The sequence below is a fragment of the Bradyrhizobium betae genome, assembly GCF_004123905.1.
Lineage (GTDB): Bacteria > Pseudomonadota > Alphaproteobacteria > Rhizobiales > Xanthobacteraceae > Bradyrhizobium > Bradyrhizobium betae_A.
Genome location: NZ_MZXW01000055.1, coordinates 113,972 through 171,642, shown reverse-complemented (window position 1 = coordinate 171,642; position 57,671 = coordinate 113,972). Strand labels below are relative to the sequence as shown.

Below are 57,671 nucleotides of genomic sequence, written 5' to 3'. Positions count from 1 at the left end.
CGGCGGCGGCCAGCGCGAACATGAACCAGACCGGATTCTGCCGCTCGAGCAGGAAGGTTTCAGTCGTGCCGAAATACAGGCCGAACAGCCATATGGTCAGGAACAGCTTGCCCAGCGCGTTGCTGCGATTGTGGGCCTGGACCGCCTGAAAGTTGCGAAGCGGCGCGAGCACGAAGATGAGGACGACCAGCAGCAGGCCCGGCAGGCCGACGGTGATGGCGAGGTCGAGATAGCTGTTGTGGCTGTGCGCCGCGGTCACGGCCCATTCGGAGCCCTTGGCGGTCTGGCGCTCGGTCACATCGTCCCAGAACGCGGCATAGCCGTGGCCGACGATCGGCTTTTCGGCAACGGCTGCGAGCGCGAATTCCCAGATGTCGGAGCGGCCGGTGAAGGTGGGGTCGACCGGAAGCAGCCGCGTCACGGAGCTCAGCGCCGGGCTGAGGACGCTGCCGACCGTCAGCAGGTTCATCACGATCAGCGGTGCAAAGCAGATGATCCGCTTCAGCCACAGGCTGCGCGTGACGTAGACGAGCGAGGCCAGCACATAGATGGCAAGGCAAAGCACCGACGAGGTCTTGCCTCCGGTGAAGATCAGGAAGATGCCGGCAAGCAGCGCGATCGCTGGTCCCATCACGAACGAGCCGACCGCGGACAGGTAGATGCCGACGTAAACGAAAATGGTCATGACGGGCGAGGCGACGTTCTTGTGGCCAAAACTGCCGCGCCAGTCGCCGGCGAGCTGCGGCTCGGTGATGTCGAGTGCGGTATGGATGGAATATTGCGGCGCGAGGAAGACACCGAGATAGCACAGCGTCAGCAGCACCAGCGCGGCGCCGCCGAGGCACAGATTGAAGCTCCGCTGCGTCGGCGGCAGCAATGGCAGCAGCACGGCGAGCGACGTCACGCTGGCCGCGAGCGCGAAGCGCTGCATCGAAACGCCGCGGCTCTCCGAGAAAACGATGTTGATCAGCATCCAGCCGACGAGGCCGAGGTGCAATGGTGTCACCAGGCTCTTCAGCGAAGGCGCATCCGTGGCGGCGACGAACAGCACCGCGACCGCAGCCAGCAGGCCCCAGGAGATATAGCCGAGCGCCATGCGTCCACCGACGACCGTGGCGACGTCTTCACTGCGCAAATCGGGAAACGGATCGAGCGTCACCAGCACGAGCAGCAAAGCCGCCACCGCGAGGAGGCAGCGCGCCGCCTGCGCGGCATTCAGCCCGGCGAGCCCATAACGCAGGACGTGGCCGAGCGATCGGGCCTCGACGTCGGTCATGTCAGCGGCGCTGCGATCCATGGCTGAAGAATCTCTGAAGATCCAGGTCTTAGCCCATCCCCGTTAACCATCCGTCAACCAGCACGCCGGAGGTGGCGGACACCTTCTGCTGCTGCGCCACACTGCGCGCGATCTCGTAATATTGCAGCGCGCGCTGTTCCAGCGTGAGATTGTCGAGCACGAAGCCGCGCGGATCGAATGTATTGGCCGCGCAGCCGGCCCAGAAATCGTCCCAGCCCGCCGCGAACCCGGCAGTGTCAGCGAATTTGGCGCCGCAGCGATGATCCCAATACGGCACCGACGATACCGGCGCGAACTGCACGCGGTGCGGATAATAATCGGGGTCCCGCCACGGGCCGCCGGGATCCCAGGCGAATACCGGCACGCCGCACGACAGCGCCTGCTGATAGGCGATGCCCTGGCTCTCGTTCTGGCACAGGAAGATCATCGCGCGGCAACGCGCCAGCGCGTCCTGATAGTCTTCTTCCTTGTAGCTGCCGTAACGCAGCTCCGTGAACGAGCGTCCCTCCCTGCGCAAACGCGCGCGGACGGGCTCGATCAGATCAGGCGCATAGCGCTCGCGGTCCCAATGGACCTTGTCGTAGATCAGCACGTCGACGGTCTTTTGCGAGGCGCGCGACGGCGCCCAGAGATCCGTGTCGATGCCGACCGGCCAGGCCTCGGTGTCCGGCCAATGCGGCCGGTACATGTCGGCATACCATGGGCCGGGCACCACGACCTTCTTCACCGGCAGACGCTTGAACAGATTAGGATCGTCCAGCGGATGATTGTGGGCGGCGACCCCGAGCAGGATCGGGTTCTTCCACGCGAACTTGTCGAGCAGGAAGGTGCGGCCGATGATGCAGGCGACTTCCTCGGGATGCTGCGCGATATGCCTGTAATCGTTGACGCGATAGCGGATATCGAGCCGGTCGAGCCCTGCGCAGAGATTGAGGAACACACGCAGCTGGCCGCTCATGCGCGGCTCGCCGAACAGCATGCGGCGCCCCATGCGCCGCAGATGCCGGTCGCCGGGAAACCAGCGATCGTCCTTGTCCTCGTAGAAAAGGTTGAGGACCATGTCGTCGGGATCGTAGTCGAATGTCTTTGCGGGCACTTCAGTCCATCCGCGGCAGCAAGATGCGTATTCTCGCATGGGACCGGCTGCCGCACGCGTCCAACTTTGCGACAGGCTTAATGCCATCGGCTTAACGCTAATTGACGAAACCAGCCTCGCGCAGGCCTTGCCGGAAACGATTTGGCCATAATGCGAGTATCATCCGCAGCGGCCGAGAATGCGAATGCTGGCATTTGCCAGCCCGGCAGATGTGCGCTGGTTAATGGACCCTTAAGAGCGAGCCGCAGCTTGATTACCGCTGACGACCTTCTCGATCTACCGACCGCGCCGCCCATCGCGCCAGGCGTGCACGACCCGTTGCCGGTCAGATCGATTGCCTCGGTGTCGGTCGTCATTCCCGCCAAGAACGTTGCGGCCTATATCGGCGAAACCATCGCGAGCGCGCTCGCGCAGGACGAGGTCACCGAGGTGATCGTCGTGGACGACGGCTCAACCGACGACACCATCGCAATCGTCCGCGCCGTGGCCGACCCCCGGCTGCACCTCATGACCAACGATTCGGCCGGCGTATCGGCCGCGCGCAATCTCGGCGCGCGACATGCGAGCGGCGACTGGCTCCTCTTCCTCGACGCCGACGACTGCCTGCGTTCCGGCGCGGTGGCGGCCTTGCTGGCCGCAGCGCGGCGTGCTCCCCGCGCCGTTCTGGTCTACGGCGACTACAACACGATCGATAGCCAGGGCCGGCAGATCGGCCGGCGCGAGTTGCTGAAGGGGCGCCGCAAGCCGTCCGGCGACGTGCTGGCGCGCCTCGCCGGCGGCAACTTCATCGTCAATGGCGGCATCGCGATCACGCGTGCAGAGGCCTTCCGCGCCGTCGGCGGCTTCGACGTCGGGCTCAGATATTGCGAGGATTGGCACTGCTGGTGCCGCCTTGCCGCTATCGGCGAGTTCGCGTTCGCACCAAAGCTCCTGCTCGACTATCGCCTGCACACGGCCAACACCATGAACGCAGCACTTCGGACGCCGCAGGATTTCTTTCCCGCCATCGCGCGGATCTTCGACGACGGGTTGATCCTGTCGAGACTGCCCGAGGGCTCCGCGGCCGGACTGCGCCAGGCCGCCGAGATTCATCTCGTCACCTATTCGGCGATGCAGGCGGTCCGCTTCGGCCGGTATCGCGAAGCCTTCGCGTATCTCGGAATGGTCGGGCGGCGGTCGCTCAAGTCCCTGCCGCGCTCCGCGCTCAGGGTCGCCCTCACCTGCTTCGGCATCTAGCCGGACACGATCTTCGAGGCCTCGTATGGCTTCGGATCGAAACCGAAGGCTGCGAGCGCAGCACCAAATGCCACCATCACCGGATGCATCGCGACGACGACCTTCGACGTCGGCAGCAGCCGGGCCCCGCGCAGCAGCGACAGCGGCAGCCGGCCGAGCATCTGCGCGAAGACCCGCACCCGCGCCGTCACGCCTCGCGCAGCCTTGTACTGCACGCGATAATTGATCGCACCGATGCGCAGGCCGCGCTTTGCGATCCAGCCGGAGCTGGTGCGGCTTTGCGGCACGGTCTCGGTGATGACGGCCTCCGCCGTCCAGTGGAAGACCATACCGGCATCGCGGCAGCGCACGAAGAAATCGCAGTCGCCGCCGCCGAGGAAATTGAATCGCAGATCGAAGGCCGGGCTTTCGAGCCGGTCGAACGCCGCGCGCGTGATCAGGCAATTGCCGCAGCCATAGATCAGCGGCACCGCGCCGGTGTAGTCGTAGGCCGGACAGAAGGCGGGATGACGCGAAAGCCAAGGCTTGCTGTCATCATCGAAGACCGGCAGCACCGGTCCGCCGACCACGTCGGCGCCCGTCGCCTCCGCGGTGCGAACCATCAACTCGAGCCAGTCGCTTGATGCGATCTCGTCGTCGTCGATCATCAGGAACCGGGTCGCGGCCGGAAACAGCGCCTGCGCCGTCTCGAAGGCGGCGTTGATCGCCTGACAATTGCCCTGACGCTGCTCGACCAGGCAGATGCCCTGGAGCCGGCCGTCGGCGAGAAACTCTGCGGCGACCGGCGCGCTCTCGCGCTTGGCGGCGTCGTTCTCGACCATCACCACCGCGAAGGAGCGCGGGGTCCGCTGGTTCACCAGCGAGTCCAGCGTCAGCCGCAGATGCTGCGGGCGGCGGAAGCAGGGAATGCAGACGACGATGCCGACCGACAGATCGATGACACGGGAGCTCGCCGCGATCTCCCGGTTGGGATCGCGCACGGCATCCGAGATCCGGCTGGCGGACAGGTCTGTCGGGATCAATGTCATGGCGTTCTAGTTGCCCGAGATATGTTGAAAAAGCCCTGCATGCATCGGCGCCGTCCCGCGACGGCACAGTACCGCGAAACAGATGCGTGCCAAAGCGGACAGAAGGCTCGAGACGCGAAACGGTGCTTTCGTGCGGATCCGCCGATAATGCAGCCTTGCCGCCATACGCTTAACCGCTCTCACGTGTTTTCCCTGCAAATCCATGCGCGCGTGGTACTGCAATTCGCGGTCCAACGTCCGCCGACGCTGCGATGCGGAGAATGCCGTAGTTAACGCCCATGCGCATTAACCCGACCGTAAGCACCGCGACCGGTGAAGCGGGGCGGCATCAGATTTGCTCTTCGGGCCTACGAGATTTTTCCTGTAAATTTGAATCGAACAAGCGCGGTCAGAAAATATGAACAAGCAAGCCACGATCGATTTCGCGACAGCCACGGCGATCAACGCCCCCGCGGCCACTGCACACACCCAGGCACTGCTCGATCTGGTCCCCGGCGAAGCCCGCGACAGCCTGCTCGCCGTTCACGACTTGCTGCGCCGCGAACTGCCGCAGGGCCGGCTCGCCACCTATGAAGCCGGCGGCGGCTCGTGCAGCTTTCTGCCGACTGAATTGCTGAGCCGCAGCCACGTCACCGTCGTCGACATCGACGAGGACCAGGTCAAGAACAACAATTATGCGGACGAGGCAATTCTCGGCGACGTGCAGACCTACCGCTCCACGCCCGAGAGCTTTGATCTCGTGATTTGCTACAACGTGATCGAGCATCTTCCCGATGTCGAAGCTGCGCTGCTGAATTTCCGCGACGCGCTCAAGCGCGGCGGGATGATCCTGATCGGCGCGCCCAATCCGCGCTCGCTGTCCGGCGTCGTCACCAAATACTCGCCACACTGGTTTCACGTCTGGTTCTATCGGCACATCCGCGGCATCAAGAATGCCGGCCAGCCGGGCGAGCCGCCCTTCCCGACCTTCTTTCATCCGCTGGTGACGCTGCCGCGGCTCGAAGCATTCGCGCACGCCAACGGCCTCGAGATGGTCTACCGCCGCGAGGTCGAGAGCCCGCGCTATCCCGAGATGCGCCGGCGCAAGCCGCTGTTTGCCGCCCTGGTCGACGCCGGCGCCGTCGTGCTGAACGCCGTGCTGCCGCGCGGGACCGACGTCCGCCGCGGCGATTATCACGTCATCCTGCGAAAAAGCTGACAATGCGCGCGCAGCTCGTCGAACGAGAAGCGAAGTTTCGCGGCCTCGCTGCGCGCGGTAACGAACCGTTAATCTCTGGGAGGCCTCAGCGTCACTGGGACGCGTCGAACAGTGGCATGCGCTTAAACGCTTTGTTTGCCATTTCGGTGAATAGTCCCTCAATGAGTATGGTTAATTTTCCCTGTTGCGTTGATTGGGCGCCTATATCCCGGGTGCGTGGCGTAAAGCGAAGAGTAACCCCTCAGCCCGCGGCAGCTGGAATGGAAGCTGGGGATCATGCTTGACTATAGCCAGCCGATCGATCGGGCCAGACCGGAGGGCCCGCAGCAAAGGCTCGAAGCCGGCTTCAACGTGCTGGAGCTGGTCAATTTGCTTTGGCGGCGCAAGATCGCGATTGCGGCTGCCGCCCTGCTCGGCGCGACGCTTGCGGTCACAGCCGGCAAGAGCCTGACGCCCCGCTACACAGCCACGTCCCAGCTCTATGTCGACCCGCGCGAGCTTCAGCTCGTCGATCGCGAGCTCACCCCGCGCGCGCAGGACGTCTCCGGCATGTCCATGGTGGTGGAGAGCCAGGCGCGCCTGATCACCTCCAACGGCGTGCTGCTCCAGGTGATCCAGCAGGCCGGCCTCGACAAGGATCCCGAATTCGGCGGCGGCGGCGATACCAGGACGCTGATGTCGTCGCTGCTCGGCCTGATTGGCCTTCAACCCCGCGCGCCGTCCGCTGTTGATACGAAGGAAGTGCAGCTTGCGGCGCTTGACGCGCTGAACCGGCACATCACGATCCGCAAGACCGAGAAGAGCTTCATCGTCGACATCGAGGTCTGGTCGACCGATCCGGCCAAGGCGGCGATGCTCGCCAACACGCTGACCAACGTTTATCTCGCGGATTCGCGCAATTCACAAGCGCTGGCGGCCCGGCGTGCGACCAGCGACCTGTCCGGCCGCCTCAAGGAGCTGCGCGAGCGACTGCGCAACGCCGAGACCGCGCTTGCGACCTACAAGGCCCAGAACAATTTCGTCGGCACCCAGGACGCGCTGATCAGCGACCAGCAGCTCTCCGCCAGCAACCAGCGGCTTTCCGCGGCCCGCGCGGCGACGATGGACGCGCAAGCCCGGCTCGACCAGATCGAGGCGAGCCGGCGCACGGCGGCCGATGCCGGCGCGAATCCCGAAGCGCTGCAATCGCCGACAATCGCGAATTTGCGCGCGCAATATGCCGATGCCCGCAAGAAATATGCGGAGCAGACCGGCGAGCTCGGCCCGCGCCATCCGGCGCTGCGCCAGACCGAGAAGCAGGTCGAGGATCTCAAGCGCACCATCAGCGAGGAGATCGATCGCTTCGCCCAGTCGGCCAAGAACGATCTGACGCGGGCCCGCGATTACGAGGCTTCGCTGAACCGGGCGCTGGAAGCGCAGAAGCGGCAGAGCGTGCAGCTCAGCCAGGCCGCCGTGCGCCTGCGCGAGCTCGAACGCGAAGCCGATGCCAGCCGCGACGTCTATCAGTCCTTCCTCAAGCGCTCGCGCGAGACCGAGGAGCAGGAGACACTCAACACCTCGGCGGCCCGCGTCGTCGGCGAAGCCACGGTGCCGCAGCGGCGCTCGTTCCCGCCGGCGATGAGCCTGTTCGCCATGATCGGCTTCGTCTTCGGTGCGATCGCGGCTTCAAGCTGGTTCGTCGCAGCCGAGCTGCTGTTTGCCGGCGCACCCACGCCGGCCCGCCGTGAGCGCAACGCAGCGCCGCAGGCTCCCCGGGCTCCAGAAACTTCGCGGGCTCCGGAGATCACCCGGCCTCAACAGGTTTCGCGATCTCCGGAAGTTGCCCAGGCTCCCCCTGAACCTGCCGCACCACCGCTGCAACCCGCGATGGTCGAAAGGCCCCTGATCGAAAAGCCGCTGATCGCGCGCCTCCAGGAGGCCGACGTCATCCATACGCTCGGCGCCATTCTCGCCACCGGCGGCGGCGTCGACCTGACACGGCTGGGCTGGCCGACGCTGCGGCCCGGCTTCCCCCTCACGAGCCTGCTCAACGCCTGGCGTGACATGCGCGCAGCCGTGGCCCGGCGCGCCGGCGGCAAGGCGATGCCTGTGGTCGCGCTGCTCGGTGCCGGCGACACCGTTGGGCGCAGCATGACCGCGCTGAATTTCGCGCTCGCAGCCGCGCGCGACGGCGCCCGCGTGCTGATGATCGATGCCGACCATCAGGCACATTCGCTCTCGAACAAGGTCAATCGTTCCGGCAAGAGCGAGCCGAGCGCACGCGGCTGGCTCTCGATCGGCAGCAAGGCCGCGCGCGAGATCAAGACGGTCAACGGCATCTCGGTGCTGCCGGCTGCCGAAGGCGACGCCGGCAAGGCGGCTGAGGCCATCCGCAAGGCGATTGCACAGGCGCGCGCCGCAGGCGGCTACGACCTCGTGATCCTCGACGGCCCCGCAATGCCGCTTTCGGCCGGCGCCCGCAAGCTGCTCGATGACACCGATGCGCTGGTGGCAGTGCTCCCGACCGGCCTCGACATCAATGACGGCCTCGAAGAAATCTTGAGCACGCTCGGCCGCGCCGAGCGCAAGCTCGTTGGCGTCGTGCTCGACGAGCTGACCCCAGCAACCCAAGCGCGCCAACGAGGCAGACAATATGCTTGAGCGCCGCGTCAACCTGGACGGCCGGGCGGCAACCGCCGACGTGCCGCGCATCACCATCGGCGGCCTTCGCATGGCCGCGCTCGACATGGAAGCCACCGCCGATTTCATGATCGAGGCCACCGATCCGCAACACCGCATCGGCCGTCCGCTGCATCTGACCTCGGCCAATGGCGAGGTGCTGGCGCGCTGCTCGACCGAACCGGAGACCGAACGACTGTTTCGCGGCGCCGATCTGATCAACGCCGATGGCCAGCCGCTGGTGGCGGCCTCAAGACTGCAATCCTGGTTTCCGCTGCCCGAACGCGTCGCGACCACCGACCTGTTTCACGTCGTCGCACGCAAAGCCGAAGCGCTTGGCCGCACCTTCTACATGTTCGGCGCCAGCGAGGCCGAGAACGCCGCTGCGGTCGAGAACGTCCAAAAGATGTATCCAAACCTCAAGATCGTCGGGCATAGCCACGGCTACCTGCGCGGCGATGCCCTGCGCGCGAAGGTCGAGGAAATCAACGCGCTCGCGCCCGATTACCTCTGGGTCGCGCTCGGTGTGCCCAACGAGCAGGCATTCGTTGAGGAATACATGCCGCTGATGACCAATGTTGGCGTTATCAAGACATCCGGCGGGTTGTTCAACTTTTTATCGGGCAGCCGATCCCGCGCGCCGCGATGGATGCAGAAAATCGGGTTGGAATGGGCCTGGCGCACCATGCTCGAGCCACGACGCCTGCTCTGGCGCTATTTGACCACCAACCCCCGCGCGCTCTATCTTCTCTTCAGCCGCAATCGGCCGCTTCGTTAAGAGAGAAGAGCAGAAGACGACATGACTGACCGACCGACTGTCCTCGTTACAGGGGGCGCAGGCTATATTGGCTCGCATGCCTGCCGCGCACTGACCGCCGCCGGCTATCAGCCCGTCGTTTATGACAATCTCTCGACAGGGCATCGCAGTTTCGTGGCCGGCCCGCTGGTGACGGGCGATCTGCTCGACGGTGCGGCGCTGGCGCGCGCCTTCGCCGAGCACAAGGTCACGGCGGTGATGCATTTCGCGGCGGCGAGCCTCGTCGGCGAGTCCATGACCGACCCGCAGAAATATTACATCAACAACGTCCAGGGCACGCTGTCGCTGCTGCAGGCGATGCGAAATGCGGGTTGCCAGCGCATCGTGTTCTCCTCGACCGGCGCCGTCTACGGCAACGCCGATTCCAAGGAGCTGCCGGAAGATTTTCCCTGCGCGCCGATCAATCCCTATGGTGCGTCGAAATGGATGATCGAGCGCATGCTCGCCGATTATCGCGCAGCCTACGGCTTTGGCGCGTTCTGCCTGCGCTATTTCAACGCCAGCGGCGCCGACCCGGCCGGCGGCATCGGCGAGCTGCGTGACAACGAGACCCATCTCATTCCGCGCGCCATGATGGCGCTGCAAGGCCATGTCGATTTCGCCGTGTTCGGCGACGATTACGATACGCCCGACGGCACCGCGATCCGCGACTATATCCATGTCACCGACCTTGCCGCCGCGCATGTCGCCGCATTGAAGCTTCTGGAAACGGGACATGCCGGCGGCAGCTTCAATCTCGGCACCGGCTCCGGCTTCTCGGTGCGCGAGATCCTCAACGCCATCAGGCAGGAGACCGGGCGCGAGGTGCCGCACACCATGAAGCCGCGCCGCGCCGGCGATCCCACTTACCTCGTCGCCGACGCCTCCGCCGCGCGAAAAGTGCTGAACTTCGTGCCGCGTCACTCCGACCTCGCCACGGTGATCCGGACCGCCTGGGCCTGGCACCAGAAGGCGCATCCGCTGAGGGCACGTTAAGCAACCGTAACATCCGTACCTTGCCTGCCGTGCCTCCAAACGGCTAGAATGGGCCTTCGCTGCCGCCGTTGGCGTATCGCCGACGGCCGCATTTTCGGGCATCGCCGACGATGAGGTCGGGATGCATGGCTCGGCCGATTTGCGCGAGCCGATTTTTTCCGAGCGTCAAGGCCACGATCGAATTCGCGTGACGGCCTGTCATCACGCGCGGATTCCGGGAGTACCGACCGCATGCATCAGGCTGCACGCCTAGAGTTCGAGCGCGTGATGGATGAGTTCGTCCGCTGGCATGTCGTGCCGGAAGACGAGCGCTCGCCCGCGCCTGCCTGGTGGTGGGGACCCGCCATGACAGTGGTCGACGACCAGGAACCGATGAGCCGCGCCTGGTGCGTCGAGCTCGGGTTGAACGAAGGCACGAGCTTCGCCGATGGCGCGCGCACGATTCTGGCGCTGTTCGTCGAGCAGACTTCGCTGACGGGACCGCAGGATTTTCCGAGCAAGGCAGAAGGCGCCGACCACGAGGTCCGCGAGCTGCATCCGCAGCCGCTAGATGACAGCGCGTTTCAGCCGTAGCGCCACGGCTTCGGCCACCGCGCGATCCGGCTCTGGCTCGGGCTGAAGCGGCGGTGCGACCGGCAGAGCCATCGGCCGCAGCAGCTCGGCCATCTGCTTCGCCGGCACCGGCTTGGAGATCAGGAAACCCTGCATCTCGTCGCAGCCATGGCTGCGCAGGAACGCTTCCTGCTCGGTGTTCTCGACGCCCTCGGCGACCACGGTCATGCCGAGCGCCTTGCCCATGCTGATGATCGCCTGCGCGATCGCCTGATCTTCCGAATCCTGCGGCAAGTCGCGCACGAAGGAGCGGTCGATCTTGATGGTGTCGATCGGAAAATGCTTCATCAGCGACATCGACGAATAGCCGGTGCCGAAATCGTCGATGGCAAGCCGGATGCCGCGGCTCTGGATGGCGTCGAGCACCTTCAGCGCGCGCCCGACATTGCGCATCATCATGCTCTCGGTGACCTCGAGCTGGAGCAGCACCGGCGACATGCCGGAGGCCGCCAGCGCTTCGTCGACGTCCTGCAACAGATGCTCGTCGACAAACTGCCGTGGCGACAGATTGACCGCCATCGACACCGGCAAGAGGCCGCGGCGCTGCCAGGCCATGGCCTGCGCGCAGGCTTCCTTCACCACCCAGCGGCCGATCGGCACGATCAGCCCGGTTTCCTCCGCAAGCGGAATGAACTGCGCCGGCGAGATGCTGCCGAGATCCGGGTGCGTCCAGCGCAGCAGCGCTTCCACGCCGGTGATCTGGCTGGTCTCCATGTCCACCTTGGGCTGGTAGTTCAGGGAGAACTGCTCGCGCTCCAGCGCCCGGCGCAGCGCGCTCTCGAGCGAGAGCCGTTCGATCGACTGCGTCTTCACTTCCTTGGAGAAGAAGCGATAGCCGTTCTTGCCGTCTTCCTTGGCGAGATACATCGCCATGTCGGCGTTCTTGGTCAGCGTCTGCGCATCGGAGCCGTTGGCCGGATACATCGCGATGCCGATCGAGGCCGTGGTGTGGCACTCGTGACCGGCCAGCTCCATCGGCTCGGCGAGCGCCGCGAGCAACCCGGCCGAGATCCGCTGGACGTCGTCGAGATCGCCGCACCGGTCGAGGATCACCACGAATTCGTCGCCGCCGAGGCGCGCGACCACGTCGCTTGCCCGCAGCGCGCTGCGGAGCCGGGTCGCGACTTCGAGCAGCAGCAAATCGCCAGCCTCATGGCCGAGCGAATCGTTGATGACCTTGAAGCGGTCGAGATCGATGAACAGCACCGCAAAACGGTGATCGTGGCGTTGCGCTTCGCCGATCGCCTCGCGCAGCAGCGCGTTGAAGGTCTCGCGGTTCGGCAAATCGGTGAGGCTGTCGTGCGAAGCGAGATACTCGATCCGCTCGTCGGCCTCGTTCTTCTCGTCGGCGCGATCGAAATTCTCCATCGCAAACGAGACGTTATCGGCGAGGCGTTGCAACAACTCGACGAACTCAGTCGTGAAGGTGTTCTCCTCGATCGACATGTAGATCATGACGCCGACAGCCTTGTCGTGCGTGATCAGCGGGAACGCCGCGCCGGAGCGCGCGCCGTCGCCTTGCAGCACCGCATGAAAGGCGCTCACACGGCTGTCATTGACGTAATCGTTGCTGACACAGGGCTGCCGGATGCGGAACGCCGTGCCGCTCATGCCGCGGCCCTCGGGCCGGTCGGCGTTGATGGAGAGACGAACGTTTCGCGTGGTCTCGGCGGACGGCCCCGCGGCCGCGACGATCGCGAGCTGATCGCTGTCGGCGCTGGCCAGCGCAATGGTCGTGGAGGTGAACTTGCCGCCGGTGGAGGCGGCCTGGCACACCAGCTCGAACAGCTCGGTGCGCGACTTCGCGCGCACGATCGCTTCATTGGTGGCGCTCAGCGCCGCGAACATCCGCGTCAGGCGCTCCTTCTGGGCCTCGGCCCGGGCCCGCTCCTCGGCCCGGTCGAATTTGTCGAGTGCAAAGGAGACGTTCTCCGCCAAGCGACCGAGCAACTGGATCAGGTCAGGCGTGAACGTGCCGCGCTCCTGCGAATTGAAGAGGAAGACGCCTTCGACGCGGTCGCCGTTGAGCAGCGGCAACGCCGCGGAAGATCCGATGCCGTTGCGGCGGGCGTTGGCCTGCCAGGGCTTGATCCGGTCGTCGGACAGCACGTCGTTGCTGATGCAGGGTTGGCGCGTCCGGAACGCGGTTCCGGTCAATCCCCGTCCTTCGGGCACCTGGTCGGACGTGGAGAACTTGAAGTTGCGGACAGTATCCGAGTTCGGGCCGTAGCAGGCGACGACGCGGAGCAGTTCGGCGTCGTGATCGACCAGCGCAATGTTGGCCGAGGTGAACTTGGCGCCCTTCGCGGTCGCTTCGCAAACGAGGTCGAACAGCTCGGCCCGCGAATGCGCGCGCAGGATCGCCTCATTGGTCGCGCTGAGCGCCGCATACATGCGCGCCAGGCGCTCCTCCTCCTCGGCGATCCGGGCCTTCTCGGCTTCACGGTCGAAATTGTCGATGGCGAAGCAGACGTTCTCGGCGATGCGCAGCATCAGCGCGACGATCTCCTCGTCCTTCGCCCAGGACTGGCTGAGGAAGGCGAGGATGACGCCGACGCTTTCACCGCGCCTGATCAGAGGCGCCGCGACGCATGCGGCAACGCCGGTGTTGGTATTGGCCTGCTCCCACGGCGTTCCCCTGGTGCGGCGCGCGAGATCGCGTTCGACCCAGGGCTTCTGCGTCCGGAACACCTCGCCGGAAATGCCGCGACCGTAGGGATTCTCGGCATCGACGGAGTAACGGGTCCGGGCCACGATCTCCAGATTCTCGCCGCTGCCGGCGACAGGCTTCAGCCAATGCGAGTCCGGCTCCTTGAGCAGAACGAAGGTTGCGAGCGATTTGCCGCCGTGCACGGAGGCATCGCACACCAATTGGTAGAGTTCCTGCTCGGTCTTGGCGCGCAGGATGGCCTCGTTGGTCGCGCTGAGCGCGCTGAACATGCGGTTCAGGCGCCGCGTCGCGCGCTCGCCGGTCTGCCGCGCGGTCTCGCGCGCGAAATTGTCCAGGGCATAGGAAATGTTGGCCGACATGCGCTCGAACAGCGACACCATCTGCTCGTTGAGCGAACCGGCCTCGCGGCGGGTCACGTACAGCACGCCGACGCTCTTGCCGTTGCACAGCAGCGGCAGCGCCGCAGCCGCGCCGATCTCGGCCCTGGCGGCGCCCTCGCGCCACGCCAGCGAGCGCGGATCGTTCAGATAGTCGTTGCTCACGCACAGCTTCTGATCGCGAAATGCTTCGCCGCCGACGCCAGAGCCTTCCGGCGTGCCGGCGTCCGTGGTGATCTCGATCGAGCGCAGCCGCGGGATATCGTCGCCGCAACCGGCCGCAAAGCGCAGCCGACCGCCGTCCGGTCCCACCAGGAATACGGCCACGGCCAAAAAATCCCCGCTCGAAAACCCGGCGTCGCAGACCTTCTGGTACAGCTCGTCCGGCGATTTCGCGTAGAGGATCGCTTCGTTGATGGCGCTCAACGCCGCAAAGGTGCGCGCGAGTGTCGTCGGCACGATCTCAACTCCCGGGCATTTCTGCCGATTTCTCCCGGGTACCTTTATGAAGGGACACCGCCTAAATGGTCGTTATTGCGCGCCGCAAACCCTCGATCAGAGTGAACGAGCTGCGAACGACAGGCGCCAAACTATCGGGAATGCCGCAGCACGGGAGGAATCTTCGACCAAAGGCGCGCTCTGTTTACGAATTTGCAGCCCTGTGTTGGTTTACGGGAGATTGATATCGCTGCCGCGCTTTGAGACGATGGCACCCAACAAGCAGCTCGTTAAGGGCACAATGCCGGGGAAACGCCATGCCCATCGTCAAGGCCGACCGCCTCACGCGCATCAGCGCCGCGCTGCTCCGCGCCGCCGGAGCTTCCGAGGAAGAGGCAGATGCCGTCGCAATCGGCTGCGTCAACGCCAATCTCGCCGGCCACGACTCTCACGGCGTAATCGCGGTTCCCACCTATATCGACCGCATCAAGGCCGGACACATAGTCCCCGGCGCGACATGGTCCATCGTCCAGGAATCGCCGACCACGACCGTGATCGACGGCCATTGGGGTTTTGGTTTCCACGTCAACGCCAAGGCGATGGCGCTGACGATCGAGAAGGCGAGGACGGCCAATGTCGCCGCCTGCACCGTGTTCCGGCAGAGCCATGTCGGCCGCCTCGCCGCCTATCCGCTGATGGCGATGCGCGAAGGCATGATCGGGATCGCCACGGCGGATTCCGGCCGCTCGCCGAAGCACGTGGCGCCGTTCGGGGGCAAGGAGCCGCGGCTCGGTACCAACCCGATCTCGATCGCGGTGCCGTCCGATCTCGAGGCGCCGTTCTATCTGGACATGGCGACCTCGGCGGTTGCGGCCGGAAAAATCCAGCTCGCGGTCGCCCGCGGCGAGGAGATCCCGACGGGGTGGATCATCGATGCCGAGGGACGGCACACCACCGATCCCACGCAATACCGCAAGGGCGGCGCGCTGCTGCCGCTCGGCGGCACCGAGGGCTACAAGGGCAGCGGCCTCGCCGCGATGGTCGAGGTGTTATGCGGCCTGCTCACCGGCTTGGGATTCGGCGTCGAGCCGACCGGGCGGCATAATGACGGTTGCTTCATGGCGGTGTTCAACGTCGCCGCCTTCCGCCCGCTGCAAGAGTTCAAGCGCGAGGTCGCGGAATTCGCGCAGTACCTGAAATCGACGCCGCCCTCCGAGGGCAGCAAGGGCGTCTATTATCCCGGCGAGATCGAGGGTTTCCGCGAGCAGCAGCGCCTGCGCGACGGCATCGAGATCGAGGATGCGACCTGGGAGAAGCTACGCACCCTGGCGCGGGACTACAGGCTCGACACCGTCCTCGATCTGGCCTGACGGCATCAGGAGAACAGCATGACACGGCAGATGGTACTGGTCGGCTTCCTTCAGGCGCAGAACTGCACGAACTTACCGAGCTCCTGGCGGCATCCCGACTCGCGCGACGATTCGATGTCGGCGGATTACTATCAGGAGATCGCCAGGATTCTCGAAGCCGGCAAATTCCACATGGCGTTCTTCGACGATCGCCTGGCGATGCCGGATCGCTACGGCAACGACCACGCCCACACCGTCGAATACGGCATCCGCTGCGTGAAGATGGACCCGCTGATCGTGCTGACCACGATGGGCCTGGTCACCGACAAACTCGGCCTTGGCTCGACCTGCTCGACGACGTACTACGAGCCCTTCGATCTCGCGCGCCGCTTCGCGACACTCGATTTGATGTCGGGCGGGCGCGCGGGGTGGAACGTCGTCACCTCGCTCAATGACGGCGAAGCCCTCAACATGGGGCGCGACTCCCATCCAGAACACGATTCCCGCTACGACAAGGCCGACGAATTCATGGAGGTCGTGCTCGGCCATTGGGACACCTGGGAAGACGGCGCCCTGATCATTGACAAGACAAGCGGCCGCTTTGCCGATCCAAGCAAGGTGAAGCGGCTCGATCACAAGGGAGCGGCCTTCAAGTCCCGCGGCCCGTTCACCGTGCCGCGCTCACAACAGGGCCATCCCGTGATCATCCAGGCCGGCGCATCCGGCCGCGGCCAGCGCTTTGCCGGCCGATGGGGCGAGGTAATCTTCACCGCTGCGCGCAACCTCGCTGCCGCCAAGGAGGGTTATGCTTCCGTGCGCAACGAAGCGGCCAAGGCAGGCCGCGATCCCGACCAGATGTTCCTCTGCAATCTGACGACGCCGGTTTGCGCCGCCACGAAAGCCGAGGCCGAGGACAAGATGGCGCTGATCAACAAGCTGCCGCTCGAGATCGACGCACTGTCGCTGCTTGCGGAAGCGCTCAATTACGATTTCGCCGCCAAGGATCTCGACGCGCCGCTGACCACGGATGAACTGAAGAGCATGCAGGGCATCTTGGGCATCCGCGACGGCGTGCTGAAGAACTCGGGCAAGAGCAATCCGAGCGCGCGCGACTTCGTCACCTTCTCCGGCCGCGGCCAGGTGCATGACGCCATGGTCGGGGGCCCCAAGGAGATCGCGGACAAGTTAGAGGAGATGTTCGTCGCGCGCGGCTGCGACGGCTTTGTCATCGCCGCGACTTATGTGCCCGGTTCCTACGCCGATTTCGTGCAGCATATCGTGCCGGAGTTGCAGCGCCGCGGCTTGTTCCAGAAAGAATACCGCGGCAAGACATTGCGGGAAAATCTCGGGCTCAAACGGCCCGCGGCCGGCGCCTGGAAGGTGCAGCCGCGCGACGCCGCAGAATAACAACGAGGACACACCATGCGCTGGCTGAAATTTACCGCCTCGGACAAGACGTCCTGGGGGATTGTCGGAGGCGACCAGGTGATCGCGGTCGACGGCGATCCCTTTGGCGAATGGCAGCGCACCTCGCGCACGCATCCCCTGGCCCAGGTCAAGATCGAGCTGCCGCTGATCCCGCGCACCTTCTACTGCGTCGGCCTGAACTATCTAAAACACCTGAAGGAAGCCGCCGACAAGCGCGGCGAAGTACCGGCTGTGCCTGACCGGCCCGAGATCGGCTATCGCGCGCAGAACGCGCTGATCGCGCACGAAGAGGAGGTCGTGATCCCCTCATTCGCGACGGACAAGATCCACTATGAGGGCGAGCTCGTCGTCGTCATCGGCAAGAAGGTGAAGCATCTCACCAAACAGAACGCAATGGAGTGCGTGTTCGGCTACACCATCGGCAACGACGTCAGCGAGCGCAGCTGGCAGAAGGCCGATCGCAGCCTGTGGCGCTCGAAGAACGCCGACACATTCAAGCCGATGGGTCCGTGGATCGAGACCGAGGCCGATCTTGCCAAGATGCAGACCATCGTCCGCGTCAACGGCAAGGAAACCAACCGCTTCGCGACCGCCGACATGATCTTTGGCGTGGTGCCGTTCCTGGTGGAGCTGACGAAGTATTTTACGCTATGGCCCGGCGATGTGATCTGGATGGGTACGGATGGCGCCTCGCCGGATATCAAGCACGGCGATGTCGTGGAGATCGACATCAGCGGTGTCGGGACACTGCGAAATCGCTTCGTACGGGAGCAGCGGCAGGACATCAACTTGCGGCGCGGCCCTTCACATGGTCGATAAAGGCCCGCAGCTTCGGCATGATTTGCCGGTGGCCGGGATAGTACAGGAACACACCCGGCGTCATCGGTGCGAATGGCTCCAGTACGTGGACAAGCTTTCCGGCCGCCATGGCGCCGGTGGCCAGCGGCGCGGGTACTTGCGCGAGGCCCACACCTTCGACCGCGGCGCCCAGCATGGTGGGAAAGTCGTAGGCAATGAAAGGTCCTGAAACGGCAATCTCGATCGAACGGCCGTTGTCGTTGAGCGACCATGACGCGAGCGCACCGCTCGATCGTCGCAATCGCAAGCACGCGTGCTCTCGCAGATCGTCCGGACGCTCGGGCCGGCCGCGGCGGGCGAGGTAGGCCGGGCTGCCGACGATGATAAGAGGCAGGGGCTTCGTCAGCCGCACGGCAACCATGTCGGGGGTGATGAACTGGCCCATCCTGATGCCGGCGTCAAAACCTCCGGCTGCGAGATCGACCATCTCTTCGCTTGCGGCAAGCTCCACCTCGATCTCGGGAAACGCCTGGCAGAACGAGGCGACCAACGGCTCCAACAGGATCGGCACGACCGAGCGCGGTACGGTGAGACGCAGGAGCCCAGCCGGCCGCTGTCCGAGCTCACGCGCCGCCCCGCTTGCCGCGACGAGTTCTTCGAAGGCTGGTCTTGCGCGCGCAAGGAATCTTTCGCCGGCTTCAGTCAGACCGACGCTGCGGGTCGTGCGGATAAAGAGCGCGGCACCGACGCGCGCCTCGAGCGCTCGTATCGCCTGACTGATGGCCGACGGCGTTACCCCGAGCTGCGATGCGGCACGGCGGAAACTGCGGTGCTGCGCGACACTCAGAAACGCCTCCACGCCGTCGAGCGCACCGTGCCGGACTGTGAAGTTCTGCTTCATAGCCCATCAACATTATCGCGAATAGTCGCTCGCGGAAAGCGGCCTTACATCCGAATTGCAAATGAGCCGCACCGGAGAAACAAAACCGATGAAGGCAATCCGCAACGTCATCCTGGCCCTCACCCTCACACTGACAGGTATTACCTCCATGACCGATCCTTCTCTTGCCCAAGCACAAGTGCCGTCACCCACGACCACAGGGGTGATGGTCATCCTGACCGTCAAGGCGGGCGTCACACGCGAACAAGTCATGGCCGTCATGCCCGATGAAATCAGGCAGACCGTACAGCTCTATCTCAGCGGCAAAGTTCGCGAATGGTATTCACGGTCCGATGGGCGCGGAGCCGTGTTCCTGCTGGATGCCAAGGATGTCGCCGAAGGGCACGCGATCATGGACGGCCTGCCGCTCGCCAGGCAGGACCTCATCGATCACGAATACATCGCGGTCGGTCCGCTCATGCCGCTCCGCCTGCTCATGGCGAAACCCTGAGCGCGCGTCGACGTCGAGCCGAATAGACCGGCCTCGATCTCATCCGATGGACGGACCATCACGAGGACATCCGAACGTGCCACCGAGCTTCAATCTACCATTCGTCCTCAGCGTCGCCGGCGCCTTCCTGACTAGCTCGGTGGTGGCCTACATCTACGTTTGGCCGGCGATCCGCGCGATGGCGCGCCATGACGCCCTGAGACTTCTCGCAGCTTTCCATGCGTTCAGGTTCTTAGGCATGAACTTCATGGTCGCCGGATTCGTGTCTTCGGAGTTGAGCGCGGATTTCGCCAACCAGGTCGGATGGGGCGATCTCATCGCTGCCGGTCTCGCACTCGTGTCAATGGCCGCGCTCTCCTGGCGTTGGTCGATCGCTATTCCCTTGGTCTGGATCTTCAACATCTGGGGCACGTTGGATCTCCTGAATGCCTACTACATGGGGATCACGAAAATCCAGAATCCGGGCCTGTTCGGCGCCGGCATCTATATTCCAGCGCTTTACGTGCCATTGCTGCTCGTCACCCACGTCCTCGTCTTCATGATCTTGTCGGGAGCCGACTCAGCCGAGGAACGCCGATGAATCCCAATGCTGTTTCCGCTGCCGTGATTGTTCCGCATCCTGTCCGGCTCAGCCTGATGTGGGCCGTTCTATTCACAGCGCTGTGGACCTGGTTGATCTACGCGCTACCTGCACTTCCGGAGAGCGGCTTTCCGGCCCTAGCCGTTCGGCTGATGGCCCATGGGTTCATCGCGCTGGGCTTGTGGCTCGGCCTCGAAAGCAGCGCGTTGGCACCAAGACAACGCCAAGCGACCTGGCTGGCTGTCATGGTCCCTTTCACGCTGTGGGCCGCCGTCGCCTGGACGGCAGCCATTAACGGCACGTTCCGCACCGGCGCCTCCCCCTTGCCGCTGCTTCCGGCGGCGATGCTGCTGCCGGTGATCGTGGGTGCTCCGGTGCTGCTATTGTCGAAGCGGGTGGGACTGTTGCTCGATGCAATGCCGCCGACGTGGCTCATCGCTCTTCAACTTTACCGCATCTTTGGTAGCCAGTGGCTCGCCTACTGGCTGCGAGGAGCGCTGCCGGGCCTATGGGCGCTGCCGGCAGGTACAGGCGATGTGCTGACCGGCCTGTTCGCTGTGCCAGCGGCGATTGCCCTCGCATCCGGAACGGCCGAGGGGCGGAAAGGAGCGATCCTCTGGAACATCTGCGGCCTCGCGGATTTCGCCATCGCGATCGCCTTGGGGATGATCATGTCGCCCGGCGCGTTCCAACTGATCGTTCCGAGCGGCCCGAGCATGGGCGTTGACACCTTTCCAAATGTGCTGACCCCTGCCTTCGTCGTGCCAAGCTCGATCCTGTTGCACGCGCTGTCACTGCGCCAACTGTTCCGGCGCAGGCGGGCGGAGACGGTATGAACCATCGCTGCGTCTGGCGGCGCGCGCAGAATCCTGGATTGCTTCGTCGTTAGCCCTCGCGCACCAACGAGCGCGAATGTGCATCCTCAAAACGGCAGTGCCACGCCCGCCTTGATCTCCTTCAGCACCACATTGCTGCGGACATAGCGGATGCCGGGAATGCGGAACATGAACTCGTCGAGAAACCTGTTGTAGGCCGCCATGTCCTGCACGACCACGCGCAAATGATAGTCGGCGTCGCCCGTGGTCGCAAAACACTCCAGCACTTCGCGGCGTGTGGTGACCCGGGACACGAATTCGTCGACGAATTTTGCGTCGTGCCGCTCCAGCGAGACGTGGAGGATAGCCGACATCGTAAAACCCGCCTGCTCACGCGCGACCAGCGCCGCATAGCCCTGGATGACGCCGGTCTCCTCCAGCGCACGCACCCGGCGCCAGCAGGCCGAGGTCGACATGCCGACCTCGTCGGCCAGCTGCTGGTTGGTGGCGCGGCCGTCCTTCTGGAGATGGAGGAGAATCCGCCTGTCCTGCTCTTCGATCATGAATGCCTCTCAACTCGATTAAATCTACCGGATTTATGGAAACTTTGCAAAAATCTACCATAATGACAGTAAATTCAGGAAAGATGGGTAAGACCTACCAGCCTCGCAGGCATACCCTTCCATCCTTCGGCAGGGACGCCGCGCGAGGTCCGCCATGGACGCCATTTCGTCACTCGATGCTTACGAGCTCTCCGACCGCTACGATCGCGAGGAGGGCCGTGTCTTTCTCACGGGCACGCAGGCCATCGTTCGCATCGCGCTCGACCAGATCCGGCGCGACCGTGCGCGCGGCCTCAATACCGCCGGCTTCATCTCCGGCTATCGCGGCTCGCCGCTCGGCGGCATCGACCTCGAGCTGTGGCGCATCCAGAAGCGGCTCAAGCAAGACCGCATCGAATTCCTCCCCGCAGTGAACGAGGACCTTGCGGCAACAGCGGTGCTCGGCTCGCAACAGGTCGAGACGCAAGCCGATCGCGACGTCGATGGCGTGTTCGGCCTCTGGTACGGCAAAGGGCCCGGCGTCGATCGCTCCGGCGATGCGCTCAAGCACGGCAACGCCTACGGCTCCTCGCCGCATGGCGGCGTGCTGGTGGTCGCCGGCGACGACCATGGCTGTGTCTCGTCCTCGATGCCGCACCAGTCCGACGTGGCCTTCATGAGCTGGTTCATGCCGACGTTGCATCCGGCAAGCGTCAGCGAATATCTGGAGTTCGGCGAATATGGCTACGCGCTGAGCCGCTTTACCGGCATGTGGGTCGGCTTCAAGGCGATCTCGGAGATCGTGGAATCGGGCGCCTCCGTCGCGCTGCGCCCGTCGCGTACGTTCCGCACGCCCGACTTCACGCCGCCACCTGATGGACTGCACTATCGCTGGCCGGATCTGCCGGGCCCGCAGATCGAGGAACGGCTGGAGGCAAAGAAGCATGCGGTCTACGCCTTCGCAAAAGCCAATCCGATCGATCGCCACATCTACGACATCGCCAATGCCACCTACGGCATCGTCACCACGGGCAAGGCGCATCTCGACCTGATGGAAGCGCTGCGTCTGATGGGCCTCGATGAAGCCGCCTGCCGCAGCATCGGCATCGACGTCTACAAGGTCGGCATGGTCTGGCCGCTGGCGCTGCACGACGCCATGGATTTCGTGAAGGGCAAGCGCGAGATCCTGGTCGTCGAGGAGAAGCGCGGCATCATCGAAAGCCAGTTCAAGGAATATTTTTATGACTATCCCGGCAGCAAGCCCGAGCGCATGGTCGGCAAGCACGACGAGCGAGGGGCGCGGCTGATCTCCTGGATCGGCGAATTGTCGCCGCGCGCGCTCGCTGGCGTGCTGGCGCGACGTCTCGATCCGATGTTTCCGGGACTTGATCTCACCGCACGCGCAGCCGCCCTGATGCCGGAGGCTGAGCGCACCATCAACGTCTCAGGTGCGACACGAACGCCCTATTTCTGCTCGGGATGCCCGCACAACACATCGACGAAAGTGCCGGAGGGATCGAAGGCGCTGGCCGGCATCGGCTGCCATTTCATGGCGAGTTGGATGGACCGCGAGACCTCCTCGCTGATTCAGATGGGCGGCGAGGGCGTGAACTGGGCGGCATCGTCGCGATTCACCGGCAACAAGCACATCTTCCAGAACCTCGGCGAGGGTACCTATTATCACTCGGGCTCGATGGCGATCCGGCAGGCCATCGCCGCCAAGGCCAACATCACCTACAAGATCCTGTTCAACGATGCGGTGGCGATGACCGGTGGCCAGCCGGTTGACGGCCCCATCAGCGTGCACGCGATCGCGCACAGCGTCCGCGCCGAGGGTGTAACGCGCATCGCGCTGGTATCGGACGATCCCGCACAGTTCCTGCCGGCAGACCTGCCTGATGGCGTGAGCATCCATCCGCGCGAGGAGATGGACGCCGTGCAGCGCGAGTTGCGCGATGTCCCCGGCGTCTCGGTCCTGATCTATCAGCAGACCTGCGCCACCGAGAAGCGGCGCCGGCGCAAGCGCGGCCAGATGGCCGATCCCAAACGCTTTGCCTATATCAACGATCTCGTCTGCGAGGGCTGCGGCGACTGCTCGGTCGAATCCAACTGCCTCAGTGTCGAGCCCAAGGAAACGCCATTCGGCCGCAAGCGCCAGATCAATTTGTCGTCCTGCAACAAGGATTTTTCCTGCCTCAACGGCTTTTGCCCGAGCTTTGTCACGGTCGAAGGCGCCACGCGCCGGAAGAAGGCCGCAAGCCAGATCGACGCAATCGGCCATGCCGCAACACTTCCCCTCCCCGCACCCCCAACGCTCGATCGTCCCTACGACCTGCTCGTAACAGGCGTCGGCGGCACCGGCGTGATCACGGTCGGCGCGCTGATCGGCATGGCCGCGCATCTCGAACGCCGTGGCGTCTCGGTGCTAGATTTCACCGGCTTTGCACAGAAGTTCGGCCCTGTGCTGAGTTTCATCCGACTAGCTGCGTCCCCTGAAGCGCTGCATCAGGTCCGTATCGACCAGGGCGCGGCCGATGCGCTGATCGGCTGCGATCTCGTCGTCAGCTCCTCGCCAAAGGCGTCCGGCACCTATCGCCGCGGCACGCGCGCCGCCGTCAACACCGCGGAGATGCCGACCGGCGACGTCGTCCGCTTCCGCGACGCCGATCTCGCTTCCCCTGCCCGCCTGCGTGCGATCGGCCGCGTCATCGGCAACGACAATCTCGACACGATCAACGCCAACGCCATGGCCGAACGGCTGCTCGGCGACGCCGTCTATGCCAACATCATCATGCTGGGTTTTTCCTGGCAGCGCGGACTGGTGCCGGTCTCGCTGCAATCGCTGCTGCGCGCGATCGAGCTGAACGGTGTCGCCGTCGATCGCAACAAACAGGCCTTTGCCTGGGGCCGGATTGCCGCTGCCGATCCGGACTTTCTGCCGAAGGCGGATGATGCGCCGAAGACCGAAACGCTCGACCAGCTCATTACCCGCCGCGCCGAATTTCTCACGGCCTATCAGGACCACGCCTATGCGGCGCGCTATCGGTCGATGATCGAGAAAGTTCGCCGCGCCGAAGCCCAAGTGAGCAGCGAGGCCCTGACCGAAGCGGTCGCGCGCTCCCTGTTCAAGCTGATGGCCTACAAGGACGAGTACGAGGTGGCGCGCCTGCACATGCAGAGCGGTTTCCTCGACGAGCTGAAGCGCGAATTCGAGGACGGCTTCAGCATCGAGTACCATCTTGCCCCGCCCTTCCTGCCCTCCGAACACGACGCCCGCGGCCGGCCGCGCAAGCGCACTTTCGGTCAATGGATCCAGATGCCGCTTGCCATGTTGGCGCGGCTGAAAGGATTGCGCGGGACGCCGTTCGATCCGTTCGGCTACACCGCCGAACGGCGCGCCGAGCGGGAGCTGATCACCTGGTACGAAGGCGTGATCGAACGCATGCTCGGCCAGCTCGACGCAGCGCGGATGCCCGACCTCGTTGCCATCGCAAAGGCGCCGATGGAGATCCGTGGCTACGGCCCGGTGAAGGACACCGCAATCGCCAAGGTGAAGCCCGAGGTCGAGCGGTCGTTTGTGAATTTGACGACATCGGTAACGCAAAAGATGCACGCCCACCGTTGACGCGGCGCCAGTGAGGCCTCAGCCTCCTGGCTTTGAGGGGCATTCTGTTGCTGCCTCCGCAATCAGGTGACGCATCATGGATTTCGACCAGTTGACCCTGACCCAGGCCGTAGCCGACCTCGGCGCCGGCAAGGTGACGAGCACCGCGCTCACGACAGAAGCGATTGCCCGCGCCAAAGCCAATGCCGACCTCAACGCCTTCGTCACCCTGGATGAAGCCGGCGCCCTCAAGGCCGCCGCCGCATTCGACGGGACGGGCGACAAGGCAAAGCCGCTCGGCGGCGTGCCCATCGTGATCAAGGACAACATCGAAGTCGCGGGGCTACCTTGCAGCGCCGGAACGCCTGCGCTGAAGGACTATGTCCCAAAGTCCGACGCGCCGGTTGCCGCAAAGCTGCGGGCCGCCGGCGCCGTGATCATCGGCAAGACCAGCATGCATGAGCTCGCCTTCGGCATCTCCGGCTACAACACTGCGTTCAAGACCGGCGCGGAGTTCGGCGTGCGCAACGCCTATGATCGCGCCCTGATCGCCGGCGGTTCTTCATCCGGAACGGGCGCCGCAATCGGCGCGCGGATCGTCGCGGGCGGGCTCGGCACGGACACGGGCGGATCGGTGCGGGTGCCCGCTGCGCTGAACGGATGCGCCTCGCTGCGCCCGACTATCGGCCGCTATCCGCAAGACGGCATCGCGCCGATCTCGCACACCCGCGACACTGCGGGACCGATGGCGGCGACCATGGCGGATGTCGCGCTGCTCGACCGAATCATCGCGGGCGGCGAGGCCATTGCGCCGGCCGATCTGAAGCAGGTGCGCATCGGCATTGTGAAGATGATGCTGACCAATCTCGATGCGGATACCGAAGCTGCTTTCCACGCAGCCGTCGCGCAAATGAAAGCGCAAGGCATCACGGTGGTCGAGATCGAGATGGCCGAGCTGCCTGAGATCAACGGCCAGGTCGGATTCCCCGTCGCGCTTTACGAAGCCTATGACGACATGGTCGCGTATCTCGCGCATACCGGCACCGGCCTCAACATCGACGCGCTGGCGAAGGAGATCGCCAGTCCCGACGTCAAGGGCATCTTTGATGGCCTGGTGATCCCGCGAAAGCTGCCCGGTCCCGATAACTCGGTGCTCGATGCCGCGCCGATCTACGATGCCGCGATCAAGACCGCGCGTCCCGCGTTGCAGGCGCTCTACAGCAACACCTTTGCCGGCAACAAGCTCGACGCCATCGCCTTTCCGACCACGCCGCGCGTGGCAATTCCTTCCAATCCCGATTCCAGCAGCCTCGAGAATTTCGGCCTGTTCATCCAGAACACCGACCCCGGCAGCAATGCCGGCATTCCCGGAATTCAGATTCCGATCGCGCTCGGTGCAGCGAGCAGATTACCGATCGGGGTTGAACTGGATGGCCCCGCAGGAAGTGATCGTCGTCTGCTTGCGATCGGCATGGCGCTCGATGCCGTGTTCGGGCGACTGCCGCCGCCGCGTTGACGCGGAGGGATTCTGGATTGCTTCGCTACGCTCGCAATGACGGCGAGAGATGGTGGGCACGGCGCTAACGCGCCTTTGCCCACCCTACGGCCCTGCCGATGCCGCTCACGCATACGGATTGATCAGCTTCTGCTGCTCGGCGCTGTGCTGCACGAGCATGTCGATGAAGGTTCTCACCTTCGCCGACAGATGATGCCGGTGCGGATAGACTGCGTTCATCGACATTTCGACCGGCCGATACTCCGGTAACAGGCGCACCAGCCGGCCGGCGTCGAGATCGTCGCCGACCAGAAAACCAGCGGCGAGGCTGATGCCTGCGCCCTGGAGCGCGGCCTCGCGGAGGGCCTCGCCGCTGTTGGTGATCAGATTGCCGGAGACGCGCACCGAGGCCGGCGTCCCCTTGCGATCGAAGAAGCGCCACTCGTCGAACGGATAGTTCACGTGGCGCACGCAATTGTGCGCGGTGAGCTCTTCGAGCCTCTCGACGCGCCCATGCGCCTCGATATAGGCGTGCGAGCAGCACAGCACGTGCCGCCAGGTCGCAAGGCTCCGCACGATCAGGCTCGAGTCCGGCGGCGCGATCATGCGCAGCGCGAGATCAAAACCCTCCTCGATCAGGTCGACATTGGTCTCGCCCATGCGCAGATCGACCTTCACCTCCGGATAGGTCGCGAGGAACTCGGCCATCACTGGGGCCACGAACGGCACCATGTGGGTGGCGGTGTGGATGCGCAGGGTACCGCGCGGCGTCGATTGCAGTGCGCCGGCGATGTCGTCGGCCTGCTCGATATCGGCGAGGATCTGGACGCAACGGTCGTAATACGCCTTGCCGATCTCGGTGAGGTTGACCTTGCGCGTGGTGCGCTGAAGCAGCCTCACCCCGAGCCGGTCTTCCAGCGCCTGAACGTGATTGCTCACCATGGTGGTCGACATATTGAGCTTGCGGGCTGCGGCGGAGAAGCCGCCGGTCTCGACCACCCGGCTGAACACTTCGAGGCTGGTCAATCGGTCCATACCGCCTGATTATCCGCTTTCGATCGATAATCGCAAGGAATTCAGCCGGATTATCGATCAGATCATGGGCACTGTCTCCCGCGGCGCGTTAGCAGCAATCGCTCGACAGACGCGGCAATCGCTCTGGGGCAGCCGCGGGTCTGTTTCGCTAGACCATCACAACCAAGGAGATGCCTCCGACTATCCACCCCTGATGGATAATCCTTCCGGCATTTCGTCAATTATCGCTCGAACCAAAAAGACCGATAGTCTCAGCAAGCCGACAGGAGACTGCCATGTCCGAAATGCCCCGCACCGAAACCTTCCAACAAGCAGCTGAAATTACTCACGATTATCTCAAGGCGCCGCCGACGGTCCCGGCCCGGGCCATGGTCCGGCGCGCAGCTCTGGCGCTCGCGCTGCTCGCGGGCACGGCCGCCATTGTCTATTACGGATACGACTACTGGACCAACGGCCGCTACCTCGAGACCACCGACGACGCCTATGTGAAGGCGGACTCCACGATCATCGCGCCAAAAGTCTCCGGCTACATCGCGAAGGTGCTGGTCGGCGACAACGAGAAGGTCAAAGCGGGCCAGCTGCTGGCCAAGATCGACGACCGCGACTTCAAGGCGGCGCTCGACCAGGCCCGCGCCGACGTCGCCGCCGGCGAAGCCTCGGTGCGCAACATCGATGCCCAGCTCGAGCTGCAGCAGCCGATCATCGAGCAGAGCACGGCCGATGTCACCGCAGCTGACGCCAACCTGAAATTCGCGCAGGAAGAACGCGCCCGCTACGACGATTTGATGAAGTCGGGCTCCGGCACGATCCAGCGCGCGCAGCAGACCGACGCGGCGCTGCGCGCCAGCAGTGCGCAATTGCAGCACGCGAAGTCGGGCCTGGTGGCCGCGCAGCGCAAGGTCGACGTGCTCACCACTCAACGCGCCCAGGCGACAGCGCAACTCGACCGTGCCCGTGCCGTCGCGGACCAGGCAGAGCTGAACCTGTCCTATACCGAGATCACCGCACCGGTTGACGGCACGGTCGGCGCCCGCAGCTTGCGGGTTGGCCAATTCGTGCAGGCCGGCACGCAGTTGATGGCGGTGGTGCCGCTCAATGCGGTCTATGTGGTCGCGAACTTCAAGGAGACGCAGCTTACGCATGTGCGTCCGGGACAGCCAGTCGAGCTGCACGTCGACAGTTTCCGCAATCGCACGCTCCGTGGTCATGTCGACAGCCTGTCGCCGGCCAGCGGGCTTGAGTTCGCGCTGCTGCCGCCCGACAATGCGACAGGCAATTTCACCAAGATCGTGCAGCGCGTGCCGGTGAAGGTCGTGCTCGACGATGACAGCCTGACCGGCCTGCTGCGGCCCGGCATGTCGGCGGTGCCGACCGTCGACACCAAGCAGACCGTGCTGGCCGAGCGCGAGACGGCAAAGCGTCTCGCCGACAACGCGTCCCGCCCGAACGGCGGCTGAGGTCGGAAGACCGGCGGGATTATCAAGTCCTGCCGGACGATCCTTCCCTGGCTTCCTCGATTATCGAAACCATCCGTCCAATGCATCCTGTCTCTGTAACCGAGACGAGGCCTCCATGAGCACGCTTCAACCGACCGTCAACGCCGCCGCCAACCTTCCCGCTCCCGCAGCGGCCGCCACGCCGGCGATCTCTGCAAAAACCTGGATCGCGGTGATCGGCGCCACGCTCGGCGCCTTCATGGCGGTGCTGAACATCCAAATCGTCAACGCCTCGCTCGCCGACATCCAGGGCGCGATCGGCGCCGGCATCGACGACGGCGGCTGGATCTCGACCTCCTATCTGATCGCCGAAATCGTGGTGATCCCGCTCTCGGGGTGGCTCGCGCAGGTATTCTCGATCCGGATATATCTCCTCACCAACGCGATCCTGTTCCTGCTTTTGTCCGCGGCCTGCGCGCTGGCGCAGGACCTGCCACAGATGATCGTGCTGCGCGCCGTGCAGGGCTTTACCGGCGGCGTGCTGATCCCGATGGCGTTCACGCTGATCATCACGCTGCTGCCGCGCGCCAAGCAACCCGTGGGTCTTGCGCTGTTCGCGCTGTCGGCGACGTTCGCGCCGGCGATCGGCCCAACCATCGGCGGCTATCTCACCGAGAACTTTGGGTGGCAGTACATCTTCTACGTCAACGTCGTGCCCGGCGCGATCATGGTCGGCATGCTCTGGTACGCGCTCGACGCCAAGCCCATGAAGCTGTCGCTGCTCCGCGAGGGCGACTGGGCCGGCATCATCACCATGGCGATCGGCCTCTCCGCGCTCCAGACCGTGCTGGAAGAGGGCAACAAGGACGACTGGTTCGGCTCGCCCTTCATCGTCAAGCTGTCGGTGATCGCAGCCGTTGCGCTGACCGTCTTCCTGATCATCGAACTCACGGTGAAGAAGCCGCTGCTCAACCTGCGCCTGCTGGTCCGCCGCAATTTCGGCTTCGGCATGCTCGCCAACTTCCTGCTCGGCGTCGCGCTGTACGGTTCGGTGTTCATCCTGCCGCAATATCTGGCGCGCATTCAGGGCTACAATGCCGAGCAGATCGGCATGGTGCTGGCATGGACCGGATTGCCGCAACTTCTGCTGATCCCCATGGTGCCGCGTCTGATGCAGCGGTTTGACGCGCGCATCATCATCGGCATCGGCTTCGTGCTGTTCTCGGCCTCGAACTTCATGAACATTTATATGACCAACGACTACGCCGCGGACCAGCTGCTGTGGCCCAACGTCGTCCGCGCGATCGGCCAGGCGCTGGTGATGGCCCCGTTGTCTGCGGTGGCGACTGCCGGCATCGAGGCTGAAAATGCTGGCTCGGCCTCCGGCCTGTTCAACATGATGCGCAATCTCGGCGGCGCCGTCGGCATCGCGCTGCTCCAGACCGTGCTGACCAAGCGCGAGCAATATCACTCCAACGTGCTGATGCAGTCGGTGTCGGTGTTCGAGCAGGCGACGCGGACCCGGCTGGAGCAGCTCACGCAGTATTTCATCAATCACGGCGTCCTCGATCGCGCCGACGCCGCACATCGCGCCTATGTCGCGATCGGCCATACCGTGCAGAAGCAGGCCTATATCTTCGCCTTCAGCGACACCTTCTATCTGCTCGGCATGGCGCTGATCGTCGCGCTCGCCGCCGTCCTGTTCCTGAAGAAGCCCGGCCAGACCTCGGCCGGCGGAGCCCACTGACCTCAACCCAGCAAGCAAGGAGAACGACCATGAAACCCCGCATGAATTTCTACCAGGCCGCCCCCGACACGATGAAGGCGCTGATGGCGCTGGAAGAGCAGATCCAGTCGACGGGCCTGGAGAAATCGCTGATCGAGCTGGTCAAGATCCGGGCGTCGCAAATCAACGGCTGCGCCTTCTGCATCAACATGCACACCGAGGACGCCCGCAAGCGCGGCGAGACCGAACAGCGCATCTATCTGCTCAATGCCTGGCGCGAGTCCCCGCTTTATACCGATCGCGAGCGCGCCGCTTTGGCCTGGACGGAATCAGTGACGCTGATTGCGGAGACGCATGCGCCGGATGATGTCTACGAGCAGATCCGCGCGCAATTCTCCGACGCGGAGACGGTGAACCTGACCATGCTGATCGGCGCCATCAACGCCTGGAACAGGCTCGCGATCGCGTTCCGTGCGGTGCATCCGGTGAAGGTGAAGGCGTCGGCGGCGTAGAGAGTCAATGGCGGCGTCACGGACACAACGCCGCTTCCACACTCTCGCCTGTCATGCCCCGGCTTGACCGGGGCATCCAGTACGCCGCAGCCTGTCGATTCAATCATTGGCGTCACTGAGTACTGGATCGCCCGGTCAAGCCGGGCGATGACACCTGAGTTTGGCGATAGAGTGCTTCGACTCACACCTCGCGGAGTGTGCGGCTTAAACCGCCGTCGCCTTGGCGAACTCCACATAGATCTCGCGGAGCCGCGTCGCCATCGGGCCGGGCTTGCCGTCGCCGATTGTCTTGCCGTCCACGGCGACCACCGGCTGCACGAACGACGAGGCCGAGGTGATGAACGCTTCCTTGGCGGCGAGCGCCTCGGCGACGGTGAAGGAACGCTCCTCGACGCGGAGCTGACGTTCTTCGGCGAGCGCGATCACGGCCTTGCGGGTGCAGCCCGGCAGGATCGCGTTGGAATTCTGTCGGGTGACGATGACGTCGTCCTTGGTCAGGATGAACGCCGTGGACGAGCCGCCCTCGGTCACATAACCATCTTGCAGCATCCAGGCCTCGCCGGCGCCGGCCTCAGCCGCGGCCTGCTTCGCCAGCACCTGCGCCAGCAGCGCCACGCTCTTGATGTCGCGGCGCTCCCAGCGGATGTCGGGCACCGTGATCACGTTGATGCCGGTCTTTGCGACCGGGGCGTTGATGATGTCCTTCTCGGAGGTGAACATCACCAGGCTCGACTTGACCTCGCCCTTGGGGAACGGGAAGTCGCGACCCTTGTCGGCGCCGCGGGTGACCTGAAGATAGACGAGGCCGCTTTCGATCTTGTTGCGCGCGATCAGCTCCTTCTGGATCTCGGTGATACGCTCGACCGTCTCGGGGAGCTTCAGCTTGATCTCGCCGACCGACCGCTCCAGCCGTGCCAGATGCGAGGCGTTGTCGACCAGCTTGCCACCCAGCACCGCCGAGACCTCGTAGATGCCGTCGGCGAACAGGAAGCCGCGGTCGAGCACCGAGATTTTGGCGTCCGAGAGCGGGACGAATGAGCCGTTGACGTAGGCGATCGAGTCCAAGGCAGGTTCTCCTGGGGGGAAGGTGAATTTACTCACCCGTATAGGAGATTTGGCGAGCCCGATAAACCCTCGATCCGTCATTCCGAGGCGCGACGTAGTCGCGAGCCCGGAATGACAGAGAAAGTTAATGCGATAGAATCTTCGACAAGAACTTCTGCGCGCGGTCGCTGCGAGGCTTGCCGAAGAAGTCCTCCTTCGGGGCGTCCTCGACGATCTCGCCGCGGTCCATGAAGATGACGCGGTTGGCGACCTTGCGGGCAAAGCCCATTTCATGGGTCACGACCATCATGGTCATGCCCTCATGGGCGAGGTCGACCATGACGTCGAGCACCTCGCTGACCATTTCAGGATCGAGCGCCGAGGTCGGCTCGTCGAACAGCATCACGATCGGATCCATGGCGAGCGCGCGGGCGATCGCGACGCGCTGCTGCTGGCCACCGGAGAGCTGCGCGGGAAACTTCTCGGCCTGCTCCTTGAGCCCGACGCGCTCCAGCAGTTGCATGCCCTTCGCCACCGCCTTGTCAGACGATCGTCCAAGCACCTTCTGCTGGGCAAGGCAGAGATTGTCGATGATCTTCAAATGCGGAAACAGCTCGAAATGCTGGAACACCATGCCGACGCGCGAGCGCAGTTTTGGCAAATTGGTCTTGGGATCGTTGACCTTGGTGCCGTCGACACTGATGTCGCCCTCCTGGAACGGCTCCAGTGCGTTGACGCATTTGATCAGCGTCGATTTGCCTGAGCCCGAGGGGCCGCAGACCACGACGACCTCGCCCTTGGTGACGCTGGTGGTGCAGTCGGTCAGCACCTGGAAGGTCGGGCTGTACCATTTGTTGACGTGGCTGATCTCGATCATGTTCGACGAACTCTACCGGATGATGGCGATGCGCGACTGCAGGCGGCGGACGCCGAAGGACGCAACGCAGGAAATGGTGAAGTAGACGATTGCAGCAAACAGATACATTTCTACGAGGCGGCCGTCGCGCTGCGCAACCTTGCTCGCCGCGCCCAAAAAGTCCGGGATCGAGAGCACGTAGACCAGCGAGGTGTCCTGGAACAGCACGATGGTCTGCGTCAGCAGCACCGGCAGCATGTTGCGGAACGCCTGCGGCAGCACGACGTAGCGCATGGTCTGGGCGTAGGTGAGACCGAGCGCATTGGCGGCCGCCGGCTGTCCCCGCGAGATCGACTGGATGCCGGCGCGCATGATCTCGGAGAAATACGCCGCCTCGAACATGATGAAGGTGATGAGCGAGGATGCGAACGCGCCGACACTGATCGGCCGCGAGGCGCCGGTCACCCACTGCCCGATATAGGGCACCAGGAAATAGAACCAGAAGATCACCAACACCAGCGGCAGCGAACGCATGAAGTCGACATAGACGCCCGCGATGCGGCCGAGCAGCTTGAAGCCGGACAGCCGCATCAGCGCGATCGCCGTGCCGAAGATCAGGCCACCGAGGCCCGCGAGCGCCGTCAGGGTCACAGTGAACGTCATGCCCTCGTAAAACAAATAGGGCAGCGCGCGGCGGATGACGTCAAAATCGAGATTGGAAAACATGGCGCTATTTCCCCGTGATGTAGCCGGGGATCGCGACCCAGCGCTCGAGGAAGCGCATCGCGGTTACGACGACGGCGTTGACGAGGAGATAGAGTAGCGTCGCGGCGGTGAAGGCCTCGAACACCTGGAACGAGAACTCCTGCATCGAGCGCGCCTGTCCGGTCAGCTCGATCAGGCCAATGGTGATGGCGACCGCCGTGTTCTTGATGGTGTTGAGAAACTCGGAGGTCAGCGGCGGCATGATGATGCGGAACGCCATGGGCAGCAGGATGTACCGATAGCCCTGAAAAGTCGTGAGACCGAGCGCGGTTGCCGCCATCTTCTGGCCGCGCGGCAGCGAACCGATGCCGGCCTGCAATTGTATTGCGACACGGGCCGACATGAAGAACCCGATGCCGATCGCCGCCGTCCAGAACGGCGCGTTCGGCAATTGCTTCAGCCACAGCCCCGCGCCCCTCGGCAGCAACTCCGGCAGCACGAAGAACCACAGGAAGAGCTGCACCAGCAGCGGCATGTTGCGGAAGAACTCGACCCAGCAGAAGCCGAACCAGTACGCGCCCCTCGAGGGCAGCGTCCGCATGACGCCGACCAGCGAGCCGAAGACCAGCGCGATGATCCAGGCGAGCACGGCCGTCTTCAGAGTCAGCACCAGTCCCGACAGCAGCATGTCGAGATAGGTGCCGGTCCCCATCGGGTTCGGCTCGAAGAAAATTCCCCAGTTCCAGTGGTAGTTCACGTGTCCCCCGCGCGAACGCGCCCTCAAAGTGTCCCGGGCGCCTATGCAAATGTCCGGCCAGTCTCCCTCCAGAATGGCCGGAATGTGCCCCTCTCCCCGCTTGCGGGGAGAGGGAACTCGTCATCTTACTTATAGTCGTCCGGGTTCGGCGAGTCCGAGGGTTTTGCGAACTCGTTCTTCAGCTCGGCCGAGATCGGGGTGTTGAGGTTCAGCCCCTTCGGCGGGATCTTCTGCGTGAACCACTTTTCGTAGATCTTCTGGCCCTCGCCGGAGGTGTAGAGCGCGCCAACCGCGGCATCGACAACCTTCTTGAAGGGGGCATCGTCCTTGCGCAGCATGATGCCGTAGGGCTCGGGCTTGGAGAACGCGTCCTTGGAGATGACGTAGTCGTCCGGCGACTTCGAGCCGGCGACGAGGCTCGCGAGCAGGATGTCGTCCATCACGAACGCGACCGCGCGGTCGGTCTCGACCATCAGGAAGGATTCGGCATGGTCCTTGGCCGGAATGATGTTGGCGCCGAGGCCCTTGGCAACGTTGGCTTCGGTGAGCTGCTTGATGTTGGTGGTGCCGGCGGTCGAGACCACCGTCTTGCCCTTGAGATCGTCGATCGACTTCAGGCCGCTCGACTTCTTGAAGACGTAGCGGCTGGCGGTCAGGAAGTGCGTGGGCGCGAAGGCGACCTGCTTCTGCCGGTCGACGTTGTTGGTGGTCGAGCCGCATTCGAGGTCGATGGTGCCATTGGCCATCAGCGGAATGCGCGTCGCCGAGGTCACCGGGTTGAGCTTGACCTCGAGCTTGTCGAGCTTGAGCTCCTTCTTCACGGCGTCGACGATCTTGTAGCAGATGTCCATCGCGTACCCGATGGGCTTCTGGTTGTCGTCGAGATAGGAGAACGGGATCGAGGAGTCGCGGAAGCCGAGCGTGATCGCGCCGGTGTCCTTGATGTTCTTCAGCGTGCCGGTCAGCTCCTGGGCCCCGGCCTGGCTGACGGCGAAGGTCGCGGCGAGCGCGAGCCCGATGTGGCGGAAATACTTCACTTTTTTGGTCCCCTTTCAGGATGATGCGGCCGGATGCAAGCACAAATCCGGCCGGATTAGAATGTGACTTTCGGCGGGATCACGGCTCAGGTTAATGGCTCAGACGAGTGGCTTGGGCAATTCCCCGAGATCCCAGAACAGCCCGGCCATCACCGTCAAGGCCTCTTCGGTCAATGGCAGCAGGATGTGCTCATTGGGCGCATGCTGGGAGCAGCCGGGATAGGAATGCGGGACCCAGATCGTCGGGAGGCCCAGGATCTCGGAAAACACGTCGTTGGGCAGCGAGCCGCCGAAATTCGGCAAAACGGCCGGCGGCTTGCCGGTGGTCTCCCGCACCGAATCCGCCGCCCATTTGATCCAGGGGCTGTCGAAATCCGTGCGCGAGGCCGCAAAGCTTTGGGCGGCCCGCACCTCGACCATCGAAAAACCCTTCTGGACAAGATGCGCGCGGACGGCGTCGATCAGACCATCGACCTTGGTGCCGACGACGAAGCGCAGTTGCAGCACGGCATTGGCGTTGCCGGGAATGGCATTCGCCGGCTTCCCGATATTGCCCGACGACATCGCCAGCACTTCGAGCGTGTTCCAGGCATAGAGCCGTTCGGCCGCCGAAAGACCTTCCTCGCCCCAATTCTCCGCGAGCGCCGGTTCGTCCTCGGTCGGCACCACCTGCACGTCAGCGAGATAGCTGCGGATCTGGTTGGTGAGCCGTGGCGGCTTCAGCGCGTCGAGCTGAAGCCGGCCGTGGCCGTCGACCAGCGTGGAGATCGCGTTGACCAGGATGGTCGCGGGGTTGGCGAGCACGCCGCCCCAATTGCCGGAATGGTGGCCGCCATCGCGCAAGTTCACGTCGAGATGGATGCGGATGCCGCCGCGGCAGCCGAGGAAGAGTGTCGGGCGGTCTGCCGACAAACGCGGCCCGTCGGAGGCCATGAACAGATCGGCCTTGAGCGCGTCGCGATTGAGATCGCAGACCTTGCCCAAATCGGGCGAGCCGATCTCCTCGCCCATCTCGACGATGAACTTGGCATTGAAGCCGAGCTTGCCGCCCCGGGCCTCGCGCACAGCGCGCAGCGCCGCCATGTTGATGCTGTGCTGGCCCTTGTTGTCGGCGGTGCCGCGGCCGTAGAGGCGCGTGCCCGCAACCGTCGTGCGCCAGGGATCGCGGCCATCGCGCCACTCGCCTTCCATGCCGTCGACGACGTCGCCATGGCCGTAGATCAGCACGGTCGGTGCAGATGCACTCTCGTGATGCTCCGCGAACAGGAACGGCGACTTGCCGCTCGGGGATTCGACCAGACGGCTGGTGAAATCGAGCGCAGCGAAAGCCGGCACCATCTCCTGTTCCAGATAGGCGCGCAGCTCGGGGCCACGCGACGGATTCTGGCTTTCGGTCTTGAAGGCGACGCGGCGGTCGAGTTCAGCGAGGAACGCGCCGGATTTGAAATCGTCACGGGCGCGGGTGATGGCGTCGGCTCTGGTCATGATTTGTTTTTCGAGGCTTTGGGACGAAGGACCTTACCCGAGACAGGCTAGCCTTCGAAAGTGGCGGGGACTTGGATAGTTCTCGTAGTTCTCTTGTGAATTCGTTCTTGCTCTCTTGAGATTGGCTTGCCAAGAGCGGGACCGCCGCTGATTTTGGCCTTGCCAAGGTCGCGCTATATGCAAGAACTTCGCCAGATTGGGGCGCACGTCTATCATTCGAAGAGCGCTCAGTACAGGGCGCCGGGGGACCAGCATGGCCAAAGAGATCAGGCTCAACGCCTTTGCGATGAATTGCGTCGCACACCAGTCACCGGGCCTGTGGACCCATCCGCGCGACCGCACCGCTGAATATAACCGCCTGCCCTACTGGATCGACCTCGCCAGGACGCTGGAGCGCGGCCGTTTCGACGGGCTGTTCCTGGCCGACGTGCTCGGCGTCTATGACGTCTATGGCAGCAGCCCTGACGCGGCCCTGCGCAATGCGGCACAGACGCCGTCGAACGAGCCGCTGCTGCTGCTCTCGGCGATGGCGGCGGTGACCAAGAACCTCGGCTTCGGCGTCACCAGCAATTTGTCCTTCGAGCCGCCCTATCCGTTCGCGCGGCGGATGTCGACGCTCGACCACCTCACCGAGGGGCGGATCGGCTGGAACGTCGTCACCGGCTATCTCGACAGCGCCGCGCGCGGCGCCGGCAAGGAGAAGCAGACCGGCCACGACGACCGCTACGACATCGCCGACGAATATATGGAGGTGGTCTACAAACTCTGGGAAGGCAGCTGGGAAGACGACGCCGTGCTGCGCGACCGCCAGCGCGGCATCTTCACCGATCCCAGCAAGATTCATCGCGTCAATCATGACGGAGCAAACTTCCGTATCAACAATACTATCCATCTGAGTGAGCCATCGCCGCAGCGCACGCCGGTGCTGTACCAGGCCGGCACCTCACCGCGCGGCCGGCAGTTTGCGGCCAAGCACGCCGAATGCGTGTTCATGTCGGGCCCGTCGGCCAAGATCATCGCGCCGCGCGTCGCCGCGATCCGCCAGGAAGCTGCAGCGCTCGGCCGCAACCCGGCCGAGATCCTGATGTTCAACATGATGACGATCATCCTCGGCAACACGGAAGCCGAGGCGGCAGCCAAATATGCCGACTACCGGTCGCATATCAGCGCCGAGGGCGCGCTGGCCCTGATGTCGGGATGGACCGGCATCGACTTCTCCGGCTACGAGCTCGACCAGCAGGTGCGTCATGTCCAGAACGATGCCGGCCGCAGCGCCCTCGACAACGTCACCCGCGGCGACCCCGACCGCGTCTGGACCGTGCGCGACGTCATCGAGCACGTCGGCATCGGCGGCGCCGGCCCGGTCGTGGTCGGCACACCCGAGAGCGTCGCGGACAAGATCGAGGATTGGTTCGAGAAGACCGACGTCGACGGCCTCAACGTTGCGTTTGCGATCTCGCCCGGCGATTTCGAGGACATCGCCGATATGCTGGTGCCGGAGCTGACCAAGCGCGGCCGGTACAAGCCGGAATATGCGAAGGGTACGCTGCGGGAGAAGCTGTTCGGCGATGGACGTGCGAGGCTGGATGCGCCGCATCCGGCAGCGGGATATCGGGTGGGGAAGAAGGCACGCTAACGCTCCTCACTGTAAGTTCCGTCATCCTGAGGTGCGCGCCCTTCGCGCGCCTCGAAGGATGAGCGGCCCCGCTGCTGCAGCCGGGCCGTCGCCCTTCGAGGGCCGCTGAAGAAGCGGCCGCCTCAGGGTGACGGGTCAGGGAGTAGCGCTCGCAATGACGGCGGTGGGTGATGCCTACACCTTCCCGTCCACCATCACCTCGATCAGCTTTGTGCCCGGCCGGGCAAACGCAGACGCCAGCGTCGTTTTCAGCTCGCGCGGGTCGCTGATCTTGATCGCCTCGCAGCCGAGCGCCTTTGCGATCCCTGCAAAATCCACCGGCGGATCGACAAAATCCATGCCGACGTAATTGTCATCGCCATGGAAAGCCAGCAGGCGCTGCTTGATGATGCGGTAGCCGCCATTGTTGGCGATGACGACGTTGAGCGGCAGCTTGTGATGCGCCGCCGTCCACAGCGACTGGATCGAATACATCGCACTGCCGTCGCCGGAGAAGCACACCACGGGGCGATCCGGATTGGCGATGCTGGCACCGACCGACGCCGGCAGGCCCCAACCGATGCCGCCGGAGGCAAGGCCATGATAGCCATAGCGGTCGCGGTGCGGACGCAGCGCCGTGATCTGGCGGCTGGAGGTGAGGCCTTCGTCGACGAGGATCGCATGGTCGGGCATGGCCTCGACCATTTGCAGCACCAGGAAGTCCGGGTCGATGGGGCTGCGACCCGCGCTCTTGCCGATCTGTTCGACCAGCGCGGCACGCCGCGCGGTCCAGTTCTTCGGCGCCAGCTCGGCGAGACGTTGCTTGGCACGACTCGTCAGTGTCGCGCCGCCCATCTCCTTCAGCACCGGGATCAGCGCGCGCAGCGTTTCCTTCAGATCCGCCTTCAGCGCGATCTCGGCGCCGTAGTTCTTGGCGATCTCCCAATCGACCAGACCGACCTGCACGATGCCGAGGCCATCGGGCAGCGCATCGACCTCGCTATAAACCGACATCCGCAAGGGATCGCCACCCAGCGCGATCAGCAGGTCGTAAGGCGCGAGCGTATCGCGCGCGACCTTCTGCACCCGCGCGAGGGTCCCGACGAAGCTCGGGCTCTCGGACAGGAAGTGAGAGCCATAGGGCGTCGAGGATTGGTAGGCGGCTGCACCCAGCAGCTCAGCGAGTTCGGCGGCCTCCTTGAGCGCATCGCTCTTGACCACCTCGTCCATGGTGACGAGCACCGGGCGTTCGGCCTTCAACAGCCGTGCGGCGAACGCCTTCAGCGCCTCGTCCGACGGCTTTACGCGCGCGTCGATGCGGGTGGAGCGGCCGAGATCGATGCCGGCTTCGCTGTTGAGGATGTCGCCCGGTAGCGAGATGAACACCGGCCCGGTCGGCGGCGTCATCGCGACTTTTGCGGCACGGCGCACGATGCGCGGCAGATCCTCCAGCCGCGTCACTTCGACCGCCCATTTCACCAGCGGTTCGGCCATGCGCACCAAGGGGCCGTACAGCACCGGCTCCATCAGGCCGTGGCCCTGCTCCTGCTGGCCGGCCGTCAAAATCATCGGCGTACCCGTGAACTGCGCGTTGTAGAGCGAGCCCATCGCGTTGCCGAGGCCGGGCGCGACATGGACGTTGCAGGCGACGAGCTTTCCGGAGGCGCGGCTGTAGCCATCGGCGATCGCGACCACCAGGCTCTCCTGCATCGCCATCACATAGGTAAGATCAGGGTGGTCCTTCAGCGCATGCATGATCGGCAGTTCGGTGGTGCCGGGATTGCCGAACAGATGCGTGATGCCCTCGTCCTTGAGCAGCGCGAGAAAGGCGGAGCGGCCGGTGATCTTGTTCTTCATGTTTCCTCCAGGGAGCGGGCGTTGCCGCAAGGACGGATCACATGATGGCCGAAGTTTTGTGAGGCGCGCAAGGAAGCGCAGTCATGGCTGCGTTGCGCGGCAGACCCCGCTCTCGCGTCCCGGACGCGGCGCAGCGTGTAGCGGTGCGACGCAGAGCCGGGACCCAATTTTCGCCGAGCCCGCTGATGCATGGGCCCCGGCTCTGCAGCGCACCGCCGAAGAGGCGCTGCGCTGCGTCCGGGGCACGAGCGGAGTGAGCAACTGGGGCTACATCTCCTCCCGCCCCAGTTCGAACGGATCCTCGCCGCTAGCACGCTTCTTCTTTTTCGAGCGCTGCCAGACCACGCCCGGAAAGCCCTTCAGCGGCACCAGGGGCTCGCCGGTATAGGCCCATTCCTGCAGCTCCTCGATCGCGATGTGATAGAGCGGCTGGCGGCCGGTGCGCTCCCTGAACAGTGCGCGGGGAATGTTGACCATGTGCGGGCCGCGCGGGCGCTCATAGGCGATCGGCGTGCCGCAATGCGAGCAGAAGCTGCGCGCGGTCTTGGTGGCCTTGTCCTCGTAGCGGGTCAGCGCGGTCTTCCCGGAGGTGATGCGAAAGCGCTTCTTCCAGCTGCCGACATAGGTCGCGTAGGCCGCGCCGTGGGCGCGGCGGCTACTGGCAGAATGATCGTGCCAGGCCCAGCGCGCAGGGATGTCGATCTCGAAGGTGATTTTGCCGCAGAGGCATTGGCCGGTGGCGATACCTGCGGCGGCTGCGGCTTTGGCCATGGGGGGTTCTCTCCGTCGTCATTGCGAGCGCAGCGAAGCAATCCAGAATCTTTCCGCGGAGACAGTCTGGATTGCTTCGCTACGCTCGCAATGACGGAGTTTGTGGTGCGATCGGAGCAACACAATAGCCCCGTAGCCCGGATGAGCGAAGCGACATCCGGGTTACGAGTACCTACGCGGGCGTCAGCTCCTCATAAACAGGATAATCCGTATACCCCTTCTCCTCGCCGCCGTAGAACGTCGCGCGGTTGTACGGCGTGATCGGGTAATCATGCTCAAGGCGCCGCGGCAGATCGGGGTTGGAGATGAAAATGCGGCCGAAGGCGATGATGTCGGCGTGGCCGTCGGCGATCGCCGCATTCGCGGTCTCGCCGGTGAAGCCACCGGCGGTCATCAGCACGCCGCTGTAGAGCGGGCGGAACAGCACCATGGCCGAGGGCACGTTCTCCCAATGGACATCGGCGCGGCCGGCGCCGCTGGAGCGCGGCTCGATGAAATGCAGATAGGCAAGGCCGAGCTTGTCGAGCGCCTTCACCACGTGGGTGTAGAGCGGCATCGGATCGGGCTCGCCGGAACCGTTGGCGATGCCGTGCGGCGACAGCCGCACGCCGACGCGATTGGCGCCCCAGACGTCGATCGCGGCCTGCGTGACCTCGAGCAGAAGTCGCGCGCGGTTCTCGATCGATCCGCCATATTGATCGGTGCGCTGGTTGCTGCGCGACTGCAAGAACTGCTCGAGCAGATAGCCGTTGGCGCCGTGGATCTCGACGCCATCGAAGCCGGCGGCAAGCGCGTTCTTCGCACCCTGCCTGAAGGCCTCGACCACACCCTTGACCTCATCGGTCTCCAGCGCGCGCGGCGTCTCGTAGTCGCCGATCTTGCCGTCGGCCATCATCGCCTTCATTCCTTCGGCCTTGATCGGGATCGCCGAGGCCGACACCGGCGGCTGACCACCGTGGTAGGACGAATGCGAGACACGGCCGACATGCCAGAGCTGGAGAAAGATGATGCCGCCCTTGGCGTGCACCGCATCCGTCACCTTGCGCCAGCCCGCAATCTGCGACTCCGAATAGATGCCGGGCGTCGCCGGATTGCCGCGGCCGTGCGAGAGCACAGGTGAAGCCTCGGCGATCAGCAGGCCTCCCTTCGTCGCGCGCTGGCCGTAATATTCGGCGTTGAGCGGCCGCGGCGAAAAGCTCTCGCGCTCGGCTCGCATGCGCGTCAACGGCGCCAGCGCGACGCGATGCGCGAGCTTGTACGGACCGACCTGCAACGGTTTGAACAACGCCTCGAATTTCATGCTGACACCGACTGGCTATGGAAGGATGCGGATCATATAGCGAGGGGCGGCCACCGGAAAAGGTGCCGCCCCTGCAAAAACAGATATTCCCTCCCACGGAACGTGGGAGAGAACAGCTATTACGCCGTCTTGATCCAGACGGCCTTCACGTTGAGATATTCCTCGACGTGCTGCTTGCCGGACTCGCGGCCATAGCCGCTCATCTTGTAGCCGCCGAACGGCACGGCCGGGTCCATCGCCTGATAGCAATTGACCCACACCGAGCCGGCGCGCAGGCGCTTCGCAACCGCATGCGCCTTGCTGACGTCGCGCGTCCATAGGCCCGAGCCGAGGCCGAAGGTGGTGTTGTTGGCGCGCTTGACGAGCTCGTCCATGTCCTTGAACGCGATCGCGGAGATGACGGGACCAAAAATCTCCTCCTGTGCGATGCGCATGTTGTCCTGGACACCCGCGAATACCGTCGGCGAGACGAAGAAGCCTTTTGACAGCGCGCCTTCGGTGACACGCCCGCCACCGGCGAGCGCCTTCGCGCCTTCCTTCTGGCCGATGTCGAGATAGCTGGTGACCCGCTCGAGTTGCTGCTCGGAGACGAGCGGACCGATCTGGGTGTTGGGATCGAGACCGTTGCCGACTTGCAGCTTCTTGCCGAACTCGGCGACGCGGCCGACGAACTCTTCGTAGATCGACTGCTCGACGAACAGGCGCGTGCCGGCGCTACAGATCTGCCCGGAATTGGCGAACACCGCCATCGCGGCACCGGGGACTGCGGCATCGAGATCAGCATCCGCGAACACGATGTCCGGCGACTTGCCGCCGAGCTCGAGCGAGACGCGCTTGAGGTTGCCGGCCGACGCCCGGATGATCGACTGGCCCGTGACGTGCGAGCCGGTGAAGGCGACCTTGTCGACGTCGTGATGCGAGGCGAGCGCAGCACCCGCGGTCTCGCCATAGCCGGGCACGACGTTGACGACGCCGGGCGGAATGCCAGCTTCCATCGCGAGTTCGGCGATGCGCAGCGAGGTCAGCGGCGCCTCTTCGGCCGGCTTGAGCACCACGGTGCAGCCAGTCGCAATGGCGGGACCGATCTTCCAGAGCGTCGCGGTGAGCGGGCCGTTCCAGGGAATGATGGCGCCGACGACGCCGACCGGCTCCTTCAGCGTGTAGGAAAAGATTTCGCCGGGCAGCGAGTTCTCGATGGTCTCGCCATGGATCGCGGTGGTCTGGCCGGCGTAATAGCGCAGCATGCCGACGGCACGCAGGCGATAGGCGCGGGTGCGGCTGAGCGGCGCACCCATGTCGAGCGTATCGAGCTGCGACAATTCGTCGAAATTCTTCTCGACGAGATCGGCGAGCTTCAGGAGCAGGTTCTGCCGCTCGAACGGCTTGACCTTGCTCCAGGGTCCCTCAAAGGCGCGGCGGGCGGCTGCAACCGCGCGGTCGATATCTTCCTTGTCGCCCTCGGCGACGGTGGCGAGCAATTCGCCGGTGGCGGGGTTATGGGTCTCGAAGCGCTTGCCGGAGGCGGCGTCGACCCATTTCCCGTCGATCAGCATCTGCTTGTAGGACCCGTTGGCGAACGGATGGCGCGTGATCGGAATAGCCTGCGACACAGCCATGGCTGCACTCCCTGTCAGGTGATTGATTGGGTTCGATCTGGGCGGGATCGTTAGGTGGAATAGAATACAGCGGTGCCGGAGAGGCGTAAAGGCGGCGTGGAACGAAGACCACCCATGCCGACTTGTGCAGGGTCGCGCGAGTGCCATGTTATAGCTCGACCAAGCCCCCTGCCCGGAGACGAACCATGCCGCACCCCGCCATCGTCAAGGACAATGTTGCCGTGATCACGGGTGGCGCGTCCGGCATCGGATTTGCCGCCGCCGCAGCCTTCGCGCGCGCCGGCATGAAGGTGTGCATCGCCGATGTCGATGAGGCGCGACTGGCGGAGGCCGCAACAAAACTGTCATCCGTCGCCTCTGCCACACATGTGATGACCTTCGCCGTCGATGTCGGCAAGGCGGAGAGCGTCAAGGAACTGGAACGCGCGGTGGGCGCGCATTTCGGCGGCACCGACCTGCTCATGAACAATGCCGGCATCCAGCCGGGCAGCACGCTGTTCGGCGAACCCGACAATTGGCAGCGCATCATCGCCGTCAACATGTGGGGCATCATCAATGGCTCGCGAATCTTCGCGCCCGGCATGATCGCGCGCGGCAAGTGCGGCCTCATCATCAACACCGGCTCCAAGCAGGGCATCACCACGCCGCCGGGCGATCCCGCCTACAATGTCTCGAAGGCCGGCGTGAAGGCGTTTACGGAAGCGCTCCAGCACGAGCTGCGCAACACCAGGGATTGCCACATCAGCGCGCATCTCTTGATCCCCGGCTTTGTTTTCACCGGGCTCACCGCAAAGGGCCGCACCGAGAAGCCGGCCGGCGCCTGGACGCCGGAGCAGACCGTGGACTTCATGCTGGCGCGGCTGAAAGCCGGCGATTTCTACATCCTGTGCCCGGACAACGACGTGCCCCGCGCGCTCGACGAGAAGCGGATGCTGTGGGCCGCCGGCGACATCGTCGAAAACCGCCCGCCGCTGTCGCGCTGGCACCCGGACCATGCGGATGCGTTCGCAAAGTTCGTGAAGCAGGACTAGACGGATCCGCCCAGGGCCAGCAACAACGAGGCGCCGATCGGCACACCCCAACCGGAGACGGCGTCAAATCCAGGGCCGGCGTTGAATCCGATACCCGGCTTCGGGTTGGAGACGTTGTTGCCGATCGTGATGTCATGGCAGACGAGCCGGCCCATCGAGAGACCATGAGACGTCTTGGCGTAGAGGAGCGGTGTGAGCCAGCGCTGGCGCTTGCGGGGCGGCAGCAGCGCGTTGACGCGCGCGATCAATGAGGCCAGCACAGGCGTCGAAGCGCTGGTACCGCCGCCCGGGCTTCGCTCGCTCTGGAAGATCAAGTCGTACATTGGTGGACCGGCCAGCGCGGTGAGGTCGGGAACGACGCGTCCCTTGAAGTCCCCCTTGTTCAGCGACGCAACCGAGACTTTTTGCCAGCCCGGCTTGGCGAAGATCGAGCTGACCCCGCCACCGGTCGCGCCACCCACGTCACGGATGCGCCGCCCCTTGCCGACGCGCCACGTCTGTTCGACGGCCTTGCCGGCCTTGTGTCGAATCATGGTGCCGCCGACCGCCAGGGAATAGGGACTGGAGCCCGGAAAATCGACATGCGCGCGCTTGTCGGTCTGCATGTCGCCGGACCCATCATCCCCCGAAGCGCAGCAAACGGTGATGCCGAGCAACGCGGCCAGATGCAGCCGCTCGTTGATCGCATTCAGCGCCGCCTTCGACCAGTCGCCGGAATCCTCCGCGGCGCCCCAGCTGATCGAAAGCGCCACCGGCCGATCCTTGATGGTCTGATTGAGCAGGTCGACCCAGCCCTTCTGATGGTCTTTCGCGAAGTAGACCAGGATCTCTGCCTCCGGGCACAGCCCCGCGACAATCTGCACGTCCATCATCACTTCGCCGGTGTAGCCGATTTCGTCGCGCCGGTGGGCGGGCTTCAGGCGATTCATCTGCGCGAGGTTCCGGATCGGCGCATCGATCGAGATGCGCTTCACGGTCGGCAGATCGCGACCGAACAACTTGCAATAGGCGGCGAGGTCTTCGGCAAAATAACCGCCACCGAACTCCGCCACCGCGATCCTCTGGCCAGCCCCTCGCCCCTGAGGAAAACGATAATGATTCTCGATATCCTGCGGCGCGAACGGCTTGAGAGGATGTGTCGCCTTTGCAGCCGTCTTCGACGGCTTTCTGCCTGCGACGCGCCGTTCGCCAAATCCCAGCACGGCGGTGATGATCGGCTGAAGTTCCGCGGGCACCTCGTACTCGCCCTCGCGATCGCGGAACGTGCCTTGCTTCGCACTTTCGTAGATCCCGAGGTTGGGATGGAAGGCTTCCTCCATTTGGGCAACAGTGCCACTCACCTTCATGCTGCGCGTCTCGAGCGAGACCTCATCGATGCTCAGCCCGAACTTGCGCAACACCTGCGAGACCTTGTTGGCATCGGCCCTGGAGGCTCCGCACTTCGCCCTGAACTGTGCCAGCGACGGCGGGCGCCTCGCGAAAACTGCCGCGTCCGGCAGCTTCGGCCCGCGCAGCGTCAGGGTCACGTCAACCCGCTGCTGCGGGCTGGCGTCCCTCAGGCGCTTCGCGCCCTTCTGACGCACACGCGCGCTGTCCCGCACGACGACCAGCTGTTTCGCAGTTGCAGCTTGACGACGCATCCGGCTGCCAACATGCCGCGACGCGGCACCCGTCCTTGCACGTGATACCATCGCCGGGCCCTCACCCTCGACACGACCAAAGGTTGCAGGTTATCGTCGATCCCCAGATGCGTCAATTTTGCAATCCGGCCGGCACGCCGCCACGCGACCAGCCCGGACGTTCGAGATTTTTTTCGATTTCTGATTGCGATCCGAGGATTTGCTGATGCGCTCGATCTACGCGCGGCTCAACCGTCGCTACGGCACCAAGTTCATCGGCTTCGACCGTCAACGGCTGGTCAGCTCGACCCTGACGAACGCCACCGTCATTTCCGCCGTGACGCCGCCTCGCCTGATGCCGGATCGGACGCGGCGCCGACATCGTCCGCGCGTCGCAATCCGGCCACAAGGCCGGGTCGGCAATCCTCAGGGCCATCAAGCGCAACGGACATCGTCGCAGTTAACGCGCGATGCGATCGGAATGAATCGTCACCGCATTCGCGAGGTGCGCCCGGTCTTCGGGCTGAGACCTACAGCGTCTCTTGCTGATGCCCGCAATTCTTGCAGGCAAACTTGACGCGGCTCTGGCCCTTTTCCGCCTGGACCCGGTTTGGCGCGCCGCACTTGCCGCAAACGGCCTCGATACGGGTCGAGCCCTGCTTCACGACGATGGTCTTCTTTTCCATCGATTCGCGGATCAGGCGCTCGGCCTCTTCACGCAGGGACTGTTTCGACAAAGCTCATCTCCGCCTCTGGAAAGCGCGAGAGCCATAACGCACCTGCGTTGGAATCTCAATCGGCAATGCCGGCTCAGACCTCCACAATCACATAAGAGTCTTCGACATGCACCGCAAAGGTCTCGGCCACATACGGCCCCTTCTGGAGCTCGTCGCCGCGTTCCACCGCGACGGGATATGACCGGATCTTGACGCGGTTCGGGTCGAACCAGGACTGGCCGTTGCGCATGTCGAACTCCCAGCCGTGCCAGGGACAGCGCAGCATCTCGCCGACGCGCGAGCGCTCGTAGACGCCGGGCTCGGGCGAGGTCAGCCGCGCCACGCAGGCGGCCTTCTCCAGCGGCGCGCCCTCGTGCGGGCAGCGGTTCAGCAGCGCGAAGAACTCGCCATTGACATGGAACACGACGATATCGCGGCCGGCGATATCGACGACCTTGTTGCCGCCGGGCGGGATCTCCGAGGTGGTCGCGACGATGTGACGGGCCATGCGGAGCTCAGAACTTGTAGACAGCGCGCGCGTTGGTGCGGAAGATCTTCTTCCGCTCCGCCTCCGTCAGCGGCGTCTTGAAGGCGAAGCGCGGATCGTCAAAGTCCCAGTGCGGATAGTCCGACGAGAACAGCAGACGATCGATGCCGACCCATTCGATCAGCGACCGCAGATGCCGCGCCTCATCCGGCTCGTCGATCGGCTGCGTCGTGAACCAGAAGTTTTCACGCACATATTCCGACGGCTTGCGTTTCAGATGCGGCACTTCGCTGCGGAAACGTTCAAAGTGCTGGTCCATGCGCCAGACCGCCGAGGGGATCCAGCCGAAGCCGCCCTCGATGAAGACGATCTTCAGTTTCGGGAACCGCTCCGGCACGCCCTCGATGACGAGGCTCGCAAGCTGCGCCGCGATTGTGTGGGCATTGGACTGATGCTCCTCGACATAATAAGACGGCCAGCCGCCGCCGGTGGGCGCGTGGCCACCATAGCCGCCGACGTGAATGCCGAGCGGCAGGTCGAGTTCTTGCGCGCGCTCATAAATCGGCCAATAGCGGCGGCGGCCGAGCGGCTCGTTGGCCCGCGGCGAGACGTTGATCTGGATGTACTCGCCGATTTTCGCGCAACGCTCGATCTCGGCGATCGCGAGGTCCACGCCATCCTGTCCGACCAGGATCGAGGCCTTCAGGCGGGGATCGCGGTGTGACCAGAACGCCAGCTGCCAGTCGTTGATGGCGCGCTGGATCGCGGCACCGAATTCGAGGTTCTGCTGCGAGAAGATGAAGAGATCGAGCACCTGCAAGATCCCGAACTCGACGTCGAGCGGATCGAGGTGCTGCTTCTGCATGAAGGCGAGATCGGAACCGGGCGGTCCGCCGGTCGGCGGCCAGGCATCGCGCCGCGCGATCAGCGGCGACGAGCGCGGATAGGGTGTCGTGAACAGATACGGCGTGCGCAGATGGCTGCCATATTCTCTCAAGTGCTGCTGCCAACGTTTCGGCAGGAACTCATTGAGATCGTCCGTCGATCGCAGGCTCGGATGCACGTCGCAATCGATGATACGCAGCCGCGAGGCCGCCGGCTTCTCGTCGTCGCGCAACGGACGGTCGATGACCTCACTCATGCGAAACCTCCAGAATTAATTAGCCAGCGACAACCGCGGAAACGTCTCCAGCGGATTGTCGACGCACATTTTGTCGATGATGCTCTTCGGCAGGTTCGGCGGAATGGGATCGTCACCGTCGAACTGCCAGTGCGGATAGTCGGACGCGAACAAGAACATCTCTTCGGAGCCGATTTGGTCGATGATCTCCTCGACGCTCTTGGTATCAGCGGGCGCATCAAACGGCTGCATGGTGACGCGGAAATTGTCGCGGATGATCGCGGCAGGCTCGCGCTCGACCCAGGGCACCTCGACCCGCACCCCGCGCCAGGTCTTGTTGGCGCGCCACATGAAGGCCGGCAGCCAGCTGACGCCTGATTCCATCAACACGACCTTGAGATCAGGAAATTTTCCGAACACACCCTCATAGATCAGGCTCAATATCTGCGCCTGAAACGCCTGTGCCTCGACGAAGTAATATTCGTAGCGATGCGACGGCCAGCCGGCCGAGCTCGGCGCCTGCCGATATTGCGTGCCGGCGTGGATCGCGAGCGGCAGCTTGTATTTCTCCGCGAGCCGATAGACCGGCCAGAAATGCCGTCGTCCCAGCAGCGTCTCGCCCTGCGCCAGCACGAGGATGGAGACGAACCTGACGTCGCCGGCACGGCGCTCGATCTCCTCGATCGCCAGATCCGGGTCCTGCATCGGCACGACGATGGACGCTCGCAGGCGAGGATCGCGCGACAGCCATTCGGCGGCGATCCAGTCGTTGATCGCCTTGCAGAAGTCGGCCGCCATGTAGGCATCGAACACGGCCTGCGCGCCATAGAGCACGTTGAGGATGGCGTGGCTGGCGCCGAGTTGCTCGAACGCGCCTTTCTGCACCATGGCAAGGTCGGAGCCGGGCTTGGTGCCGTTGCTCGGCCGCCAATCGGCGCGGCCTGACAGCGGCATGCTCGGCGGATAGGAGGTGAGATCGAGCCCGTCGATGGCGCGGCTTGCCACCTGCTCTTTCCAGTGATCGCTGAGATAGGGAAGCAGCGTCGTGCGCGTGCCACCAACCGCCGGATGGATGTCGCAGTCGATCCGCGTCACCGCCATGGAGCTTCCTCGCGCAATCTTATTGGCAGCGTTCTTGTGCGCCGCCTGCGCAGAGTGCTCCGGCTGCCGCCACCGCGCAAGGGAGCGCAGCCGCGCGATCCGTCATGGCTCGGTTGCATTTCGCAGGCGCGATATGAGGCTTGAACGCGTTTCCGCGCGGAAGCGGCGGAGCAAACTGCTCCACCGCTTTGCGTATGGTCTCGGCCTTTAAGCCGCCTTGGAGACTTCCATCAGCAGACGTTCGGCCTTGGCATCCTCGATGCGGTTCACCATCCGGCTGCTCTCGTGATTGTCGCGGACGGTCTTGGTCAGGGCGATACAGGTCTGGATCAGCATCACGATGCCCATGGTGAGATAGCCCTTCATCCAGAGGTCGATCGGCAGGAAGAAGATGCCGATGGCGACAAGGAATGCGGAGGCTGCGAAGGACGCGTAGGTGAAGGTCACCCAGGCGCCGCTGTGGGGTTGGCCGTTCTGGTTCATGGTGGTCTCCTGTAGGCTCAAATGATGATGAGGTTTGAAAGATGAGGCTTGAGATCAGGCCGTCGGCATGCGCTTGGACTTCAACCGCGCCAGCACGTCGTCGGCGGTCGTCTTGAGCCGGGGGCCAAAGCCCTGCTCGGCGAGTTTCTCGGCGGTGGCGAGCGGACCTGAGGCCGCATCGAGCTCGACCAGCGCGTCATCGGCAGCTTGGGCCTCCATCTGGCGATCGCGCAGACGCCGCAAGGTGCTCTCCGCTTCCGGCAGCGTAGATTCGTAGGGCCTCGCCGCCTCGATGCCGCTGCGGCGGAGCGAGCGGACCGCCTCCGAAGCGCGGGCGACACGGCGGCCGCGGTCGAGCTCGGTGATGCGGGCCTGCGCGTTTGCGACGTGCCGCTTCAGCCTGATGATCTCGGTCGCGAACAGTGCGCGGGCCGTCAGCGCCGCATCGCGATCGGCCTCGAGGCCCGCGATGGCTTCGGCGGCGTCCTTGGCGAGATCCTCGCGGCCACCGTCGAGCGCCGCAACCGCGCGGGTCTCGAGATCGGCGATGCGGGCAACGGTCGCCTCGAGCTTGCGTCCCTCCTGCTGGTCCTGGGCGATCGCCAGCGCCAGCGTCCGCTTGCTGCGCTCGACGGCGGCGGCCGCGTCGCGCATCTGCTGATCAAGGATCAGAAGGGCCGTGCGGTCCTCCAGCTCCTCGCCTGCGGCGGCAACGCTGCCGCGGAAAAGTGTCACTACGGTCTTGAACATCTGCAGCTCCCTGTTATGAGCGTTGCTCACACATACTTTGTAGCAACGAACTTGAACATCGTTCAATAAATTTCTGAGCGACGCTCATGAATTTGGTTAACGAATGACTAAAGCCTTGGAGCGTCGAGAGAAACTGCGGGCCGACCTGATCCAGGCGGCTGAGCGGATGATCGCGAGCCGCGGATTGGCGGGCTTAAAAACCCGCGATTTGGCCCGTGAAATCGGCTGTGCCAACGGCGCGGTCTACAATCTCGTCGCGGATGTGGACGAGCTCGTCCTGCGTGTCGGCTCGCGCACACTGCGTCGGCTCGACGAGACACTCAGCGCCGCGGAAACGGCCGAGCACTCGCCCCAGCAGATGCTGGTCCGCATCGCAATTGCCTATTGCGATTTCGCAGCGGAAAATCTCGAACTCTGGCGCGCAATGTTCGAGCACCGCATGGAGGCCGACAAGGCCCTGCCCGACTGGTCGGTCGATGACCAATTGCAGTTGTTCCGCCACATCTATAAGCCGCTGGCGGCGTTGTTTCCGGAGCGCGGGACGGAGGAGCTCGGCATCACCGCACGCAGCCTGTTCTCGGCCGTGCATGGCATGGTGGCACTGGGACTGGAGCAGAGGCTGGTCGCCGTTCCCCTGCCGGCGCTCCGCAAGGAGATCGCGGGCCTCGTGCGCGCGATGATCGACGGCTTGATTCGCGCGAGCGAGCTAGCCGCATCGCCTGACTAAAATTTCGTCTGTCGCATCGCGGGCAGCACGCTTAGCTTTCGCGGCGTCTCGTCCTCTCTTTCGGAGCCTCCCATGCCCCTCCTCATCCGCGGCGGCACCGTCGTCAATCACGATCATTCGCGCCGTGCGGACGTGCTGATCGACGGCGAGACCATCGTCGCGGTCGGAACATCGCTCGACGCACCGACGGGCACCGAGATCGTCGATGCCGGCGGCGCCTACATCATCCCGGGCGGGATCGATCCGCACACCCATCTCGAAATGCCGTTCATGGGCACGGTGACCGCCGACGATTTCGAATCCGGAACCAAGGCGGCGCTGACCGGCGGCACCACCATGGTGGTGGATTTCTGCCTGCCCGATCCCGGCCAGTCGATGCTCGCGGCCTATCAGGAATGGCGGCGCAAATCCGAGAAGGCGGCGAGCGACTACGGCTTCCACATGGCGGTGACGTCTTGGTCGAAGCAGATCCATGACGAGATGGAGACCGTGGTCAAAACCTACGGCATCAACACCTTCAAGCACTTCATGGCCTACAAGGGCGCGCTGATGGTGAACGACGACGAGCTCTACAACTCGTTCGCGCGCTGCGCCCATCTCGGCGCCATGCCGGTGGTGCACGCCGAGAACGGCGACGTGGTCGCACTGATGCAGGAGGCGTTGATGGCGCGCGGCGTCACCGGCCCCGAGGGCCACGCCTATTCACGGCCGCCTGAGGTCGAGGGCGAGGCCACCAACCGCGCCATCATGATCGCCGATATGACGGGCACGCCTGTCTACATCGTGCACACCAGCTGCCGCGAAGCGCATGAGGCGATCGCGCGGGCGCGGGCAGCGGGAAAACGGGTCTATGGCGAGCCGCTGATCCAGCATCTGCTGCTCGACGAGCGCGAATATCAGAACAAGGACTGGAATCACTCCGCCCAGCGCGTGATGTCGCCGCCGTTCCGCGACAGATCGCATCAGGATAGTCTCTGGGCCGGCCTGCAAGCCGGCTCACTCCAGGTGGTCGCGACCGACCACTGCGCCTTCACCACCGAGCAGAAGCGGTTCGGGCTCGGCGACTTCAGAAAGATCCCGAACGGCACCGGCGGCCTCGAAGATCGGCTCGCGCTGTTGTGGACCGCCGGCGTCGCCACGGGACGGCTGACGAAAGAGGAATTCGTCGCGGTAACGTCGGCGAACATCGCCCGCATCCTCAACATCTATCCGCGCAAGGGCGCAGTCGCCGTCGGTTCGGATGCCGATATCGTGGTGTGGGACCCCAGGGCAAGCAAGACCATCAGCGCGAAGCGGCAGATGAGCCGGATCGATTACAACGTGTTCGAAGGCTTTGCCTGCACCGGCGGGCCAGCCGCGACACTCTCGCGCGGCCGCGTCGTCTGGAAGGACGGCGATTTGCGCGCCGAAGCCGGCGACGGCCATTATGTCGAACGTCCGGCGTTCTCGCCGGTGCATGTCGCCAATTCGACATGGAAAGAGCTGACCGCCCCGCGCGCCGTTAGCCGCGGAGCGGTGACGCCGTAACGATCAGGCCGCCTTGCTGGCCTGCAACCGGTCAAGCACCGGCAACAGCTCGGACGGATCGGGGCGGTGGGTGTAGTCCGGGTTCACCTCGGCATAGGCGATGATGCCGTCGCGACCGATGACGTAGCGCGCGGGCATCGGCAGCACCCAGGACGGATTGTCGTTGAAGGTCGGCAGGTCGTTCTTGAAGGACTTGTAAAGCGAGACGAGCTCGCCCGAGAGAGCGAAACGAATGCCGAAGGCGTCGGCGACTTCGCTCCTGACGTCGCTCAGGATCGGGAAGGACAGCTTGTTATCGCGCTCGGACTTGCGGCTGTTCGGCGCGGTCTGCGGCGAGATCGCAACGAGGCTGCCTCCGCGCGCGGCGATTTCCAGCAGCGCTTCCTGGAGCGCCTGGAGCTCGAGGTTACAATATGGGCACCAGACGCCGCGATAGAACGAGACGACCAGCGGCCCCTTCGCGAGCAAGTCGCGCGAGGAGACAGGCTTGCCGCCGGGATCCTTCAGCAAGAATTCCGGCGCGGCGTCGCCGGCCTTCTTCGCGCGCTGCGCTTGGCCGCTCGCGATCAGCTCGGCGGTGGCGCGGTGCATGGTGTCGAGCGCCTCCTTGCTGGGCTTGAGCGGGAAACGGCCGGCTTCGAAATCGGCTTTAAGAGCGTCGAGTTTGTCTTGCAGGGCCATGGCTAGCTCCATCAATTGCTGTTGGCCCGGCCTATCTGGATCATTTGAGAATGAAGGGGTATATGGCGGTTTCGGAGAACATCTATTTGGATTTCAAATGGGCGACCGGCTCCAGGAATTGACCGTCTTCGTGCGGGCGGCAGAGAGCGGCAGCTTTTCGAAGGCCGCGCGCGAGCTCGGCCTGTCGCAGCCCTCGGTGTCGCGCATCATCGGCGAGTTGGAGAGCCGGCTCGGCGTCAAGCTGCTGCTGCGGACCACACGCCGCATCACGGTGACGGACGCCGGCGCGCTGTTCCTGATCCGCGCGCGCGACGTGCTGGCCGATATCGAGGACGCCGAGGATGCCGCGCGCGGCGTCGATTCCCTGCGCGGGACGCTGCGCATCACGATGCCGATCGTCTATGGCACGCGAAACATCATCCCGCGCCTGCCGAAATTCCTGCGCGCCCATCCCCTGCTGCGCGTCGAGCTATCCGTCGCCGACGAACGGCACAACCTCGTGGCAGAAGGCACCGACGTCGCCATCCGCCTTGGCCCGCTCGGCGACTCCGGCTTTGGCGCACGGATGCTTGCGACGCTACCTCGCTTTCTCGTCGCCGCGCCGTCCTACCTCGCCGAACGCGGCACCCCGAAGACGCCGGCCGATCTCGCCTCGCACGACTGCATCTTCGGTCCCGGCCTGTTCGGCCACACCACATGGTCGTTCACCCGCAACGGCGCGGAGACCTCGGTGGATGTCCGCGGCCGCATCACCACCGATTCCGGCCCCGGCGTGTTCGCGAGCGTGCTGGCGGGGTTGGGCGTCGCGATGACGTCGCCGGTGATGGCCGGCCCCGAGATCGCGTCGGGGGCACTGGTGCCGCTGCTGAAGAGCTACAAGCTCCCGCCCGTTGACGTCTACGCCGTGTTTCCGGCGGGTCCCCGACCGTCGACCAAGGTGCGCGCTTTGGTCGACTTCCTGGCGGAAGAGTTGAGATAGGCCGCCGGGCCGCTTGCGACACATTGAAGCGCGCCGATGGCATGCGCCTTGCCTCTTTACGTCGCAGAGATATTGCAAATAGAGGCACCGATGAGCCCATCACCTTTCGACATCAGCCGCCGCAATGTGGTGCTTGGCGGCCTTGGCGCGGCCGGACTTACGGTGATCGAGCCCCGCTTCGCCTCTGCGCAAGGGCGCGCCGAGACGCTGCTGGTGGTGCAGGAGCTCGGGCCGAACTCGCTCGACATGCAGGGCGTCGGCTCCAACCAGACCGTGAACGGCCTGTCCTGGAACTGCTACGACCGCCTGCTCTCCTACGCTTCAAAGACGCTGCCGGACGGCACGCTGTCCTATGACCGCGAAAAGCTCGCGCCTGAACTCGCCGAGAGTTTTGAGGTCGCCGCCGACGGCATGTCCTGCACCTTCAAGCTTCGCAAGGACGCCAAATTCCACGACGGCACGCCTGTGACCGCCAAGGACGTCAAATGGTCGTTCGATCGCGCGGTGAAGGTCGGCGGCTTTCCGACCTTCCAGATGTCGGCGGGGTCGCTGGAGAAGCCCGAGCAGTTCGTCGTCGTCGACGACCACACTTTTCGCATCGACTATGTCCGCAAGGACAAGATGCTGCTGTTCAACGTCGCCGTGGTCGTGCCCTTCATCATCAACTCGGAACTTGCGAAGAAGAACGCGACGGCGGAAGACCCCTGGGCGCTGGCGTGGCTGAAGACCAACGAGGCCGGCGGCGGCGCCTACAGGATCGAGAGCTGGAAGCCCGGCAGCGAAACCGTGTTCACACGGTTCGACGACTGGAAAAGCGGTCCGCTGCCGAAGGTGAAGCGCGTGATTGCGCGCGACGTCCCCTCCGCCGGTACCCGCCGCGCCATGCTGGAGCGGGGCGATGCGGATATCTCCAGCGGCTTTGCGCCGCGCGACTTCGAACAGATCATCAAGGAGGGCAAGGTCAAGGTCTCGGGCGTGCCGATCCCGAACGCGCTCTGGTACGTCGCGCTGAACACCGCGAAGCCGCCATTCGACAATGCCAAGCTGCGTCAGGCCATCGCCTGGGCGATGCCGTACGAGCAGATCCAGAGCAGCGCGTTCTTCGGCCGCGCCGTTCCCATGTACGGCGGCGCGGCGGATGTTTCAAAGCCGGTCTGGCCGCAGCCGTTTCCCTATGTCACCGATCTCGACAAAGCCAAGGCGTTGATGAAGGAGGCGGGGTTCGAATCCGGCCTTGAGACCACGCTCTCGCTCGACACCGGTACTGCCACCGTCGGCGAGCCGACCGCGATCCTGATCCAGGAAAGTCTCGCCAAGATCGGCATCAAGGCGGCGATCGAAAAGATCCCGGGCGCGAACTGGCGCACGACGCTGAACAAGAAGGAGCTGCCGCTGGCGCTCAACCGCTTCTCTGGCTGGCTGGATTATCCTGAATATTACTTCTACTGGAATTTTCACGGCAACAACTCGATCTTCAACATCTCTTCGTACCAGAACAAGGAGATGGACGCGCTGATCGACAAGGCGCGCTTCACCGCGGATGCGGCGGAGTACGACAAAACCGTGAAGGATTTCATCGCGCTCTGCATGCACGACGTTCCCGTCGTTCCGCTCAACCAGCCGATCCACGACGTCGCCATGCAGAAGGCCATCACCGGCTATGAGTTCTGGTTTCACCGCGAGCCTGACTATCGTCAGTTCGCGAAAGGTTAGTTTTGGCGGGCAATGCTGACAGTGCGCGAGGCCGCTCGCGCCTGCTCAGTGGGAAAGCCCCGCTCCAGCCGCGCCTCGCTCGCACGCAGCGTTGCGGCATCGAGCTTGCCCTGCCGTGATCCCTCAAGGGCGCACGCAAAGACCCGATAGAACTGCGCACCATCATAGGCGACCAGCAGCATATCGACGCCGGCATTGATGGCCTCGACCACCGCCTTGCAGACGTCGTTCTGGTAGATCGCGCCCATCACGAGGTCGTCGGTCATGACCACGCCCTGGTAATTCCACTTGTCGCGGATAATGCCCTGGACGACGCGTTTCGAATGCGAGGCAGCACGATCAGGGTCGACCGCAGTGAGCGTGACATGCCCGACCATGAGCGCGCTGCGCGAATGCGACAGCACCTCGCGGAACGGAAGCCAGTCGGTCACCTCCAGCTCCCTGACCGGCGTATTGAGATTGGCGCTGAAATGATGCGTGTCGGTGCGCACGCGGCCGATACCGGGAAAATGTTTTAGCGTCGCGCCGACGCCGGATTCTTCCAGCCCCCGGACATAGGCGCTTGCGATCGCGCTGACGA

Annotated in this window: 50 protein-coding genes (2 of these 50 running past the window's edge); 23 read left to right on the top strand and 27 right to left on the bottom strand. The window is 64.3% G+C overall.

All coding sequences use genetic code 11. The annotated features are described in order from the left end of the window. Positions 1-1,297: the 5' portion of an O-antigen ligase family protein gene (locus B5V03_RS40050; RefSeq protein ID WP_129275916.1), read on the bottom strand. Its footprint begins 56 nt before the window's first position; 1,297 of the gene's 1,353 nt are visible here — the first part of the coding sequence; its start codon is at positions 1,295-1,297; the stop codon falls past the left edge of the window. A gap of 28 nt (positions 1,298-1,325) precedes the next feature. Next, on the bottom strand, positions 1,326-2,393 hold the full coding sequence (locus B5V03_RS40045; RefSeq protein ID WP_164988622.1) for a glycosyltransferase: 1,068 nt from the start codon (positions 2,391-2,393) through the stop codon (positions 1,326-1,328). Positions 2,394-2,642: 249 nt separating this feature from the next. Between B5V03_RS40045 and B5V03_RS40040 the strand changes: the two genes are divergently transcribed. Beyond that, positions 2,643-3,629, top strand: a complete 987-nt coding sequence (locus B5V03_RS40040; RefSeq protein WP_164988621.1) for a glycosyltransferase — start codon at positions 2,643-2,645, stop codon at positions 3,627-3,629. Here B5V03_RS40040 and B5V03_RS40035 read toward each other — a convergent pair. Then, complete coding sequence (locus B5V03_RS40035; protein WP_129275913.1) at positions 3,626-4,657, bottom strand: glycosyltransferase family 2 protein; 1,032 nt, start codon at positions 4,655-4,657, stop codon at positions 3,626-3,628. The genes B5V03_RS40040 and B5V03_RS40035 overlap by 4 nt on opposite strands. Before the next feature lie 397 nt (positions 4,658-5,054). Between B5V03_RS40035 and B5V03_RS40030 the strand changes: the two genes are divergently transcribed. The 5 genes from B5V03_RS40030 (at position 5,055) to B5V03_RS40010 (ending at position 10,878) form a co-directional block, all read left to right on the top strand. Further along, positions 5,055-5,855, top strand: coding sequence for a class I SAM-dependent methyltransferase (locus B5V03_RS40030; protein WP_129275912.1), 801 nt, complete (start codon positions 5,055-5,057; stop codon positions 5,853-5,855). 276 nt (positions 5,856-6,131) lie between these two features. Further along, positions 6,132-8,495, top strand: coding sequence for an exopolysaccharide transport family protein (locus tag B5V03_RS40025; RefSeq protein WP_129275911.1), 2,364 nt, complete (start codon positions 6,132-6,134; stop codon positions 8,493-8,495). Beyond that, positions 8,488-9,291, top strand: a complete 804-nt coding sequence (locus tag B5V03_RS40020) for a WecB/TagA/CpsF family glycosyltransferase (protein WP_129275910.1) — start codon at positions 8,488-8,490, stop codon at positions 9,289-9,291. Before B5V03_RS40025 ends, B5V03_RS40020 begins: the two co-directional genes overlap by 8 nt. Before the next feature lie 21 nt (positions 9,292-9,312). After that, a complete protein-coding gene (galE, locus tag B5V03_RS40015) occupies positions 9,313-10,305 on the top strand; it encodes a UDP-glucose 4-epimerase GalE (protein ID WP_129275909.1) in 993 nt (330 codons plus the stop codon). Positions 10,306-10,536: 231 nt separating this feature from the next. Next, positions 10,537-10,878, top strand: a complete 342-nt coding sequence (locus tag B5V03_RS40010; protein WP_129275908.1) for a hypothetical protein — start codon at positions 10,537-10,539, stop codon at positions 10,876-10,878. Here B5V03_RS40010 and B5V03_RS40005 read toward each other — a convergent pair. Beyond that, positions 10,852-14,424, bottom strand: coding sequence for a bifunctional diguanylate cyclase/phosphodiesterase (locus tag B5V03_RS40005; RefSeq protein ID WP_164988620.1), 3,573 nt, complete (start codon positions 14,422-14,424; stop codon positions 10,852-10,854). The two genes, B5V03_RS40010 and B5V03_RS40005, sit on opposite strands and share 27 nt — an antisense overlap. Before the next feature lie 296 nt (positions 14,425-14,720). Here B5V03_RS40005 and B5V03_RS40000 point away from each other — a divergent pair, with 296 nt between their 5' ends. The 3 genes from B5V03_RS40000 to B5V03_RS39990 are packed head-to-tail and all read left to right on the top strand — an operon-like array spanning position 14,721 to position 17,999. Further along, positions 14,721-15,773: an Ldh family oxidoreductase gene (locus B5V03_RS40000; protein ID WP_129275906.1), complete on the top strand. Its 1,053-nt coding sequence runs from the start codon at positions 14,721-14,723 to the stop codon at positions 15,771-15,773. Positions 15,774-15,791: 18 nt separating this feature from the next. Then, entirely contained in the window at positions 15,792-17,159 is a 1,368-nt protein-coding gene (locus B5V03_RS39995; RefSeq protein WP_129275905.1) for an LLM class flavin-dependent oxidoreductase, read from the top strand. Positions 17,160-17,174: 15 nt separating this feature from the next. Then, positions 17,175-17,999, top strand: a complete 825-nt coding sequence (locus B5V03_RS39990) for a fumarylacetoacetate hydrolase family protein (RefSeq protein ID WP_129275904.1) — start codon at positions 17,175-17,177, stop codon at positions 17,997-17,999. Here the strand turns inward: B5V03_RS39990 and B5V03_RS39985 are convergent. Continuing rightward, positions 17,965-18,879, bottom strand: coding sequence for a LysR family transcriptional regulator (locus B5V03_RS39985; RefSeq protein ID WP_129275903.1), 915 nt, complete (start codon positions 18,877-18,879; stop codon positions 17,965-17,967). The two genes, B5V03_RS39990 and B5V03_RS39985, sit on opposite strands and share 35 nt — an antisense overlap. A gap of 61 nt (positions 18,880-18,940) precedes the next feature. On the opposite strand from B5V03_RS39985, the gene B5V03_RS39980 reads away from it, so the two are divergent. The 3 genes from B5V03_RS39980 to B5V03_RS39970 all read left to right on the top strand — a co-directional run bounded on the left by B5V03_RS39980 (position 18,941) and on the right by B5V03_RS39970 (position 20,785). After that, positions 18,941-19,369 (top strand): hypothetical protein, encoded by a 429-nt coding sequence (locus B5V03_RS39980; protein WP_129275902.1) that lies wholly within the window; start codon positions 18,941-18,943, stop codon positions 19,367-19,369. 76 nt (positions 19,370-19,445) lie between these two features. Next, positions 19,446-19,949: a hypothetical protein gene (locus B5V03_RS39975; protein WP_129275901.1), complete on the top strand. Its 504-nt coding sequence runs from the start codon at positions 19,446-19,448 to the stop codon at positions 19,947-19,949. After that, positions 19,946-20,785 carry an MFS transporter gene (locus B5V03_RS39970; protein WP_129275900.1) on the top strand — a complete coding sequence of 280 codons (840 nt, stop codon included), beginning with the start codon at positions 19,946-19,948 and terminating at the stop codon, positions 20,783-20,785. The genes B5V03_RS39975 and B5V03_RS39970 overlap by 4 nt, the downstream gene beginning before the upstream one ends. Positions 20,786-20,871: 86 nt before the next feature. Here the strand turns inward: B5V03_RS39970 and B5V03_RS39965 are convergent, their stop codons facing one another. Further along, the gene (locus tag B5V03_RS39965; protein WP_129275899.1) at positions 20,872-21,327 is read right to left on the bottom strand and encodes an Lrp/AsnC family transcriptional regulator; all 456 of its coding nucleotides are present in this window, start codon (positions 21,325-21,327) and stop codon (positions 20,872-20,874) included. Positions 21,328-21,481: 154 nt separating this feature from the next. Here B5V03_RS39965 and B5V03_RS39960 point away from each other — a divergent pair, with 154 nt between their 5' ends. After that, positions 21,482-24,931 (top strand): indolepyruvate ferredoxin oxidoreductase family protein, encoded by a 3,450-nt coding sequence (locus B5V03_RS39960; protein ID WP_129275898.1) that lies wholly within the window; start codon positions 21,482-21,484, stop codon positions 24,929-24,931. Between the two features lie 76 nt (positions 24,932-25,007). After that, positions 25,008-26,426 carry an indoleacetamide hydrolase gene (gene iaaH / locus B5V03_RS39955; RefSeq protein ID WP_129275897.1) on the top strand — a complete coding sequence of 473 codons (1,419 nt, stop codon included), beginning with the start codon at positions 25,008-25,010 and terminating at the stop codon, positions 26,424-26,426. Positions 26,427-26,531: 105 nt separating this feature from the next. Here iaaH and B5V03_RS39950 read toward each other — a convergent pair whose 3' ends face one another. After that, entirely contained in the window at positions 26,532-27,440 is a 909-nt protein-coding gene (locus tag B5V03_RS39950) for a LysR family transcriptional regulator (RefSeq protein ID WP_129275896.1), read from the bottom strand. Between the two features lie 275 nt (positions 27,441-27,715). On the opposite strand from B5V03_RS39950, the gene B5V03_RS39945 reads away from it, so the two are divergent. The 3 genes from B5V03_RS39945 to B5V03_RS39935 all read left to right on the top strand — a co-directional run bounded on the left by B5V03_RS39945 (position 27,716) and on the right by B5V03_RS39935 (position 31,114). Further along, positions 27,716-28,897, top strand: coding sequence for an HlyD family secretion protein (locus B5V03_RS39945; RefSeq protein ID WP_129275895.1), 1,182 nt, complete (start codon positions 27,716-27,718; stop codon positions 28,895-28,897). A gap of 115 nt (positions 28,898-29,012) precedes the next feature. Then, complete coding sequence (locus tag B5V03_RS39940; RefSeq protein ID WP_129275894.1) at positions 29,013-30,623, top strand: MDR family MFS transporter; 1,611 nt, start codon at positions 29,013-29,015, stop codon at positions 30,621-30,623. 29 nt (positions 30,624-30,652) lie between these two features. Next, positions 30,653-31,114: a carboxymuconolactone decarboxylase family protein gene (locus B5V03_RS39935; RefSeq protein ID WP_129275893.1), complete on the top strand. Its 462-nt coding sequence runs from the start codon at positions 30,653-30,655 to the stop codon at positions 31,112-31,114. A 204-nt stretch (positions 31,115-31,318) separates the two neighbouring features. On the opposite strand, the gene B5V03_RS39930 is transcribed toward B5V03_RS39935, so the two are convergent. The 6 genes from B5V03_RS39930 to B5V03_RS39905 all read right to left on the bottom strand — a co-directional run bounded on the left by B5V03_RS39930 (position 31,319) and on the right by B5V03_RS39905 (position 36,998). After that, entirely contained in the window at positions 31,319-32,179 is an 861-nt protein-coding gene (locus B5V03_RS39930; protein WP_164988619.1) for a D-amino-acid transaminase, read from the bottom strand. Positions 32,180-32,303: 124 nt separating this feature from the next. Continuing rightward, complete coding sequence (locus B5V03_RS39925; protein WP_129275891.1) at positions 32,304-33,035, bottom strand: amino acid ABC transporter ATP-binding protein; 732 nt, start codon at positions 33,033-33,035, stop codon at positions 32,304-32,306. Between the two features lie 12 nt (positions 33,036-33,047). Continuing rightward, positions 33,048-33,740 (bottom strand): amino acid ABC transporter permease, encoded by a 693-nt coding sequence (locus tag B5V03_RS39920; protein ID WP_129275890.1) that lies wholly within the window; start codon positions 33,738-33,740, stop codon positions 33,048-33,050. A 4-nt stretch (positions 33,741-33,744) separates the two neighbouring features. Further along, a complete protein-coding gene (locus B5V03_RS39915; RefSeq protein ID WP_129275889.1) occupies positions 33,745-34,476 on the bottom strand; it encodes an amino acid ABC transporter permease in 732 nt (243 codons plus the stop codon). Positions 34,477-34,601: 125 nt separating this feature from the next. After that, complete coding sequence (locus B5V03_RS39910) at positions 34,602-35,513, bottom strand: amino acid ABC transporter substrate-binding protein (protein WP_129275888.1); 912 nt, start codon at positions 35,511-35,513, stop codon at positions 34,602-34,604. Between the two features lie 99 nt (positions 35,514-35,612). Beyond that, entirely contained in the window at positions 35,613-36,998 is a 1,386-nt protein-coding gene (locus B5V03_RS39905; RefSeq protein ID WP_129275887.1) for a M20 family metallopeptidase, read from the bottom strand. Between the two features lie 253 nt (positions 36,999-37,251). Between B5V03_RS39905 and B5V03_RS39900 the strand changes: the two genes are divergently transcribed. Then, on the top strand, positions 37,252-38,634 hold the full coding sequence (locus B5V03_RS39900) for an LLM class flavin-dependent oxidoreductase (protein ID WP_129275886.1): 1,383 nt from the start codon (positions 37,252-37,254) through the stop codon (positions 38,632-38,634). A gap of 174 nt (positions 38,635-38,808) precedes the next feature. On the opposite strand, the gene B5V03_RS39895 is transcribed toward B5V03_RS39900, so the two are convergent. From B5V03_RS39895 to B5V03_RS39880, 4 genes are all read right to left on the bottom strand, one after another. Continuing rightward, a complete protein-coding gene (locus B5V03_RS39895; RefSeq protein WP_129275885.1) occupies positions 38,809-40,470 on the bottom strand; it encodes a thiamine pyrophosphate-binding protein in 1,662 nt (553 codons plus the stop codon). Positions 40,471-40,737: 267 nt separating this feature from the next. Continuing rightward, on the bottom strand, positions 40,738-41,241 hold the full coding sequence (locus B5V03_RS39890; protein WP_129275884.1) for a GFA family protein: 504 nt from the start codon (positions 41,239-41,241) through the stop codon (positions 40,738-40,740). A 172-nt stretch (positions 41,242-41,413) separates the two neighbouring features. After that, on the bottom strand, positions 41,414-42,541 hold the full coding sequence (locus B5V03_RS39885; RefSeq protein WP_129275883.1) for an alkene reductase: 1,128 nt from the start codon (positions 42,539-42,541) through the stop codon (positions 41,414-41,416). A 119-nt stretch (positions 42,542-42,660) separates the two neighbouring features. Further along, on the bottom strand, positions 42,661-44,157 hold the full coding sequence (locus B5V03_RS39880) for an aldehyde dehydrogenase family protein (RefSeq protein ID WP_129275882.1): 1,497 nt from the start codon (positions 44,155-44,157) through the stop codon (positions 42,661-42,663). Between the two features lie 185 nt (positions 44,158-44,342). Between B5V03_RS39880 and B5V03_RS39875 the strand changes: the two genes are divergently transcribed. Then, positions 44,343-45,188 carry an SDR family NAD(P)-dependent oxidoreductase gene (locus B5V03_RS39875; protein ID WP_129275881.1) on the top strand — a complete coding sequence of 282 codons (846 nt, stop codon included), beginning with the start codon at positions 44,343-44,345 and terminating at the stop codon, positions 45,186-45,188. Here the strand turns inward: B5V03_RS39875 and B5V03_RS39870 are convergent. The 8 genes from B5V03_RS39870 to B5V03_RS39840 all read right to left on the bottom strand — a co-directional run bounded on the left by B5V03_RS39870 (position 45,185) and on the right by B5V03_RS39840 (position 51,464). Then, positions 45,185-46,828, bottom strand: coding sequence for a S53 family peptidase (locus B5V03_RS39870; protein WP_164988618.1), 1,644 nt, complete (start codon positions 46,826-46,828; stop codon positions 45,185-45,187). The genes B5V03_RS39875 and B5V03_RS39870 overlap by 4 nt on opposite strands. Before the next feature lie 112 nt (positions 46,829-46,940). Then, positions 46,941-47,099 (bottom strand): hypothetical protein, encoded by a 159-nt coding sequence (locus tag B5V03_RS41965; protein ID WP_164988617.1) that lies wholly within the window; start codon positions 47,097-47,099, stop codon positions 46,941-46,943. Positions 47,100-47,337: 238 nt separating this feature from the next. After that, positions 47,338-47,544 carry a hypothetical protein gene (locus B5V03_RS39865; RefSeq protein ID WP_014491844.1) on the bottom strand — a complete coding sequence of 69 codons (207 nt, stop codon included), beginning with the start codon at positions 47,542-47,544 and terminating at the stop codon, positions 47,338-47,340. Positions 47,545-47,617: 73 nt separating this feature from the next. Beyond that, positions 47,618-48,031: a Rieske (2Fe-2S) protein gene (locus B5V03_RS39860; protein WP_129275879.1), complete on the bottom strand. Its 414-nt coding sequence runs from the start codon at positions 48,029-48,031 to the stop codon at positions 47,618-47,620. 7 nt (positions 48,032-48,038) lie between these two features. Further along, positions 48,039-49,151, bottom strand: coding sequence for an amidohydrolase family protein (locus B5V03_RS39855; protein WP_129275878.1), 1,113 nt, complete (start codon positions 49,149-49,151; stop codon positions 48,039-48,041). A gap of 15 nt (positions 49,152-49,166) precedes the next feature. Continuing rightward, complete coding sequence (locus B5V03_RS39850) at positions 49,167-50,231, bottom strand: amidohydrolase family protein (RefSeq protein ID WP_129275877.1); 1,065 nt, start codon at positions 50,229-50,231, stop codon at positions 49,167-49,169. 207 nt (positions 50,232-50,438) lie between these two features. After that, on the bottom strand, positions 50,439-50,714 hold the full coding sequence (locus tag B5V03_RS39845) for a YiaA/YiaB family inner membrane protein (RefSeq protein WP_129275876.1): 276 nt from the start codon (positions 50,712-50,714) through the stop codon (positions 50,439-50,441). Between the two features lie 54 nt (positions 50,715-50,768). Beyond that, complete coding sequence (locus B5V03_RS39840) at positions 50,769-51,464, bottom strand: PspA/IM30 family protein (RefSeq protein ID WP_129275875.1); 696 nt, start codon at positions 51,462-51,464, stop codon at positions 50,769-50,771. Between the two features lie 103 nt (positions 51,465-51,567). On the opposite strand from B5V03_RS39840, the gene B5V03_RS39835 reads away from it, so the two are divergent. Beyond that, positions 51,568-52,191 carry a TetR/AcrR family transcriptional regulator gene (locus B5V03_RS39835; RefSeq protein WP_129275874.1) on the top strand — a complete coding sequence of 208 codons (624 nt, stop codon included), beginning with the start codon at positions 51,568-51,570 and terminating at the stop codon, positions 52,189-52,191. 72 nt (positions 52,192-52,263) lie between these two features. Continuing rightward, entirely contained in the window at positions 52,264-53,718 is a 1,455-nt protein-coding gene (hydA, locus tag B5V03_RS39830) for a dihydropyrimidinase (protein WP_129275873.1), read from the top strand. Between the two features lie 3 nt (positions 53,719-53,721). Here the strand turns inward: hydA and B5V03_RS39825 are convergent, their stop codons facing one another. Beyond that, positions 53,722-54,399 (bottom strand): peroxiredoxin-like family protein, encoded by a 678-nt coding sequence (locus tag B5V03_RS39825; RefSeq protein ID WP_129275872.1) that lies wholly within the window; start codon positions 54,397-54,399, stop codon positions 53,722-53,724. Positions 54,400-54,496: 97 nt separating this feature from the next. On the opposite strand from B5V03_RS39825, the gene B5V03_RS39820 reads away from it, so the two are divergent. Beyond that, positions 54,497-55,378: a LysR family transcriptional regulator gene (locus B5V03_RS39820; protein ID WP_129275871.1), complete on the top strand. Its 882-nt coding sequence runs from the start codon at positions 54,497-54,499 to the stop codon at positions 55,376-55,378. Positions 55,379-55,468: 90 nt separating this feature from the next. Further along, positions 55,469-57,091 carry an ABC transporter substrate-binding protein gene (locus B5V03_RS39815; RefSeq protein WP_129275870.1) on the top strand — a complete coding sequence of 541 codons (1,623 nt, stop codon included), beginning with the start codon at positions 55,469-55,471 and terminating at the stop codon, positions 57,089-57,091. On the opposite strand, the gene B5V03_RS39810 is transcribed toward B5V03_RS39815, so the two are convergent. Continuing rightward, positions 57,088-57,671: the end of a glycoside hydrolase family 3 N-terminal domain-containing protein gene (locus B5V03_RS39810; RefSeq protein WP_129275869.1), read on the bottom strand. It continues 760 nt past the right edge of the window; the window shows 584 of its 1,344 coding nt (coding positions 761-1,344); its start codon lies beyond the right edge, outside the window; its stop codon occupies positions 57,088-57,090. The genes B5V03_RS39815 and B5V03_RS39810 overlap by 4 nt on opposite strands.

Excerpts from the sequence above, each read along its gene's own strand:
- B5V03_RS39885 (WP_129275883.1), bottom strand. The coding sequence starts at position 42,541 with ATGAAATTCGAGGCGTTGTTCAAACCGTTGCAGGTCGGTCCGTACAAG.
- B5V03_RS39985 (WP_129275903.1), bottom strand. The coding sequence starts at position 18,879 with ATGAAGCAGAACTTCACAGTCCGGCACGGTGCGCTCGACGGCGTGGAG.
- B5V03_RS39940 (WP_129275894.1), top strand. The coding sequence starts at position 29,013 with ATGAGCACGCTTCAACCGACCGTCAACGCCGCCGCCAACCTTCCCGCT.
- iaaH (WP_129275897.1), top strand. The coding sequence starts at position 25,008 with ATGGATTTCGACCAGTTGACCCTGACCCAGGCCGTAGCCGACCTCGGC.
- B5V03_RS39990 (WP_129275904.1), top strand. The coding sequence starts at position 17,175 with ATGCGCTGGCTGAAATTTACCGCCTCGGACAAGACGTCCTGGGGGATT.
- B5V03_RS39945 (WP_129275895.1), top strand. The coding sequence starts at position 27,716 with ATGTCCGAAATGCCCCGCACCGAAACCTTCCAACAAGCAGCTGAAATT.
- B5V03_RS39925 (WP_129275891.1), bottom strand. The coding sequence starts at position 33,035 with ATGATCGAGATCAGCCACGTCAACAAATGGTACAGCCCGACCTTCCAG.
- B5V03_RS39845 (WP_129275876.1), bottom strand. The coding sequence starts at position 50,714 with ATGAACCAGAACGGCCAACCCCACAGCGGCGCCTGGGTGACCTTCACC.
- B5V03_RS39855 (WP_129275878.1), bottom strand. The coding sequence starts at position 49,151 with ATGAGTGAGGTCATCGACCGTCCGTTGCGCGACGACGAGAAGCCGGCG.
- B5V03_RS40030 (WP_129275912.1), top strand. The coding sequence starts at position 5,055 with ATGAACAAGCAAGCCACGATCGATTTCGCGACAGCCACGGCGATCAAC.
- B5V03_RS39970 (WP_129275900.1), top strand. The coding sequence starts at position 19,946 with ATGAATCCCAATGCTGTTTCCGCTGCCGTGATTGTTCCGCATCCTGTC.
- galE (WP_129275909.1), top strand. The coding sequence starts at position 9,313 with ATGACTGACCGACCGACTGTCCTCGTTACAGGGGGCGCAGGCTATATT.
- B5V03_RS39950 (WP_129275896.1), bottom strand. The coding sequence starts at position 27,440 with ATGGACCGATTGACCAGCCTCGAAGTGTTCAGCCGGGTGGTCGAGACC.
- B5V03_RS40000 (WP_129275906.1), top strand. The coding sequence starts at position 14,721 with ATGCCCATCGTCAAGGCCGACCGCCTCACGCGCATCAGCGCCGCGCTG.
- B5V03_RS39920 (WP_129275890.1), bottom strand. The coding sequence starts at position 33,740 with ATGTTTTCCAATCTCGATTTTGACGTCATCCGCCGCGCGCTGCCCTAT.
- B5V03_RS39835 (WP_129275874.1), top strand. The coding sequence starts at position 51,568 with ATGACTAAAGCCTTGGAGCGTCGAGAGAAACTGCGGGCCGACCTGATC.
- hydA (WP_129275873.1), top strand. The coding sequence starts at position 52,264 with ATGCCCCTCCTCATCCGCGGCGGCACCGTCGTCAATCACGATCATTCG.
- B5V03_RS40025 (WP_129275911.1), top strand. The coding sequence starts at position 6,132 with ATGCTTGACTATAGCCAGCCGATCGATCGGGCCAGACCGGAGGGCCCG.
- B5V03_RS39960 (WP_129275898.1), top strand. The coding sequence starts at position 21,482 with ATGGACGCCATTTCGTCACTCGATGCTTACGAGCTCTCCGACCGCTAC.
- B5V03_RS40020 (WP_129275910.1), top strand. The coding sequence starts at position 8,488 with ATGCTTGAGCGCCGCGTCAACCTGGACGGCCGGGCGGCAACCGCCGAC.
- B5V03_RS39820 (WP_129275871.1), top strand. The coding sequence starts at position 54,497 with ATGGGCGACCGGCTCCAGGAATTGACCGTCTTCGTGCGGGCGGCAGAG.
- B5V03_RS39840 (WP_129275875.1), bottom strand. The coding sequence starts at position 51,464 with ATGTTCAAGACCGTAGTGACACTTTTCCGCGGCAGCGTTGCCGCCGCA.
- B5V03_RS39935 (WP_129275893.1), top strand. The coding sequence starts at position 30,653 with ATGAAACCCCGCATGAATTTCTACCAGGCCGCCCCCGACACGATGAAG.
- B5V03_RS39875 (WP_129275881.1), top strand. The coding sequence starts at position 44,343 with ATGCCGCACCCCGCCATCGTCAAGGACAATGTTGCCGTGATCACGGGT.
- B5V03_RS39965 (WP_129275899.1), bottom strand. The coding sequence starts at position 21,327 with ATGATCGAAGAGCAGGACAGGCGGATTCTCCTCCATCTCCAGAAGGAC.
- B5V03_RS39900 (WP_129275886.1), top strand. The coding sequence starts at position 37,252 with ATGGCCAAAGAGATCAGGCTCAACGCCTTTGCGATGAATTGCGTCGCA.
- B5V03_RS39825 (WP_129275872.1), bottom strand. The coding sequence starts at position 54,399 with ATGGCCCTGCAAGACAAACTCGACGCTCTTAAAGCCGATTTCGAAGCC.
- B5V03_RS39870 (WP_164988618.1), bottom strand. The coding sequence starts at position 46,828 with ATGCGTCGTCAAGCTGCAACTGCGAAACAGCTGGTCGTCGTGCGGGAC.
- B5V03_RS39980 (WP_129275902.1), top strand. The coding sequence starts at position 18,941 with ATGAGCCGCACCGGAGAAACAAAACCGATGAAGGCAATCCGCAACGTC.
- B5V03_RS40010 (WP_129275908.1), top strand. The coding sequence starts at position 10,537 with ATGCATCAGGCTGCACGCCTAGAGTTCGAGCGCGTGATGGATGAGTTC.
- B5V03_RS39860 (WP_129275879.1), bottom strand. The coding sequence starts at position 48,031 with ATGGCCCGTCACATCGTCGCGACCACCTCGGAGATCCCGCCCGGCGGC.
- B5V03_RS39850 (WP_129275877.1), bottom strand. The coding sequence starts at position 50,231 with ATGGCGGTGACGCGGATCGACTGCGACATCCATCCGGCGGTTGGTGGC.
- B5V03_RS40035 (WP_129275913.1), bottom strand. The coding sequence starts at position 4,657 with ATGACATTGATCCCGACAGACCTGTCCGCCAGCCGGATCTCGGATGCC.
- B5V03_RS39995 (WP_129275905.1), top strand. The coding sequence starts at position 15,792 with ATGACACGGCAGATGGTACTGGTCGGCTTCCTTCAGGCGCAGAACTGC.
- B5V03_RS39895 (WP_129275885.1), bottom strand. The coding sequence starts at position 40,470 with ATGAAGAACAAGATCACCGGCCGCTCCGCCTTTCTCGCGCTGCTCAAG.
- B5V03_RS39880 (WP_129275882.1), bottom strand. The coding sequence starts at position 44,157 with ATGGCTGTGTCGCAGGCTATTCCGATCACGCGCCATCCGTTCGCCAAC.
- B5V03_RS39815 (WP_129275870.1), top strand. The coding sequence starts at position 55,469 with ATGAGCCCATCACCTTTCGACATCAGCCGCCGCAATGTGGTGCTTGGC.
- B5V03_RS39905 (WP_129275887.1), bottom strand. The coding sequence starts at position 36,998 with ATGACCAGAGCCGACGCCATCACCCGCGCCCGTGACGATTTCAAATCC.
- B5V03_RS39890 (WP_129275884.1), bottom strand. The coding sequence starts at position 41,241 with ATGGCCAAAGCCGCAGCCGCCGCAGGTATCGCCACCGGCCAATGCCTC.